This is a genomic window from Mesorhizobium sp. M0166 (assembly GCF_040322255.1).
GTDB lineage: Bacteria > Pseudomonadota > Alphaproteobacteria > Rhizobiales > Rhizobiaceae > Mesorhizobium.
Genome location: NZ_JAMYTD010000005.1, coordinates 169,497 through 227,167 on the forward strand (window position 1 = coordinate 169,497; position 57,671 = coordinate 227,167).

Annotated in this window: 50 protein-coding genes and 2 pseudogenes (2 of these 52 cut by a window edge); 24 read left to right on the top strand and 28 right to left on the bottom strand. The window is 62.2% G+C overall.

Features of this window, described 5'->3' with window-relative positions:
* Together NKJ46_RS09105 and NKJ46_RS09110 are read right to left on the bottom strand one after the other, a co-directional pair.
* A protein-coding gene (locus tag NKJ46_RS09105) for an acyl-CoA dehydrogenase (protein ID WP_352664203.1) crosses the window boundary here: on the bottom strand, nt 1-540 show its beginning. It extends 1,257 nt beyond the left edge of the window; 540 of the gene's 1,797 nt are visible here — the first part of the coding sequence; its start codon is at nt 538-540; the stop codon falls past the left edge of the window.
* A 236-nt stretch (nt 541-776) separates the two neighbouring features.
* The gene (locus NKJ46_RS09110) at nt 777-1,238 is read right to left on the bottom strand and encodes a MerR family transcriptional regulator (RefSeq protein WP_023677331.1); all 462 of its coding nucleotides are present in this window, start codon (nt 1,236-1,238) and stop codon (nt 777-779) included.
* A 550-nt stretch (nt 1,239-1,788) separates the two neighbouring features.
* Here NKJ46_RS09110 and NKJ46_RS09115 point away from each other — a divergent pair.
* The 4 genes from NKJ46_RS09115 to NKJ46_RS09130 all read left to right on the top strand — a co-directional run bounded on the left by NKJ46_RS09115 (nt 1,789) and on the right by NKJ46_RS09130 (nt 8,920).
* Nucleotides 1,789-5,649 (top strand): peptidoglycan-binding protein, encoded by a 3,861-nt coding sequence (locus NKJ46_RS09115; RefSeq protein WP_352664205.1) that lies wholly within the window; start codon nt 1,789-1,791, stop codon nt 5,647-5,649.
* A gap of 191 nt (nt 5,650-5,840) precedes the next feature.
* A complete protein-coding gene (locus tag NKJ46_RS09120) occupies nt 5,841-6,764 on the top strand; it encodes a sulfite exporter TauE/SafE family protein (RefSeq protein WP_352664207.1) in 924 nt (307 codons plus the stop codon).
* Nucleotides 6,764-7,555 carry a TIGR02186 family protein gene (locus NKJ46_RS09125; protein WP_352664208.1) on the top strand — a complete coding sequence of 264 codons (792 nt, stop codon included), beginning with the start codon at nt 6,764-6,766 and terminating at the stop codon, nt 7,553-7,555. Before NKJ46_RS09120 ends, NKJ46_RS09125 begins: the two co-directional genes overlap by 1 nt.
* 108 nt (nt 7,556-7,663) lie before the next feature.
* Nucleotides 7,664-8,920 carry an Hsp70 family protein gene (locus NKJ46_RS09130; protein ID WP_352664210.1) on the top strand — a complete coding sequence of 419 codons (1,257 nt, stop codon included), beginning with the start codon at nt 7,664-7,666 and terminating at the stop codon, nt 8,918-8,920.
* A 5-nt stretch (nt 8,921-8,925) separates the two neighbouring features.
* On the opposite strand, the gene NKJ46_RS09135 is transcribed toward NKJ46_RS09130, so the two are convergent.
* A complete protein-coding gene (locus NKJ46_RS09135; protein WP_352664212.1) occupies nt 8,926-9,828 on the bottom strand; it encodes a LysR substrate-binding domain-containing protein in 903 nt (300 codons plus the stop codon).
* Nucleotides 9,829-10,109: 281 nt separating this feature from the next.
* On the opposite strand from NKJ46_RS09135, the gene NKJ46_RS09140 reads away from it, so the two are divergent.
* The 3 genes from NKJ46_RS09140 to NKJ46_RS09150 are packed head-to-tail and all read left to right on the top strand — an operon-like array spanning nt 10,110 to nt 14,717.
* Nucleotides 10,110-13,040, top strand: coding sequence for a molybdopterin oxidoreductase family protein (locus tag NKJ46_RS09140; protein WP_352664214.1), 2,931 nt, complete (start codon nt 10,110-10,112; stop codon nt 13,038-13,040).
* Nucleotides 13,037-13,771: a 4Fe-4S dicluster domain-containing protein gene (locus NKJ46_RS09145; protein ID WP_352664216.1), complete on the top strand. Its 735-nt coding sequence runs from the start codon at nt 13,037-13,039 to the stop codon at nt 13,769-13,771. Before NKJ46_RS09140 ends, NKJ46_RS09145 begins: the two co-directional genes overlap by 4 nt.
* A 10-nt stretch (nt 13,772-13,781) precedes the next feature.
* A complete protein-coding gene (locus NKJ46_RS09150) occupies nt 13,782-14,717 on the top strand; it encodes a dimethyl sulfoxide reductase anchor subunit family protein (protein ID WP_352664218.1) in 936 nt (311 codons plus the stop codon).
* Between the two features lie 2 nt (nt 14,718-14,719).
* On the opposite strand, the gene pdeM is transcribed toward NKJ46_RS09150, so the two are convergent.
* The 5 genes from pdeM to NKJ46_RS09175 form a co-directional block, all read right to left on the bottom strand.
* Nucleotides 14,720-15,436 (bottom strand): ligase-associated DNA damage response endonuclease PdeM, encoded by a 717-nt coding sequence (gene pdeM / locus NKJ46_RS09155; protein WP_352664220.1) that lies wholly within the window; start codon nt 15,434-15,436, stop codon nt 14,720-14,722.
* Nucleotides 15,433-17,955 carry a ligase-associated DNA damage response DEXH box helicase gene (locus tag NKJ46_RS09160; RefSeq protein ID WP_352664222.1) on the bottom strand — a complete coding sequence of 841 codons (2,523 nt, stop codon included), beginning with the start codon at nt 17,953-17,955 and terminating at the stop codon, nt 15,433-15,435. The genes pdeM and NKJ46_RS09160 overlap by 4 nt, the downstream gene beginning before the upstream one ends.
* Nucleotides 17,956-18,022: 67 nt before the next feature.
* Nucleotides 18,023-18,883 (bottom strand): C40 family peptidase, encoded by an 861-nt coding sequence (locus tag NKJ46_RS09165; RefSeq protein ID WP_352664224.1) that lies wholly within the window; start codon nt 18,881-18,883, stop codon nt 18,023-18,025.
* Nucleotides 18,884-18,912: 29 nt separating this feature from the next.
* On the bottom strand, nt 18,913-19,263 hold the full coding sequence (locus NKJ46_RS09170; RefSeq protein ID WP_023676939.1) for a MarR family winged helix-turn-helix transcriptional regulator: 351 nt from the start codon (nt 19,261-19,263) through the stop codon (nt 18,913-18,915).
* 68 nt (nt 19,264-19,331) lie between these two features.
* Nucleotides 19,332-20,696, bottom strand: coding sequence for a leucyl aminopeptidase family protein (locus tag NKJ46_RS09175; RefSeq protein WP_352664226.1), 1,365 nt, complete (start codon nt 20,694-20,696; stop codon nt 19,332-19,334).
* A gap of 120 nt (nt 20,697-20,816) precedes the next feature.
* Between NKJ46_RS09175 and NKJ46_RS09180 the strand changes: the two genes are divergently transcribed.
* Complete coding sequence (locus NKJ46_RS09180) at nt 20,817-21,638, top strand: tetratricopeptide repeat protein (RefSeq protein ID WP_352465090.1); 822 nt, start codon at nt 20,817-20,819, stop codon at nt 21,636-21,638.
* Nucleotides 21,639-21,756: 118 nt separating this feature from the next.
* Here the strand turns inward: NKJ46_RS09180 and NKJ46_RS09185 are convergent, their stop codons facing one another.
* From NKJ46_RS09185 to NKJ46_RS09225, 9 genes are all read right to left on the bottom strand, one after another.
* Nucleotides 21,757-22,773, bottom strand: a complete 1,017-nt coding sequence (locus tag NKJ46_RS09185; RefSeq protein WP_292654024.1) for a type II secretion system F family protein — start codon at nt 22,771-22,773, stop codon at nt 21,757-21,759.
* A 9-nt stretch (nt 22,774-22,782) separates the two neighbouring features.
* The gene (locus NKJ46_RS09190; protein WP_352664228.1) at nt 22,783-23,796 is read right to left on the bottom strand and encodes a type II secretion system F family protein; all 1,014 of its coding nucleotides are present in this window, start codon (nt 23,794-23,796) and stop codon (nt 22,783-22,785) included.
* A gap of 29 nt (nt 23,797-23,825) precedes the next feature.
* Nucleotides 23,826-25,325: a TadA family conjugal transfer-associated ATPase gene (locus tag NKJ46_RS09195; RefSeq protein WP_352664230.1), complete on the bottom strand. Its 1,500-nt coding sequence runs from the start codon at nt 25,323-25,325 to the stop codon at nt 23,826-23,828.
* Between the two features lie 29 nt (nt 25,326-25,354).
* A complete protein-coding gene (locus tag NKJ46_RS09200; RefSeq protein ID WP_352664232.1) occupies nt 25,355-26,638 on the bottom strand; it encodes a CpaE/TadZ family protein in 1,284 nt (427 codons plus the stop codon).
* 55 nt (nt 26,639-26,693) lie between these two features.
* Nucleotides 26,694-27,428, bottom strand: a complete 735-nt coding sequence (locus tag NKJ46_RS09205; RefSeq protein WP_352664234.1) for a CpaD family pilus assembly protein — start codon at nt 27,426-27,428, stop codon at nt 26,694-26,696.
* Nucleotides 27,429-27,442: 14 nt separating this feature from the next.
* Nucleotides 27,443-28,972 (bottom strand): type II and III secretion system protein family protein, encoded by a 1,530-nt coding sequence (locus tag NKJ46_RS09210; protein WP_352664236.1) that lies wholly within the window; start codon nt 28,970-28,972, stop codon nt 27,443-27,445.
* Nucleotides 28,969-29,784 carry a Flp pilus assembly protein CpaB gene (gene cpaB / locus NKJ46_RS09215; RefSeq protein WP_352488187.1) on the bottom strand — a complete coding sequence of 272 codons (816 nt, stop codon included), beginning with the start codon at nt 29,782-29,784 and terminating at the stop codon, nt 28,969-28,971. The genes NKJ46_RS09210 and cpaB overlap by 4 nt, the downstream gene beginning before the upstream one ends.
* Nucleotides 29,785-29,973: 189 nt before the next feature.
* A complete protein-coding gene (locus NKJ46_RS09220) occupies nt 29,974-30,492 on the bottom strand; it encodes an A24 family peptidase (protein ID WP_352664238.1) in 519 nt (172 codons plus the stop codon).
* 153 nt (nt 30,493-30,645) lie between these two features.
* Complete coding sequence (locus tag NKJ46_RS09225; protein ID WP_352488184.1) at nt 30,646-30,816, bottom strand: Flp family type IVb pilin; 171 nt, start codon at nt 30,814-30,816, stop codon at nt 30,646-30,648.
* Between the two features lie 342 nt (nt 30,817-31,158).
* Here NKJ46_RS09225 and NKJ46_RS09230 point away from each other — a divergent pair, with 342 nt between their 5' ends.
* The 3 genes from NKJ46_RS09230 (at nt 31,159) to NKJ46_RS09240 (ending at nt 32,945) form a co-directional block, all read left to right on the top strand.
* A complete protein-coding gene (locus NKJ46_RS09230; protein WP_352455128.1) occupies nt 31,159-31,581 on the top strand; it encodes a pilus assembly protein N-terminal domain-containing protein in 423 nt (140 codons plus the stop codon).
* Between the two features lie 152 nt (nt 31,582-31,733).
* Nucleotides 31,734-32,294: a TadE/TadG family type IV pilus assembly protein gene (locus tag NKJ46_RS09235; RefSeq protein ID WP_352664241.1), complete on the top strand. Its 561-nt coding sequence runs from the start codon at nt 31,734-31,736 to the stop codon at nt 32,292-32,294.
* Between the two features lie 30 nt (nt 32,295-32,324).
* Nucleotides 32,325-32,945, top strand: a complete 621-nt coding sequence (locus tag NKJ46_RS09240; protein WP_352664242.1) for a TadE/TadG family type IV pilus assembly protein — start codon at nt 32,325-32,327, stop codon at nt 32,943-32,945.
* A 101-nt stretch (nt 32,946-33,046) separates the two neighbouring features.
* Here the strand turns inward: NKJ46_RS09240 and NKJ46_RS34730 are convergent.
* Nucleotides 33,047-33,175, bottom strand: a pseudogene (locus NKJ46_RS34730) (phosphate/phosphite/phosphonate ABC transporter substrate-binding protein); the annotation flags it as partial.
* Nucleotides 33,176-33,335: 160 nt separating this feature from the next.
* Between NKJ46_RS34730 and NKJ46_RS09245 the strand changes: the two are divergent.
* The 9 genes and pseudogenes from NKJ46_RS09245 (at nt 33,336) to NKJ46_RS09285 (ending at nt 42,888) form a co-directional block, all read left to right on the top strand.
* The gene (locus NKJ46_RS09245) at nt 33,336-34,577 is read left to right on the top strand and encodes a phosphopentomutase (RefSeq protein WP_352664244.1); all 1,242 of its coding nucleotides are present in this window, start codon (nt 33,336-33,338) and stop codon (nt 34,575-34,577) included.
* On the top strand, nt 34,570-35,460 hold the full coding sequence (mutM, locus tag NKJ46_RS09250) for a bifunctional DNA-formamidopyrimidine glycosylase/DNA-(apurinic or apyrimidinic site) lyase (protein ID WP_352664246.1): 891 nt from the start codon (nt 34,570-34,572) through the stop codon (nt 35,458-35,460). The genes NKJ46_RS09245 and mutM overlap by 8 nt, the downstream gene beginning before the upstream one ends.
* A gap of 27 nt (nt 35,461-35,487) precedes the next feature.
* On the top strand, nt 35,488-36,261 hold the full coding sequence (locus NKJ46_RS09255) for an enoyl-CoA hydratase (RefSeq protein ID WP_023719544.1): 774 nt from the start codon (nt 35,488-35,490) through the stop codon (nt 36,259-36,261).
* 159 nt (nt 36,262-36,420) lie between these two features.
* Complete coding sequence (gene rpsT / locus NKJ46_RS09260; RefSeq protein ID WP_023676922.1) at nt 36,421-36,687, top strand: 30S ribosomal protein S20; 267 nt, start codon at nt 36,421-36,423, stop codon at nt 36,685-36,687.
* Between the two features lie 838 nt (nt 36,688-37,525).
* Nucleotides 37,526-39,073, top strand: a complete 1,548-nt coding sequence (dnaA, locus tag NKJ46_RS09265) for a chromosomal replication initiator protein DnaA (protein ID WP_376702025.1) — start codon at nt 37,526-37,528, stop codon at nt 39,071-39,073.
* A gap of 199 nt (nt 39,074-39,272) precedes the next feature.
* Nucleotides 39,273-40,391, top strand: a complete 1,119-nt coding sequence (gene dnaN, locus NKJ46_RS09270) for a DNA polymerase III subunit beta (protein ID WP_023676920.1) — start codon at nt 39,273-39,275, stop codon at nt 40,389-40,391.
* A gap of 26 nt (nt 40,392-40,417) precedes the next feature.
* Nucleotides 40,418-41,566: a DNA replication/repair protein RecF gene (gene recF / locus NKJ46_RS09275; protein ID WP_352664248.1), complete on the top strand. Its 1,149-nt coding sequence runs from the start codon at nt 40,418-40,420 to the stop codon at nt 41,564-41,566.
* Between the two features lie 76 nt (nt 41,567-41,642).
* Nucleotides 41,643-42,404 carry a molybdopterin-synthase adenylyltransferase MoeB gene (locus NKJ46_RS09280; RefSeq protein ID WP_352664250.1) on the top strand — a complete coding sequence of 254 codons (762 nt, stop codon included), beginning with the start codon at nt 41,643-41,645 and terminating at the stop codon, nt 42,402-42,404.
* A pseudogene (locus NKJ46_RS09285) lies at nt 42,401-42,888 on the top strand (GNAT family N-acetyltransferase). The gene NKJ46_RS09280 and the pseudogene NKJ46_RS09285 overlap by 4 nt, the downstream one beginning before the upstream one ends.
* Before the next feature lie 64 nt (nt 42,889-42,952).
* On the opposite strand, the gene NKJ46_RS09290 reads toward NKJ46_RS09285, so the two are convergent.
* Entirely contained in the window at nt 42,953-43,954 is a 1,002-nt protein-coding gene (locus NKJ46_RS09290; protein WP_254816279.1) for a 2-hydroxyacid dehydrogenase, read from the bottom strand.
* Between the two features lie 155 nt (nt 43,955-44,109).
* On the opposite strand from NKJ46_RS09290, the gene NKJ46_RS09295 reads away from it, so the two are divergent.
* On the top strand, nt 44,110-44,667 hold the full coding sequence (locus NKJ46_RS09295) for an SH3 domain-containing protein (protein ID WP_352664252.1): 558 nt from the start codon (nt 44,110-44,112) through the stop codon (nt 44,665-44,667).
* An 81-nt stretch (nt 44,668-44,748) separates the two neighbouring features.
* On the opposite strand, the gene NKJ46_RS09300 is transcribed toward NKJ46_RS09295, so the two are convergent.
* Both NKJ46_RS09300 and irrA read right to left on the bottom strand, forming a co-directional pair.
* On the bottom strand, nt 44,749-45,108 hold the full coding sequence (locus tag NKJ46_RS09300) for a DUF4260 domain-containing protein (RefSeq protein ID WP_352664254.1): 360 nt from the start codon (nt 45,106-45,108) through the stop codon (nt 44,749-44,751).
* Between the two features lie 10 nt (nt 45,109-45,118).
* Entirely contained in the window at nt 45,119-45,550 is a 432-nt protein-coding gene (gene irrA, locus NKJ46_RS09305) for an iron response transcriptional regulator IrrA (protein WP_023676913.1), read from the bottom strand.
* Between the two features lie 240 nt (nt 45,551-45,790).
* Here irrA and fabA point away from each other — a divergent pair, with 240 nt between their 5' ends.
* The 3 genes from fabA to fabI all read left to right on the top strand — a co-directional run bounded on the left by fabA (nt 45,791) and on the right by fabI (nt 48,479).
* Nucleotides 45,791-46,309 (top strand): 3-hydroxyacyl-[acyl-carrier-protein] dehydratase FabA, encoded by a 519-nt coding sequence (gene fabA / locus NKJ46_RS09310; protein WP_254816277.1) that lies wholly within the window; start codon nt 45,791-45,793, stop codon nt 46,307-46,309.
* A 123-nt stretch (nt 46,310-46,432) separates the two neighbouring features.
* Nucleotides 46,433-47,653 carry a beta-ketoacyl-ACP synthase I gene (gene fabB, locus NKJ46_RS09315; RefSeq protein WP_352664256.1) on the top strand — a complete coding sequence of 407 codons (1,221 nt, stop codon included), beginning with the start codon at nt 46,433-46,435 and terminating at the stop codon, nt 47,651-47,653.
* 13 nt (nt 47,654-47,666) lie between these two features.
* A complete protein-coding gene (gene fabI, locus NKJ46_RS09320) occupies nt 47,667-48,479 on the top strand; it encodes an enoyl-ACP reductase FabI (protein WP_352664258.1) in 813 nt (270 codons plus the stop codon).
* A 36-nt stretch (nt 48,480-48,515) separates the two neighbouring features.
* Here the strand turns inward: fabI and NKJ46_RS09325 are convergent, their stop codons facing one another.
* The 7 genes from NKJ46_RS09325 to infB all read right to left on the bottom strand — a co-directional run.
* Nucleotides 48,516-49,529, bottom strand: coding sequence for a class I SAM-dependent methyltransferase (locus NKJ46_RS09325; RefSeq protein ID WP_352664260.1), 1,014 nt, complete (start codon nt 49,527-49,529; stop codon nt 48,516-48,518).
* 84 nt (nt 49,530-49,613) lie between these two features.
* Nucleotides 49,614-51,761, bottom strand: a complete 2,148-nt coding sequence (gene pnp / locus NKJ46_RS09330; protein ID WP_352664262.1) for a polyribonucleotide nucleotidyltransferase — start codon at nt 51,759-51,761, stop codon at nt 49,614-49,616.
* Between the two features lie 407 nt (nt 51,762-52,168).
* Nucleotides 52,169-52,480, bottom strand: a complete 312-nt coding sequence (gene rpsO / locus NKJ46_RS09335; protein WP_280940423.1) for a 30S ribosomal protein S15 — start codon at nt 52,478-52,480, stop codon at nt 52,169-52,171.
* A 140-nt stretch (nt 52,481-52,620) separates the two neighbouring features.
* On the bottom strand, nt 52,621-53,715 hold the full coding sequence (gene corA / locus NKJ46_RS09340; protein ID WP_352664264.1) for a magnesium/cobalt transporter CorA: 1,095 nt from the start codon (nt 53,713-53,715) through the stop codon (nt 52,621-52,623).
* Between the two features lie 145 nt (nt 53,716-53,860).
* Entirely contained in the window at nt 53,861-54,814 is a 954-nt protein-coding gene (gene truB / locus NKJ46_RS09345; protein ID WP_352664266.1) for a tRNA pseudouridine(55) synthase TruB, read from the bottom strand.
* Nucleotides 54,814-55,239 carry a 30S ribosome-binding factor RbfA gene (gene rbfA / locus NKJ46_RS09350; protein WP_352664268.1) on the bottom strand — a complete coding sequence of 142 codons (426 nt, stop codon included), beginning with the start codon at nt 55,237-55,239 and terminating at the stop codon, nt 54,814-54,816. The genes truB and rbfA overlap by 1 nt, the downstream gene beginning before the upstream one ends.
* Nucleotides 55,240-55,362: 123 nt before the next feature.
* On the bottom strand, nt 55,363-57,671 hold the 3' portion of the coding sequence (gene infB / locus NKJ46_RS09355; RefSeq protein ID WP_352664270.1) for a translation initiation factor IF-2. 259 nt of this gene lie beyond the right edge of the window; 2,309 of the gene's 2,568 nt are visible here — the last part of the coding sequence; its start codon lies off the right edge, out of view; it ends in the stop codon at nt 55,363-55,365.

Here is a 57,671-nt window from a genome sequence, read left to right on the forward strand (position 1 = left end):
CTTGGTGCGCAGCAGGCCAAGATCGGTTCCGCAGTGCGGCTCGGTCAGGTTCATGGTGCCGGTCCATGCGCCCTCGACCAGCTTCGGCAACCATGTTGCCTTCTGCTCTTTGGTGCCATGGGTGATGATCGCAGCGATCGCGCCTTGCGTCAGGCCGGCATACATCATCAGCGACATATTGGCCGACACCATATATTCGGCAACCGCGGTGTGCACCGCGTAGGGCAAGCCTTGCCCGCCGAACTCGACAGGTGCCGCGAGCCCCATCCAGCCGCCTTCGCGATACTGGTCGAAAGCTTCCTTGAAGCCTTTCGGCGTCGTTACCGAACCGTCGTCATGGCGCACGCAGCCTTCCACGTCGCCGACACGGTTCAGTGGTTGCATGACGTTTTCGGCGAGCTTCGCGCCCTCGGCAAGGATGGCCTCGAGCACATCCGGCGTCGCGTCGGAAAATCCGGGAAGATTGGAATAGCGCTGATATCCCAGCACTTCGTTCAGTACGAACAGCGTGTCCCGGACCGGCGCTCTGTAGATCGGCATGCGTTTCCTCCACCATGCGGTCTCGACCCCGAAATCAGCCCCAGCATATGAGGATGGCAGGCGGACCAACGTTACGGTCGAGATAACAAATATTGACGTTTGCGTAAACGTCAATTCTGCGATGCGGCAAATTTTCCCCGCGCGCCAAGACGGCAAACGGCGAAGGACGGTAAACGACGAAGAACCGCGCAGCGAAAGCCACGCGGTTCTCATTCGTCGAAAATCCAAAGCTTAGTTTAGCTCGCCACGCTGGCCTGCGGCGTCGAGCGCTCGATCAGCATTTGTCGGACGGTCGACATCGAAGCACTCAGCTCGCTGATGGCGTCGTCGATCAGCGCCCGCTGCTTCTGCAGACGGGCAAGCTGCTTCTCCGACTTGTCGAGCGCCAACCGCAATTGCTTGGTGTTGGAGCCGTTCGGATCATAGAGGTCCATCATCTGCTTGACGTCGCGCAGCGAGAACCCGACCTTGCGGCCAAGCAGGATCAGCTTCAGCCGGGCCCTGTCGCGGCGTGTATAGAGACGGGTCGATCCGTCGCGCTGCGGGTTGAGCAGACCCTTGTCCTCATAGAAACGCAGCGTACGCAGCGTCACTCCGTATTTCTTGGCCATTTCGCCGATGCGGACAAGCTCTTCACCGGCTTCGCTCGACATATCGTTGGTGTTGGCCGCGGCCTGGCCGGGCGAAATAAGTTTCATGGTCACTGGCTTTCCCCGTCTGGTGGCGTCGCGGTCGCGGACCTTGCGTCGCCTGAGTGAAAGCGGGGGCGTGCTTCCACTCGTGGTTTCAACAAACAAATCGCAAACGGCGTAATCCGCTCATTTACGTTTACGTCAATTCTATATCGATAGCCGCCTCACCACGCAAGAGCGTTCTGGTCTTGCAACTTTATGCCGCAGCACCAGCGGATAGCCCAAAAATCGCGGTCGACTTCGGAAAGAACCCTGCGGCAGATCAAAATTCTACAGCGTCCTTTCTGCGTCCAAAGGGACACGCGACGCCGTCGGCAGCCAGCCGACAAAGTTGCAACTTCTTAAGCTTGGTTAACGCGTTGTTTACCACGTTGGGGCGAAATGTGCGCATGTCGGTTACCCGTGTCTATCCTGTACTGAATTTTTCACGGTTTTTCGGAGCGCGGATGAGACCCGGGAAGCTCGTCTTCCACTGCAACAAGCCAAGCAGTCGCCTTCGTCCCGGCAGGACTTTGGGAACCTGGTGAAAGCCAGCAATTCTGAAACGGGCGCATTGATGAACAGCAAGCGGTCCTACCTCGATACACTCAACGCCGGCAGGCAACGCCGGCCGCACACGACGCTTGAAGAGCTCAACCGCTCCCTGGAAACGCTGGAGCAGCGGCTGGAGCGGACGCGCGAGGAGACGGCAAGCCACCCCGATCCGCGCCGACCAGCGGCAGAACCGCGCTATCCCAGCGCCCAACCCTATGGCCAGCAGCGCCGGTATGAGGATCCACGCGCGCAGCGGCCGAAAGGTCCAGCAGCGGCTTTCGACCAGAATTACCAGGCGATCGCCCGCGATATCGACCGGGTGCGCGGCCAAGAGGACGGCGTCGCCCTAGCCGGCAAGATCGCCGGGGAATTGCGCGGCCTGCGCGAAGAGCTGCGCCAGCAGATGACCTCCGGCCTGCAACGCGAGTTCGAGGTACTGCGCAAGAATATTGAGCGAGCCTTCCAGTCAAATGGCGGCGGCAAAGGCAGCGCCGAACTCAACGTCGAATTCGAGCGGCTTTCCGGCGCCATCCAGACATTGGCCGAAAAAAGCGACGACAGAAGCGTCAATATGCTGCGGCTCGAGCTTGAGCAGGTCAAGGCCGCGCTCGATACGCTGGCGCGCGAGGAGAGCGTGCAGGCGGTCGGACGCCGCTGGGACGATTTCGACCGCCGCTGGAACGCCTTCGAGGACCGCGTCGAGGCCGACCAGCGCAAGCGCTCCGATGCACCCGGCCTGTCGGCGCTGACGGAGCGGCTCGAACAGATCAGCAATGCCGTCAGCAATCTGCCGGAATCGCTGTCGCTGCGCTCGCTTGAGGAAAAGGTCCGCACGCTTGCCGGAGCGGTCGACCATTTCGCCCGCCAGCAGGACAATCGCGGCGGCGACACATTCAGTCAGATCGACGAGCGGCTCGACGAGATTTCCCGCGCAATCGTCGCCTCGACGGTTGCCGCGCAAGCCAATTCGTTCGACCCCGAGCCCTTCGAACGCATCGAGAAGCGGATCGATTCACTGGCCCAGCAAATCGAAGAAGTGTCGCAGGATCGTCCGGGCCGGGAGGTCATCGACCGTCTCAACACGTTGTCGACCCGCGTGGATGAGCTGGCCGGCCGAGCCAATCTGCCGGAACAGGCGATGGAGCGCCTTGCCAGGCAAGTCGCGCTTATTGCCGACAAGATCGACCACGCACCCGCCATGCCCGACGCCGACTACATCTTCCAGGGGCTCGAGCAGCGCTTCGACGTGCTGTCCAGCATGATGGAACGTCGCCAGGGCGACGCCATCGAACAAGGCAACATGCTGTTTCGCGACCTTGAGCGCCGGTTGGACGAGGTCGCCGACAGGCTGGACCAGCGCATGCCGCAGGTCGACAGCGCCGGCATCATGGATGCCATCGACGCTCGCTTCACCGCGCTGGCCAAGCGGATGGAGACGCGCGTTCCAGACCCCGCCAACGAGGCGGCGATCCGTGGCCTGGAGAGCCGGCTCGAAGACATCTCAAGCCGGCTGGATTCGTCCGCGGCACAGGTTGCCAGCATCGACCCGGCTTTGATCCGCAGCCTCGAAGCGCAGGTCGCCGGCCTGACGGCGCATCTTTCCAAGCCCGGCACGCCGCTGCCGGAATTCGACGACATCAGCCCACGTCTCAACGAAATCGAGAAGTCGCTGGCCGGAACCCGCGATTCCATCCTCGGCGCGGCGCGCGAGGCGGCTGAGAGCGCCGTCCGCTCGCTGGCCGGATCAAGCGCGAACACGGCGGCCGTTACCGGCCTGGCCCAGGACCTGAAGACGCTCGAGGCACTGACGCGCCGTTCGGATGAGCGCAACTCGAGGACGTTCGAGGCTATCCACGATACGCTGCTCAAGATCGTTGACAGGCTTGGTTCACTGGAGACCGGCGAACTGGCAAGCGCGGAATTGAGCAAGCGCTTCGGCCGGGCATCCAAGATCTCGGTGCAGGACGCACCGTCGATGGACCTCGACCAGCCGCTGCCGTTGACGGGCAGCATGGCCGATCTCGACGGCCGCGCCGCGGCGCTCGCGCGCGACGAGCCAGGTCCGCGTACGCCAGCCGAGGCCGCAGCAGCAGCCGCCCTGGCGGCTCTCGGTTCAGACACGACGCGCGAAAAAACCGAGCAGGGCGGCGGCAGGAAATCAATGTTAGGCGGGCTGGCACGCGCCTTGAAAGGCAAGAAGGAGGCCGAGATGCCGCCGCTTGCAGGCTCGGCGCCGAGCGCCGAGATACCGAGCGTCGATCTCGACGAGCCCCTCGACCCCAAGCTCGCCAACCGGCCACTGGAACCCGGCTCCGGCGCACCCGACCTCAGCGCCATCATGAAGCGTGTGCGCGACGAGCGCGGGCAGCCGGCTCGGGAAGGCGGCGCCGAGGCGGCGAAATCGGACTTCATCGCGGCAGCCAGACGGGCTGCGCAAGCGGCGGCCGCCGAGGCGGACGCCCTCAAGCGCCAGTCGACGATGAAAGGCCCGGTCAAGGCACTCAGGATCGGCGACCTGCTCAAGGCGCGGCGCAAGCCGATCCTGATGGGGGCAATCGCCATCATGCTGGCGCTTGCCGGCCTGCAACTGGGCCAAGCCTTCTTCTCCGACCCGGTCGAAGTCGCCAACAATGAGGCGGCACCCGCCGTGGCCGTACAGCCGGTGGAAACCGCATTGGCCAGCGTTGCCAGCGAGCCGAAGGCGGACGCGCAGACGACAACACAGGAGAGCGCGCCCTCGCCCACCGTCAGGCAGGCAGAGCCATCCGCACCGATGACCAAGGACGACACGGCGGCGCAAACCGGCCCCGCTACACCGGCAACCGAGGCATCGACCGCGCCCTCAGCTTCCACGGCGTCCGCTGACCTGGCGGCGCCAGACACCACGGCCGCAGTCCCCGCGCCGGCAGCGGCGACGGCCAGCGACGCCGAGCCAATGGCTGCCGCGCCTGCTACCACCACCGCTGCTACGCAAGACACGACCGGCACGGTGCCGCCGGCGGATGCTGCCGCGGCAGGCGTTGCCAAGATCGACGTTCCGGCCGATGCCGGTCCGGCCGCCCTGCGCGATGCAGCGGCCGGCGGCGACGCCAAGGCGATGTTCGAGATCGGCTCGCGCTACGCCGAGTCGCGCGGCGTCAAGGAAGACATGGCGGCGGCGGCCAGATGGTATGAGAAAGCTGCCGAACTCGGTTTCGCACCGGCAGAATACCGCATCGGCAATTTCTACGAGAAGGGCATCGGCGTCGCACGCGACATCAAGAAAGCGAAGACCTGGTACCAGCTTGCCGCAGAGCAGGGCAATGCCAGCGCGATGCACAATCTGGCCGTCTTGTTTGCAATGGCGGCGGATGGCGTGACCGACAATGAATCGGCAGCGCACTGGTTCCAGGCGGCGGCGGATCTCGGTGTCAAGGACAGCCAGTTCAATCTCGGCATCCTGGCGGCGAAGGGCGTCGGCATGAAGCAGAACCTCGAGGAGAGCTACAAATGGTTCGCGCTCGTCGCCAAGACCGGCGACAAGGATGCGGCGGCCAAGCGCGACGAGATCGCCAAGGCGCTGAGGCCCGAGCAGCTGGAGCGTGCGCGGGCCTCGGCTGAACTGTGGAAGGCCAAGCCGCTCGATCCAACCGCCAATTCGGCCGACATTCCTGAATCGTGGCAGGACGGCACACCGCAGACGACCGCCGGCATCGACATGAAGAAAGCGGTCCAGAACATCCAGCGCATTCTCAACAAGAACGGCTACGAAGCCGGCAATCCGGACGGCATGATGGGTCAGAAAACCAAGAACGCGATCATGGCCTTCCAGGCCGACAACGATATGAAGGCAACCGGCGCGATCGACGAAAAGCTGGTCAAGGCACTGCTTGCGCGTAAATAACGGCGGATGCGTCGTTTCCGCGACGCCCTTGCCACAGATTTGCCTGTTAACTGATTGAGTTGTTTTTTGTTTCGGCGGTGCGGCGAAGTTTGACTTCACCGCCCGTCCGGCGCAAGAACGAGATAGCCTTTTGGCGCAAAATGCCCGCAACGGCTGCATTCGCCAAGAGACAAACTGATCGAGACTGACGGGTGGGCATCTATCTCCCGATCGCGGAAATTTCCGTCAACATCTTCGTACTGCTGGCCATGGGTGCGGCGGTGGGTTTCCTGTCGGGCATGTTCGGCGTGGGCGGCGGCTTTCTCATTACGCCGCTGCTGATCTTCTACAACATACCGCCGGCAATCGCGGTCGCCACCGGCGCCAACCAGGTCATCGCTTCCTCCTTCTCCGGCGCCCTGTCGCACATGAAGCGCGGCACGCTCGACTTCAAGCTTGGCGGCGTGCTTTTAGCCGGCGGCATCGTCGGCTCGACCGGTGGTATCTATGTCTTTGCGCTCCTGCGCCGGCTCGGCCAGCTCGACCTGTTCATCTCGCTGCTCTACGTCGTGCTGCTCGGCACCGTCGGCGGACTGATGCTGGTCGAGAGTGTCAATGCACTGCGCGCCACTCGCAGCGGCGCCGCACCGGTATTGAAGAAATCCGGCCAGCACAATTGGATCCACCGTCTGCCGCTAAAGATGCGGTTCAGGGCCTCGAAGCTCTTCGTCAGCGTCATTCCGGTGCTTGGGCTAGGCGCGGCGATCGGCTTCCTGTCCTCGATCATGGGCGTCGGCGGCGGCTTCATCATGGTTCCGGCCCTGATCTACCTTTTGAAAGTGCCGACCAACGTCGTCATAGGCACCTCGCTGTTCCAGATCATCTTCACCTCGGCCTACACCACGCTGGTCCACGCCACCACCAACCAGACGGTCGACGTCATGCTCGCCTTCCTGTTGATGGCAGGCGGCGTCGCCGGCGCGCAATATGGCGCCAAGGCTGGTCAGAGGCTGCGGGGCGAGCAACTCAGGGCGCTGCTGGCGCTGCTGGTGCTGGCGGTAGCCATCCGGCTTGCCATCGATCTTTTCGTCACGCCGCCCAATGTCTATTCGCTGTCCGGCGTGGGCCTGAGCTGATGGCTGGCTTGAGGACGCTCGCGGCCGTCGCCTTGCTGTCGCTGCTGGCGGCTGCGCCACCGGCGAAGGCGCAGACACCACTAACCGAAAATATCCAGATCGGCCTTTCCACCGACAATGTCTCGATTACCGCCGGCTTTTCCGGCGCCGACCTGACCATCTTCGGCTCGCTGGAAAATGCCGATCCGCTTGTCGCGCGGCAAGGGCGCTACGACGTGATCGTCGTGCTGGAAGGCCCGGCCCGACCCGTCGTCGTGCGCCGCAAGGACCGGGTGCTCGGCGTCTGGGTCAATCTGGAGTCGGAGACCTTCAAAAACGTACCTGTCTCCTATTCGGTGGCGACGACGCGGCCGCTGCAGGACGTCACCGATCCGAACAGCTACAAGCAGCTGTCGCTTGGCGCCTCGAACCTCTATTTGCAGCCGGCCGACGCCGAGGAAAGCCCGGCGACAATCGAGGAGTTCACCGCCGCGCTGCGCGAGCGCAAGGCGGCGACAGGCCTCTACAGCGAGAATGTCGGCGGTGTGCAGTTCCTGTCGCAGAACCTGTTCCGCGCCACCGTCAGGCTCGCCCCAAACGTTCCGGTCGGCACCCATAAGGCCCGCGCCTTCCTGTTCAAGAGCGGCCTGTTCATCAAGGAAAGCTCCGCCCAGCTCGAAATCCGCAAGTCCGGTTTCGAACAGTCGATCTTCCGTGTCGCGCACGACTATTCGTTCCTCTACGGTGTCTTTGCCGTTTCGCTGGCCATGCTGACCGGCTGGCTCGGAAGACTGGTCTTCAGGAAAGACTGAACTCTCGTAAAAGTGGTTTCCCTTTCCGAGGGTATGGGTTAGACCGCGACCCCCGGCCCGACCGGACACGAGCTGCTGCTCCCCAAATCAGAAATACAGGAACGCACGATGCGACCAGCATTTGCCGGGATCGACTTCGGCACTTCAAATTCCACCGTGAGCGTGGTCAGGAACGGGCAGCCGCGGCTGGTGGCGTTGGAAGACGGCCAGGTCACGCTGCCCAGTGCGGTGTTTTTCAATTTCGAGGACAACCGCACCTATTTCGGGCGACGCGCCATCGCCAACTATACGGACAGTATCGAAGGCCGCCTGATGCGCTCGCTGAAGAGCGTGCTCGGCAGCTCGCTCGCTCACGAAAAGACGCGCATCAAGGCGCGCTCGATCGGCTTCATGGAAATTGTCGGCCTATTTGTCGGCCATCTGAAAAAGAAACTCGAAGAAAACGCCCTCGACACAGTCGAAAGCGTCGTGCTCGGACGGCCGGTACAGTTCGTCGACGACGATGCCGGGGCCGATGCCGAGGCCGAGCATGAACTCGAAAACGCCGCTCGCGCCCAAGGCTTCAAGCACATCGCCTTCCAATTCGAGCCGATCGCGGCGGCACTCGATTACGAACAGAAGGTGACGCGCGAGGAACTGGCGCTGATCGTCGACATGGGCGGCGGCACGTCCGACTTCTCGATCGTGCGGGTCTCGCCCGAGCGCGCCCGCTCGCTCGACCGCAAGAACGATATCCTGGCCAGCCGCGGCATCCACATCGGCGGCACCGATTTCGACCGGCTGCTGAGCATCGCCCATGTGATGCCGCAGCTCGGGTATCTGACGCCAACCAAGGACGGCAAGCGCAATCTGCCGGCGAGCTACTTCATCGACCTGGCGACATGGCAGCGCATCAACCTGGTCTACACCGCAAGGGCGATGACGCATCTGCGCCAGATCCGCTACGAGGCGGAGCGCGCGGACCTGGTCGAGCGCTTCATCCACATCGTCGAGCATCGTTACGGCCACGCGCTGGCGGCGCTGGTCGAAAGGGCCAAGATCGAGCTGACGGACCGATCGTCGGCCAATATCGAGGTCGCGCTACCGGAGGTGAGGTTCATGGCAGAGATCACGCGCGAAGGTCTCGAAGCCACTATCGCTCGGGATATTGAGCGCGTTGCAGCTACCGTCGAGCAGACCGTCCGCGACGCGCAGGTGAAGCCCTCCGACATCACGGCGGTGTTCCTGACCGGCGGATCGACCGCGATCCCGCTGGCCAGACAACAGATCCTGGCTCTGGTGCCGCAGGCCTCGGTAATCGAAGGCGATGTGTTCGGCTCGGTCGGGCTTGGGCTGGCGCTCGACGCACAGCGGAAGTTCGGCTGATCGGCTTAAAGCGGCGTGGCTCTCTCAGCTTTGCCGCCGAGATGCGCCTTGAGCGCCATCTGGGCCAGGCTTGGCTGGCGGTCGCGATGCGTGATCATGGCAAATTCGCGCTTCGGCAGATCGGTCGGCACGGAACGCAGGCTGCCTTCGGCGACCGCGCGCGCGACGACGAGTTCCGAAATGATGCTGGCGCCGGCGCCGGCCTCGACCGCCTGGCGAATAGCCTCATTGCTCGGCAATACCAGGAATATCTGCAGGTCCGCGAACGAAATCCCGTCGCGTCGGGCAAGGTCCTCCAGCGCCTCGCGCGTGCCCGAGCCGCCTTCGCGAATGATCCAGCGAAGCCCGCCAAGGTCGGGATGTCCAGGCGAAACTTCTGCGATCTCAGGGTGCGAGCGCGCTACTACCAGCATCATGCGATCGATATCGACCTTGGCACGCCGCAAAATGTCGGACTCGGTGCGCCCCTCGACCAGGCCAAAATCGGCTGCGCCATCAAGTACATTGGTCTCGACCTGCCTGGTGTTGCCAATGCTCACGCTCAGCCTGACGGCAGGATAGGCTTCGTGGAAAGAGGCGAGCCGGCGCGGCAGCCAATAACTGGCGATGGTCTGGCTGGCAGCGATCGAGAGACTGCCTGATATCGTCTGCGAGACATGCTCCAGCACATTGTGGGCGGCCGCGGCCCGCTCGAGGACCGCCTTGGCCTCGGGCAAGAATCGGCGTCCGGTCTCGGCGAGCTCGATATTGCGGCCCACTCGGTTGAACAACTGCACGCCGTGCTGCTGTTCGAGCGAGCGGATGGCGGCCGACGCGGCCGACTGTGAAATGCCTAACAAGTCGGCCGCTTTGGTCATGTGCGCCCGTTCGGCGACGGCGACGAAGATCCGCAATTGGTCCAGAGTCATGCCGGTATTAAGAAGCAAATCCGATTAGAATTACAAGAGCAAGTTGTTAGACAGATTGATTGCTTTGTTCTAAATTTTGGCTCGAAATTGGAAAAAAGTCGCGCCAGAACAGTCGAGGGTAGAAATTTGGTGAGGCTGTTCAAATCCGTGTTCACGCACTGGTCCCGCAGCCTTCGGTGGCGGCTGGTCGGTGAACGCTATCGGCCGGAACAGCATTACATGCGCGGCCCAGGCCCGAAGACGAGAGCCAAGGCCGCGGAACGCAAAAACATCGCCGGATCATGACCAACAAACCGCTGCGCGGCGCCAACTCAGCACCATCCCAACGGCCGCTTGCCGATACGCGCGCGCCCGCTGAAGACGACGGCGTCGATACTTCGCCCGATGTCTCCGACAGCATCGCCAAGACCACCTGCTATATGTGCGCCTGCCGCTGCGGCATCGACGTCCATATCAAGGACGGCAAGGTCCGCTACATCAACGGCAACAAGGACCACCCGGTCAACCGCGGCGTGCTGTGCGGCAAGGGCAGCGCCGGCATCATGCAGCATTACAGCCCGGCCCGACTGAAGAAGCCGCTACTGCGCATCGGCCCTCGCGGCTCGGGTGAGTTCCGCGAAATCGAGTGGGAGGAAGCTTTGTCGATTGCGACAGAACGGCTTTCGAACATCCGCCGAACCGATCCGAAGAAACTCGCCTTCTTCACCGGGCGCGACCAGTCGCAATCGCTGACCGGCTGGTGGGCGAGCCAGTTCGGCACGCCGAACTTTGCCGCCCATGGCGGCTTCTGCTCGGTCAATATGGCGGCCGGCGGCCTCTACACGATTGGCGGCTCGTTCTGGGAGTTCGGCGAACCCGATTGGGACAACACCAAATATTTCATGCTGTTCGGGGTTGCCGAAGACCATGATTCCAATCCGATCAAGATCGGCCTCGGCAAGCTCAAGGCGCGCGGCGCCAGGGTGGTTTCAATCAATCCCTGCCGCACCGGCTACAACGCGATTGCCGACGACTGGGTCGGCATCCGGCCCGGCACCGACGGCCTGTTCGTATTCGCCCTCATCCACGAATTGCTGAAGGCCGGCCGCGTCGATCTCGACTACCTCTTGCGCTACACAAACGCCCACATCCTGGTCATTCAGGAGCCTGGTGCTGCCGATGATGGGCTGTTCATGTGCAATGGCGACGGCAATCCCCTGGCCTGGGACAGGGTGGCGAAGATACCTATCAATGCCAACGATACCGACGCGAGGCCCGCATTGACCGGCAGCTTTCTCGTCGACGGCCGCCGTTGCGTGCCGGTCTTCCAACTCGTCGCCGACCGCTATCTGGACGAGAGCTATTCACCGGACGCCGTCGCTGACCGGTGCGGCATCTCCGCCGACACCATCCGACGCATTGCCGCAGAACTCGCTCATGTCGCCTTTGAACAGCAAATCGAATTGCCGGTGGCCTGGACGGACTGGGCCGGACGCCGGCACGAGACCATCAAGGGCCGCCCGGTGTCGATGCATGCGATGCGAGGCATCTCGGCCCATTCGAACGGTTTTCACTCTTGCCGCGCCATTCATCTGCTTCAGGTACTTCTCGGCACGGTGGACGTGCCGGGCGGCTTCCGCTTCAAGCCTCCCTATCCGCGGTCCGCGCCGCCGGGCCCCAAACCAGCCGGCAAGAATGTGAAGCCAATGACGGCGCTCGAGGGCATGCCGCTCGGCTTCGTCTGCGGACCGGAGGACCTGCTGGTCGATGAAGGCGGCAAGCCAATTCGTATCGACAAGGCCTACTCCTGGGATGCGCCGCTTGCAGCACACGGCCTCATGCACACGGTCATCCGCAACGCATGGGCCGGCGATCCCTACACGATCGACACACTGTTCATGTACATGTCGAACATGGCCTGGAACTCGTCGATGAACACGGTCGAGACGATGGCGATGCTGACCGATGTGGATGCATCGGGTGAGTACAAGATCCCGTTCATCATCTATTCTGATGCTTATTATTCAGAGACCGTGCCTTTTGCCGATCTGGTGCTGCCGGATACGACCTATCTCGAGCGTCATGACTGTATCAGTCTGCTCGACCGGCCGATCAGCCACGCCGACGGGCCGGGCGACGCCATCCGCCATCCCGTGGTCGAGCCGGACCGCGACGTCAGGCCGTTCCAGTCGGTGCTGATCGAGCTCGGCGCGCGGCTCGGCCTACCCGGTTTCGTCGACGACGATGGCGCCGCCAAATATCGCGACTATGCCGACTACATCGTCAATCACGAGCGCACGCCAGGTGTCGGTCCGCTCGCCGGCTGGCGCGGAAAGGACGGGACCTCGGTCGGCAAGGGCGAGGTCAATCCCGACCAGTTGCAGCGCTACATCGATAATGGCGGCTTCTGGCACCAGGATTTCGCCGCCGATCAGCGCTACTACAAAATGGCCAACCGCTCGTATCTCGAATTCGCCGAGAGCATGGGCTTCATTGCGAAGGCCGAGCCGATCGTCTTCCAGCTCTATTCCGAGCCGATGCAGCGCTTTCGCCTCGCGGCGCGCGGCCATGGCGGGGTGCTGCCGCCGAAGGCAGAGCGCAGCCGCATCGAGACCTATATGGATCCGCTGCCGTTCTGGTACGCGCCCTTCGAAGAGGCTGCGGTCGATAGCCAAGCCTATCCGCTCCACGCGCTGACGCAGCGGCCGATGCACATGTACCATTCCTGGGGCGGACAGAACGCCTGGTTGAGACAGATCACCAGCCAGAACCGGCTGTTCGTCCACCAGCGGACCGCCGCCGGCCTCGGCCTTGTCGACGACGACTGGGTATGGATCGAGAGCATCAACGGCAAGGTCAAAGGACAGATCAAGCTGGTCGACGGCGTCAATGCCGATACGGTGTGGACCTGGAACGCCATCGGCAAGCGGCGCGGCAGCTGGGGGCTGAAGGATGACGCGGCCGAATCCAATCGCGGCTTCCTGCTCAACCACATCATCGGCGACCAGACCTCCGCCGATGCCAGCGGCAAACGCTATTCGAATTCCGATCCGGTGACCGGCCAGGCGGCGTGGTTCGACCTGCGCGTGCGCATCGTCAAATGCGCGCCCGAAGAAGCTGGCTTCACCGAACCGCAGTTCGAGCGGTTCCGGCAGCCGCCGGGCTTCGAGTCCTCGCCCGACAAACTCAGTTTCGGCGCCGAATTTCGCCGGGAAAGAGAAGCTGCCGAATGACCTGCCTTCCCGCCCATACCGACAAGAAGCTCGGCCTCGTCATCGATCTCGACACCTGCGTCGGCTGCCAGGCCTGCGTTACCGCCTGCAAGGAATGGAACACCGGCGGCCATATGGCGCCGCTAACCGACATCGACCCCTATGGCGGCAATGTCGACGGTGTCTGGTTCAACCGGGTGCACAGTTATGAGCACATGACGGAGATGAGCGGACGCACGGTGAACTTCCCGCGCTCCTGCCTGCACTGCGAGACACCAGCGTGCGTCACGGTCTGCCCGACCGGCGCCTCCTACAAACGGGCGTCGGACGGCATCGTGCTGGTCGACGAGGACAAGTGCATCGGCTGTAAATTGTGCAGCTGGGCCTGTCCCTACGGAGCGCGCGAATTCGACACCGATGTCGGCGTGATGAAGAAATGCACGTTGTGCGTCGACCGCATCTACAACGACAATCTGGCGGAAGAAGATCGTGTGCCGGCCTGCGTCGCCGCCTGTCCGACCAGCGCGCGGCATTTCGGCGATCTGGGCGATCCGGAATCGGCTATCTCACAATTGGTGGCCGAGCGCGGTGGCGTCGACCTGATGCCGGAGATGGGCTACAAGCCGACCAACAAATATCTGCCGCCACGTGCCCACACCACCCGCGCCGCCTCGGTGCCTGCCCCGGCCCTAGAAGCGGTGCGTGCGGAAGGCGGCTTCCTCGGCTGGGTCGACCGCATGCTTTCGAACTGACCCGCGTCTCATGCATCCAGCATTCTCGGTCGTCTTTTTCACCACCGCCACGGGCGCCGGCTACGGACTGCTCGCGCTGCTTGGCGTGCTAGCCGGACAGGGCTTTATCCCGCCCGATTTCTGGCTTGGCCTCACCGGCATGGGGCTGGCGCTTGGCCTGATTTCGGCCGGCCTGCTGTCGTCAGCCGGCCATCTCGGTCGGCCCGAACGCGCCTGGCGTGCCTTCTCGCAATGGCGAAGCTCATGGCTGTCGCGCGAAGGCGTGGCGTCCGTCGTCACCTTCGTGCCGGCGGGACTGTTCGGTATTGGCTGGGTGGTCCTCGGCCGTACGAGCGGCTGGGTGGCTGTCGCCGGGCTGCTCGCTGCCATGGGCGCGGCCGCCACCGTCTGCACCACCGGCATGATCTACGCGTCGTTGAAGCCTATCGCCCAATGGCACAGCCGCTTCACCCTGCCCGGCTATCTGATCTTTTCGGCGATGACCGGCAGCGTACTGCTCAACGCCCTGCTGCAGGGATTTGCCGCAGGCTCGAGTGCGCTTCTGGTGGCTGCCCTGTTGCTGACTGCGCTCGGCTGGGGTTTGAAGCTGGCGACCTGGCGATACAATGACAGGCTGGAGATCCCGACCAATGCCAACACCGCAACCGGGCTCGCCGGCGGCACGGTGCGGTCGATCGAGTGGCCGCATACGGAAGAAAACTATCTGCTCAAGGAAATGGGTTTTCGGATCGCGCGCAAGCACAGCGCTAAACTCCGCCAGATCACGCAGGTGCTGGCCTTTGCTTTGCCCGCGTTGCTGCTGGTCGCGGCGTTCGCCTTGCCGTGGCCCTATGCGGCAGCACTGTCGATACTCGCCGCAATCGCCCAACTCGCCGGAATGCTGGTCGAGCGCTGGCTGTTCTTCGCCGAGGCCAAGCACACCGTCACTTTGTACTACGGCAGGTAGGTTCAGCCCGGCCTGAGCATCGCGTGCGAAATTGCGAAGATGCGTTCGGCGCCAAGCATGTAGGCCATCAGCGTTTCGCGCTTGAACAGTCCCAGATAGGCGCGATCGAGCACGTTGAGCGAGCCGGTATAGGCGCCGAAAGCCGGCATGATCATGCGGCCGCCATCGCCGGCAAAGCAACGCCGCCGCACCGAGCGGCCTTGCTGCACGATGCGGGCACAAGGATGCAGGTGGCCTGATATCTCGCCTTCCACTCTCACCACCGAAGGCTCGTGCCGGAAGAGTAGAGAGCCGATTGCCAATTCACGTACGGTCTCGCCTGGCAAGTCGGCCGGCGCTTCAGGATCATGATTGCCGGCGACCCAGAACCAGTCGCGCCCGACCATCAGCCCTTCCAGCCTGTCGCGGAAGCTTGCGTGCATGCGCGCTGCGCCGCCACCATCGTGAAAACTGTCACCCAGGCTGATGACGATCGCAGGCTGATAGTCGGCAATCACCGCCTGCAGCCGGAGCAGCGTCGCGCCGGTGTCGTAAGGTGGGACCAGCGTGCCGCGCCTGGCCAGTGATGAGCCTTTTTCCAGATGCAGGTCGGATACGGCCAGAAGCCGGAATTCGGGAAAATAGAGCACGCCACGACGGTCGCAGATCGCGCGTTCGCCGGCGATACGGACAGCGCCCGCATCCGCCAGCGGCGCAGCCATGGCCAGCGCGACAGTCATTTCGTCCCCATGGCCTCCTCGACCAGCGTGGCTGCATCCATCAGCAGCGTGTCATCGGCCTCGCCGTGCACCGGCATTTTGCCGATCTCGAGCATGATCGGCACGGCGAGCGGCGATATCTGCTCGAGGTTCTTATGCATGATTCGACCTTGGACGCGCGAGAGCATCTCGGCAAGTCTGCTGACATCCAAGAGACCGGTCGCGGCATCGGCCCGCGTCGCCTGCAAAAGGATATGGTCGGACTCGTGGCTGCGCAGCACGTCGTAGATGAGATCCGTCGACACGGTTACTTGGCGGCCGCTCTTCTCCTGCCCCGGGTGGCGTTTCTCGATCAATCCCGAGATCAGCGCGCAATTGCGAAAGGTACGCTTCAACAACCAACTGCCGGCGAGCCAGGCTTCGAGGTCGTCGCCCAGCATGTCCTGATCGAATAGCTGAGCCAGCGACGGTTTCTTCGCCGTGAACATATAGCCCATATCGGCCAGCGACCATATGGCAAGCGCATAGTCGGTGGCGACGAAGCCGAGCGGCTTGGCTCCCGCCCTGTCGAGGCGGCGGGTGAGCAGCATGCCGAGCGTCTGATGCGCCAGCCTGCCCTCGAACGGATAGGCTACCAGGTAGTAGCGGTTGCCGCGCGGAAAGGTCTCGATCAGCAGATCGTCGCGTTTCGGCAGTACCGACTTGTCGGCCTGGAAGCGCAGCCAGTCTGCGACCTGCTCCGGCAGCTCCTTCCAGCGCTGCGGATCGTCCAGCATGGCGCGGACCTGTTCGGCCAGGTACGTCGAAAGCGGGAATTTGCCACCGCCATAGTAAGGCACCTTGGCGTCGCTGCCGGGTGCATTCGAGACGAAGCACTCATTCTCGCGGATGCCTTCGAAACGCAGAACCTTGCCGGCGAACATGAAGGTGTCGCCATGCGTCAATGTTTCGAGGAAGGCCTCCTCGATCTTGCCCAGAACCCGACCGCCACGCGAAGCCGCGCCTCTGCTGCCGGCCTGGACGTAGCGGACGTTAAGCGCCGGCACTTCGATGATGGTGCCGACATTGAGCCGGTATTGCTGGGCGACGCGAGGATTTGAGACCCGCCACAGCCCATCCTTGTTGAGACGAATACGGGCGTAGCGTTCGTAGTTCTTCAGCGCATAGCCCCCAGTGGCGACGAAATCGACGACGCGATCGAATGTCGGCCGGTCGAGATCGGCATAGGGTGCTGCCGTCCGCACTTCCTCGAACAGCGCATCGGCATGGAACGGCGCACCGCAGGCACAGCCCAGCACGTGCTGCGCCAGCACGTCGAGCCCGCCATCGACCAGCGGCGGCGTATCCTGGGCGCCGAGATAATTGGCGTCGAGCGCCGCCCGGCATTCCAGCACCTCGAAGCGATTGGCCGGAATCAGGATCGCCTTGGACGGCTCGTCCATGCGGTGGTTGGCGCGGCCGATTCGCTGCGCCAGCCGGCTCGCCCCCTTCGGCGCGCCGACATGGACGACCAGGTCGACATCGCCCCAGTCGATGCCGAGGTCGAGCGTCGATGTGGCGACGATGGCGCGCAGGGCGTTCTCGCCCATCGCCTTTTCGACACGCCGGCGCTGCGCGACGTCGAGCGAGCCGTGATGCAGCGCGATCGGCAAGGTGTCCTCGTTGACCCGCCACAACTCCTGGAACAGCAACTCCGCCTGGCTGCGCGTGTTGACGAACAGCAGGGTTGTCTTGTGGCGCTTGATCTCGTTGTAGATCTCCGGCGTTGCGTAGCGGGCTGAATGTCCCGCCCACGGCACGCGCTCCTCCGAATCGAGAATGGAGATCTCGGGCTTGGCACCGCCGGTGACGACGATCAGTTCGGCCATCGGCCCCGGAGGATTCTGGCTGACCAGCCAGCGCCGCAATTCGTCGGGCTCGGCGACCGTCGCCGACAGGCCTATCGTCTGCAGCGCGGGCACAAACGAGCGCAGCCGGGCCAACCCGAGCGACAGGAGATGCCCGCGCTTCGAGGTCACCAGCGAATGCAATTCGTCGAGCACGACATAGCGCAGGTCCTCGAAGAAGCGCCTGGCATCGGGCGCGGCAATCAGCAGCGCCAATTGCTCGGGTGTGGTCAGGAGAATGTCGGGCGGCGCCAGCTTCTGCCGCTGGCGCTTGTGTGCGGGCGTGTCACCGGTGCGCGTCTCCACGGTGACCGGCAGCCCGATTTCTTCGACGGGTTTGCCGAGATTGCGCTCGATGTCGACGGCCAGCGCCTTCAGCGGCGAGATGTAGAGTGTGTGGATGCCTCGGTGCGCCTGCCCCGGCCTTCTCCTCGGTCGGCCAGCCAGTTCGGTCAGCGATGGCAAGAACCCGGCCAGCGTCTTGCCGGCGCCGGTCGGCGCGATCAGCAATACCGACTGCCCGCCCTGGGCCTTGGCCAGCAAATCGATCTGGTGGGCGCGCGGCGACCAGCCCTTTTCTGCAAACCATTTGACGAATGGCTCGGGCAGGACGACGGCGGCATTCTGTTCGGCAAGGCGCGGCTGCTCTGTCACGCGCCAGAGGTAGCGCGGTGACGCGCAATCGCCAAGCAGAATCAGAACAAAAGGTGATCGATTCGCATTACGGCCGGCGAAACCCGGTCGGTCCGCCATAGAGATAGCCGATACGGGCGACCGCCTCCCTCAGTCCTTCAAGCGACACCAGCATCGTGTGGCCGTTGGCGTGGATCATGGTCTCCGGGTCCGTCATGATCGCGACGTGGCCTTTCCAGAAGACCAGGTCGCCGCGCCGCAACCCCGCAAAATCCGGCCCGGGGTCGAGCGGTTCACCGATGGTGGTCGCCTGCATGTCGGTGTCGCGCAGCACTTGCCTGCCAGCCATGTGCATTGCAAGTTGCACGAGACCGGAACAATCGATGCCAAAGCCGGAGGCGCCGCCCCACAGATAGGGCGTGCCGAGAAAGGCCTCGGCAACCGCGACGTAGTCGGCAGCCGCCTCGGCGATAGGCCTGAGATGGCCAGATATGACCGCCTCGCCGGACGGCAACAGCGCATAATGCGTGCTGCGCGTTTCGGCCGAGCCCGTCACGGTCACCAACGATCCCATCGACAATTGCCCGCTCAGCGGGAAGCGCAAGTCGGGTCCCGGGTAGAGAAAGGTGCGTGGCACCGAAACGATGTGGGTTGGCGCATGGTCGCGCGTGCCCAGCGCCGTGTCGGCGACATAGCCGACATAGCCGTCGCGCTCAGCCTGGATCCAGGCCCAGCCTTCCGCGTCATCGAAGACGAGAATATCGTCGCCGAACAGGGCTTGCGTGTTGACGCCGGCATCCGGGCGCGGAGCCTTGCGGATATCGGCCACGGAGGCTGATATGCGCGCCGGCCGGCCGGCGACAAAACGGTCGGCGGCGACCTCGCCTTTCAGCCTGGCGTCGGCGAGATCGGAGCGGAAGGCATGGAGGCGGGCATCCCTGGCGGTCAAATCGGCACTCGTTCAAATGGGCAACTTGGTTAAATGGGCAACTCTTGGGCTCTGGCGATGATAACATCGCCAAAGCGCTCGACAAAGAGCGCGCCTTCGACTGTGCGCCTGACCAGCACGTTGCGCTTGTCGAGCTCGTCGCGGTGGCGCGACACCAGTTTCAGCGCCCCCATCGTATCGAGCGCACGGGTGATCACCGGCTTGGTGACGTTGAGGCGGGCGGCTAACCCCCGTACCGTGTGTGGCGGCGGATCGAGATAGATGGTGAACAGGATCGCCGTCTGGCGCATGGTGAGGTCGGGCGCGTCATCGCGCACCTCCGACAGCACCACCTGTTGCCACAGTCGCAAGGCCTGGCTTGGACGCATGATAATCGACATCCGGCCAGCATGACGGAAAATTGTTTCGGTTCCGTTTCAGTCAGCACCTTCGTCGGCTTGCCCGAGAATCAGCCGTAGCGGTTCGAAATGACCTGCTCCAGCGCCCTGATGCCTTGCGCTTCGCCGCCGGCAAGGCCGTGCGGGCGGTCGGACGGGTTCCAGGCGAAGATGTCGAGATGCGCCCAGTTGGCGGTCTTTTCGACGAAGCGCTTCAGGAAAAGCGCCGCCGTGATCGAGCCGGCGAAACCATCCGGTGTGACGTTATTGATGTCGGCCACCTTCGACGCCAGCTTGGCGTCATAGGGCTTCCACAACGGCATGCGCCATAGCGGATCCTCGACCGCAACGGAGGCGTCCGCCAGCTCGGATGCAAGCGCCTCGTCACCGGTATAGAACGGCGGCAGGTCGGGACCGAGCGCAACACGGGCAGCGCCTGTCAGCGTTGCCATATCGACCAGCATCTGCGGCTCCTCGTCATCGGCCAAGGCCAAGGCATCGGCGAGCACCAGCCGTCCTTCGGCGTCGGTGTTGCCGATTTCGACGGTGATGCCCTTGCGGCTCACCAGCACGTCGCCTGGCCGGAAGGCGTTGCCGGCTATCGAATTCTCGACAGCGGGGATGAGCACACGCAGCCGAACCTTCAGGCCGGTGGCCATGATCATGGAAGCGAGGCCCAGCACGTTGGCAGCGCCCCCCATGTCCTTCTTCATCAAAAGCATGCCCGAGGACGGCTTGATGTCGAGACCGCCTGTATCGAAGCAGACGCCCTTGCCGACCAGCGTTATCTTGGGGGCATTGTTCAGCCCCCAAATCATGTCGATCAGGCGTGGCGCGTCAGCAGAAGCCCGACCGACGGCGTGGATCATCGGAAAGTTGGCGGCAAGAAGATCGTCGCCTTTGGTGACCGATATTTCGGCCTTGTGCGTCGCGGCCAAGCTCCGGGCGGCTTTCTCCAACTGCCCGGGGCCCATATCGCTGGTCGGCGTGTTGACCAGATCGCGCGCCAGGAAAACGCCATCGGCGAGGCGGCGGATGCGGGCGGCGTCGGTGCCAGCCGGGAGCGCGAGGCGCAGCGTCTTGCCTGGCTTCTTGCCGTAGCGGGTGAAGACATAGCCGCCGAGCGCCACGGCGAGTGCCGTAAGCTCGGGCTTGGCCGGCGCGGACGCAAAATGCCAGTCGCCTTCGGGCAAGGCTCTCGCTAGTGCGCCGATGGCCAGTGCGCCCTCGCCATCACCGGTGCCGAACAGGGCTCCGGCAATCGCGCCGTTGTCGCCAGGTACAATCAGCGTCCTGCCGGCCTCGCCGGAAAAGCCGTTGGCCTTGGCCCAGGCGACCGAGGATGGCGCAAGGCCCGACGCCGCCAGAGCATCCTTGGCCACCAGATGGACCGGCAGCGCATTGCTCAATTCTTTCTCGACGAGTTCGACAGGCATTCGCTGGTCTCCGCTTCCGAGTCGGCGTTTCTTAACTCTCCGTTAGGGTTAACAGAATATTTCTGCGGGAGGGAAGATGGCCACGCAAATGGTCACGCGATGAACGGAGCCCTGGTGCCGATGCCGACCAACCGCAGGATGAACGCCAGCGCAAATAGGCTGATCACCACGGCGTTGATGATGGTGCTTGCCGCAGGCGTCGCCGGCTGCGGAACCAGCAAATTGACGACTGGCTCGATTTCTCGTCCAAGCGGCAAGCCGCTGGAAACAATGTCGGCGGGCGAACTGCACAACGCTACGATGGCGCTCGGCCAGTCCTATTCGAAAAACCCCAGCGACAAGCGGATCGCGACAAACTATGCAGCGGCGCTGCAGATGGACGGCGACGCAGACCAGTCGCTTGCGGTGATGCGCAAGCTGGCGATTGCCTTGCCGAAGGATCGCGACGTGCTCGCCGCCTATGGCAAGGCGCTAGCCGCCAACGGTCAGTTCGAGCCGGCTCTCGATGCCGTGCGCCGCGCGCAGACCCCCGAATATCCTGACTGGAAACTGGTGTCGGCGGAAGCTGCCATTCTCGACCAGCTCGGCCAGAAGGACGAGGCGCGCCAAGGCTATCGCAAGGCGCTTGACCTCAGGCCGAACGAACCATCGGTCCTTTCCAATCTCGGCATGTCGTACGTGCTGGAAGGTGATTTGCGCACGGCCGAAACCTATATGCGCTCGGCCGCCCAGCAGCCGAATGCAGACAGTCGCGTCCGCCAGAACCTGGCGCTGGTCGTCGGTCTGCAAGGCCGTTTCGACGAGGCCGAGAAGATCGCCTCGCAAGAGCTGTCGCCGGATCAGGCGCAGGCCAATGTCGCTTACCTGCGCCAGATGCTGGCGCAGCAGAATGCCTGGAGCCAGCTCAAGGACCAGGACAAGGCAAAGCCCGCCACCAACTGACCGGCTCAAGCGCCGAACCGGTGCGCGAAATTCCGCAACACGCCTAACGCAAAGAGCCGCGCTGCACCGGCCGCGCGGCTTTGAAATCATATCAGCGTTTGTGGCGACGCTACTGGCGCTACTCGCTGCTGGATTTCGGCTGGTCGCCAAAGATGCCGCGCTGGCTCACCTGGATGCCGGCGGGACCCAGAATGATGGCGAACAGCACCGGCAGGAAAAACAGGATCATCGGCACGGTGAGCTTCGGCGGCAAGGCCGCGGCCTTCTTCTCGGCGGCATTCATGCGCATGTCGCGGCTCTCAGCGGCAAGCACGCGCAGAGCATGCGCCACCGGCGTGCCGTAGCGCTCGGCCTGAACCAACGCCTGGGACACCGACCTGACGGATTCCAGGCCGGTTCTGCTTGCAAGGTTCTCGTAGGCCTGCTTGCGCTCCTGCAGATAGGAAAGCTCGGCGTTGGTCAGGATGAATTCTTCCGCCAATGCCACCGATTGCGCGCCGATCTCATCGGCGACCTTGCGAAGCGCTGCTTCCACCGACATGCCGGACTCGACGCATATCAGCAACAGGTCGAGCGCGTCCGGCCACGCCATCTGAATCGACTGCTTGCGCTTGGTAGCGCGGTTGTTGACGTAGAGCACCGGCGCGTAGAACCCCGCATAGGCTACCACGATGCACACGAACAGCTTCACGAAAAGCGGCTGCTCGGGCAATCCTCCGAGCACGAACAGATACATCGCCGCCAATGCAAAGCCGATAAAGGGCAGAACGAGACGGAAGAAAAGGAAGCGCGTCAGCGGATTTTGCCCGCGAAAACCCGCCACTTTCAATTTCTGCAAGGTACCTTCATCCGCCAGCGCACGCCTGAGATCCAGGCGATCGACAATATTGCGCATGCCGACCGACTGTTCTTCGCGCAGGCCCTTGCGTCGGCGGTCGGCTTCGACTGCCAGCCGCGCACGCTGCTTGGCGCGCAGCTCATCGCGCTCCAGCGCCACGGATTTCATGCGCGCCTTGAGCTGGTTTCCGCCAAAGGCGGGCAGCAGCGTGAAGACGGTCGCAAACACCGCAATGCCGACCAGCAGTGCGATCAGCAGAGACGGATCGGTGAGAGTTCTGATGACGTGATCGGTCATACGCGAGTCCTAGACTTCGAAGTTCATCATCTTGCGCATTACCAGGACGCCCATCGACATCCAGATGCCGGAACAACCGAGGATCAGATGGCCGGTGCTGGTGGTGAAGAGGGGCATGATGTAGTTCGGGCTCGTCAAATAGACGAGAAAGGCGACGACGAAAGGCAAGGCGCCGATGATCACGGCGGATGCCTTGGCTTCCATGGACAACGCCTGGACCTTGGCTTTCATTTTCTTGCGGTCGCGAAGCACGCGCGAAAGATTGCCCAGCGCTTCGGAAAGATTGCCGCCGGCCTGAGACTGAATCTGGATGACGATGCCGAAGAAGCTCGCCTCGGTGCACGGCATCGTTTCTGGCATGCGCATGGCAGCGTCGGGGATCGACAAACCCATTTGCTGCGAATCGACGATGCGGCGGAACTCGGTCTTGACCGGCTCGGGGGATTCGTTGGCGATCAGGCGCACGGCATCGTTCAGCGGCAGACCGGATTTTACCGCACGCACGATGATATCGAGTGCGTTCGGAAATTCGTTGAGGAACGCCTTGACGCGGCGCGCGCGGCGAAACGAGACGAACCAGCGGGGCAGACCCAAGACGCCGACCAGCAGCGCAGCCGGCAAGACCAGCAGTGGTGCGCCGATGAAATAGACAAGAGCCGTCAAGACGACGCCGCAGACCGCCGAGTAGACATAGAAGCGCTCAAGCGAGATCTTCATGCCTGCCTGACGGATTTGGATCTTCAGCGGTGGCTTCTTGACCAGGCTCTGATTGGACTTTTGCTTTTGATCGAGATCCTTCAGCGAATCCTGGACGGACTTGCGACGCTTGGCCGCTTCCGCCACGCGATCGCGCGAAGCCTTGACGACCGAACGATCCGTCTCGGCGGTCTTGATCGATTCAAGCCGCTTGCCGACCTGCTTCTCGGTGCTGATCCGGTTGAACAGGAAAGCATAGGCCACAGCGCCGGCGCTGAAGCCGGCGAGCACGACGAATGCCAATACGGTGCCGTCAATTCCGAACATCGACCCTGGCCCCCACGCTTCCAGACGGATCAGTCAGCGCGTTTCTCCATCGCCTCGAGCGCAACCGCGAGGCGCTGCTCCTCGCCGTAATAGCGGGCGCGCTCCCAGAAATGAGGACGGCCGATGCCAGTCGACACGTGCTCGCCCAGCAGCCTGCCGTTCGCGTCCTCGCCCTTGATGTTATAGAGAACGATGTCCTGGGTGATGATGACGTCGCCTTCCATGCCGATCACCTCGGTGATGTGGGTGATCCGCCGCGATCCGTCGCGCAGGCGTGCAGCCTGTATGATCACGTCGATGGAGCCTACGACGATTTCGCGCACGGTTTTTTGCGGCAGCGTGTAGCCGCCCATGGCGATCATCGACTCTATACGGTTGAGGCATTCGCGCGGGCTGTTCGAGTGGATCGTCCCCATCGAGCCGTCATGGCCGGTGTTCATCGCCTGCAGCAGGTCGAACACTTCGGGTCCGCGCACTTCGCCGACGATGATGCGTTCGGGCCGCATGCGCAGGCAGTTCTTGACCAGGTCGCGCATGGTCACTTCGCCCTCGCCTTCGAGGTTCGGCGGACGGGTTTCGAGACGCACCACATGCGGCTGCTGCAATTGCAGCTCAGCTGAGTCCTCGCAGGTGATGACGCGTTCCTCGCGGTCGATATAGTTGGTCAGGCAATTGAGTAGCGTCGTCTTGCCTGAGCCGGTACCGCCCGAGATGACAATGTTGCAGCGAACACGGCCGATGATCTTGAGAATCTCGGCCCCTTGCGGCGAAATCGAGCCGAACTTGACCAGCTGGTCGAGCGTCAGCTTGTCCTTCTTGAACTTGCGGATGGTAAGTGCGGTGCCGTCGATAGCCAGGGGCGGTGCGATGACGTTGACACGGGAGCCATCAGGAAGACGCGCATCGCAGATCGGGCTCGATTCATCGACGCGGCGGCCAACCTGGCTGACGATACGCTGGCAGATGTTGAGGAGCTGCTGGTTGTCGCGGAAACGGATGCCGGTCTGCTCGACCTTGCCGTTGACTTCGATGTAGACGTTCTTGGAGCCATTGACCATGATGTCGGCAATATCGTCGCGGGCAAGCAGTGGCTCCAGTGGCCCGTAGCCCAAAACGTCGTTGCAGATATCCTCGAGAAGCTCTTCCTGCTCGGCGATGGACATCGCGAAATTCTTGATCGCGATGATGTCGTTGACGATGTCGCGGATTTCCTCGCGCGCGCTTTCGGGATCGAGTTTGGCCAGCTGCGACAGGTCGATCGTGTCGATCAGTGCGGCGAAGACCTGGCTTTTGGTATCGTAGTAGGTTTCGCTCTTTTGGCGCTGGATCGTTTTCGGCTCCGGGGCCAATGGCGGCGGCTCGACCGCACGGCGAACCGCCGGCGCACCAGATGGCGGCAGCGCCGCCGGCCTGGCAGCTACAGCCGCTTCCACAGGGTTCGCGGCCGCCGGCGCAGCAGGCGCAGGTGCTGGCTGACGGAATTCCGGAATGGTCCGGTTGCCGTCGTCGCTGCCTCTTTTACCAAACATGATCGCTTACCAATTCCACCGCTGAGGCATCACTTCTTGTTGCGCGAAAGCTTGCCGATCAGGTTGCCGAGGCCAGCCTTTTTCTTCACCTTGATTTCGCTGCGCCCTGTCAGCACATGGGCGATCTCGTTGATCGTGGCGACGACCGGATTCTTGGCATCCATTTCACCGAGCATACGCCCATTATTGGCAGCATTTCCGAACAAAAGGGGCTCGAACGGGATGATCGACATCGGCGAAAGGCCGAGTGATTCGGAGAAGTCGGACGGTGTAATCTCGGGACGTTTCGGCACGCCGGCCTGGTTGATTACAAGCTTTGGTGCGGGATCGTTCGGACGAAGCCGCTTCAGCATGTCGACCAGGTTCTTCGTGTTGCGCAGATTGGCCAGTTCGGGCGTAGCCGTGATGACGATCTCGTCGGCCTTGACCAGGGTGTTCTTGGTCCAGCCGGCCCAGACATGGGGAACATCAAGCACGAGGAGCGGCGCGCTACGCTGGGCTATGTCGATAAGCTGGGTGAAGGCGTCAGGATCGAAATCGTAGACCCGCTCCAGGGTCGAAGGTGCCGCAAGCAGCGACAGATGCTCGGCGCATTGGGCGAGCAGCCGGTCGAGATAGACCTCGTCGACGCGTTCCGGCGAGAAGACCGCCTCGGCAATGCCTTGCGCCGGGTCCTGGTCGAAATTGATATTGGCCGTTCCGAAGGCGAGGTCGAGATCGGCGACAACCACTTCGGATTTGAAAAGGGACGACATGGCCCACGCCACATTATGGGCTATGGTCGAGGAGCCGACGCCACCCTTGGCGCCGATGAAGGCAATCGAGCGGCCGATCGGCTCAGCTTCCGGATCAACGAAGATCGAAGACACCACGCTGACGATGTCGGCCATCGATACGGGCGCGATGACATATTCGGAAATGCCCGAGCGGATGAGTTCGCGGTACAGGCCGACATCGTTGTAATGGCCGACAACCACCACCTTGGAGCTCGGGTCACAATGCTCGGAGAGCTGCGCGAGTTGTTCCAGCAACAGCTTCGGCTCGCTGCGCGATTCAAGCAGGATCAGGTTCGGTGTCGGCGCCGACTGATAGAATTCGATAGCGGTGGGGATGCCCCCCATATGCACCTTCAGATGGGCCTTGGCCATGCGGCGATCCTCGCCGGCGCGCTCGACCGGATTGGCTACGCCTTCGGTCTCGCAGAATGCTTGGATCGAAATGCGCGGGATCGGCCGCAACGCCTGCATCGCGGCAATATCCTGCTCCGAGGTTTCGCCGCCCGGTACCTCTGTTTCATAGGCAAGATTGCTCATTATCATCACTTTCCGTGACTTGCGCGGCTTAGGGTTTGTTGAGCCTCAACACTCGTTAATATTCGACTTCCGAATTGCCGAGGAATTCGTCCGAAATACCTCTGTCACGATAGACGTCGATCACCGCGCCGCGATTTTCCGCGTCGATCGGCGTCGGCTTGCGTGGCCCGATCAGATCGGACGGATTGGCCATTTGGGCAGCCAGGTTGTTCTGATACGAACAGCCGAAATCGGCATAGTGCTTGTTTTCCGAAGTCTCCAGCAGGTCTTCGGGCCAGCGCCCGCATTTATCCGTCTGAGCCTTCACCGAGACGTAAGCAACACGGACCGGTGCGGACGCTTCGGCCGAAACAGACTGATAGGACCGCATGGCGATCCGCTTCCGGCTGATGCCGCTGGCTATGGCCAGCCTGGCGAAATCGCGGCCGGCCGCGGCCGCTGCGATTTCGTTGGCCGAGCCGCTCGGAATCTCGATCGTCAGCACCGGAGCCGCGCTCCTGTCGTATCCGTCCAGGAAGCCGAGGAGCGTGTTACGCTGGGATCTGGTCATGCCACGGTCGCCGGCGCCGACCGGAAGGTCGATCTTCTGGATCTTCTCGGCGATGACAATCGGATGAGTGGTGCGATAATCGTCCGGTATGGCACCGACCGTGACGCTGTCGCGATTGGCGCAGCCGGCCAGTGATGCCGCCACCGCGATCGCTATGATGGGAACGGCCGGCCGCCAGATTCGCGAATGGACGGACCGTATCGCGGTGACCGCCCTTGCCTTCGATACTGACTGAGACATGTCCACTTCCCCGCTTACTTGTAGATGAAGCCGACAACGCCGTGATAGCGGCCGTTGGGCTTGTCGGTCTGCATGGTGCCGTAGACACGGTTGACGCGGCCAAGGAACATGCCGGCGCCATCGCTGGCTGCGTTGAAATTGTCATCCGGTTTGGCAAGATCGTTGCGCGCCACCGGCTTCACCAGATAGGGCGTGATGATGATGACGAGTTCGGTCTCGTTGCGGACGAAATCCCTGCTGCGGAACAGCGTGCCTAGCACCGGTATTTTGGTCAGGCCGGGCAACCCGGCAACCGCCTGCCTGATGTCGTCGCGGACAAGGCCCGCGATCATCATGGAACCGCCGGAGGGCAATTCCACCGTGGTGTCGGCCAAGCGTTTGCGGATCGACAGAAAAGTGGTGCCAGGCAAGTCACCAAGCCCTTCGAGCGCTACCGCGCCTTCCGTCGTAGGTTCCGAAACCGACGTCCTCACTTTTAGGCTGATGCGGCCCGCCGAGAGCACGACCGGCTGGAATTCGAGCCCAATTCCATATTCAAGGCGTTCGTGCTCGTAGGTAATCTGGCCAGTTTGATTGTCGTTTGAAACGTTGCTTGTTCGGCCGATGATGATATTGAATTCGCCGCCGACCTTGAAGGTCGCCTTCTCGCCGGAGACGGCGGTGAGAGTCGGCTCGGCCAGCGTCTTCATGACACCGCTTTGCTCCATGGCGTTTATGTACGCCTGGAGCGTCGAGGTGCCGATCGAGGCCCCCGAAAATTGCGACAGTGGTTTTCCTAATCCATATGCGGGGGTGCTGAACGACTTCCAACTAATGCCGTTGCTGCTACCGTTGCCGACCATGTTGACGCCGAGCTGCTTCATCACCGAGCGGCTGACTTCCGCGACCGTCACCTTCAGCGTCACCTGGTCGTCGCCGATAATCTGCAGCAGGTTGACGATCTTGCTGACGCGGCGCTCGGCATCCGGGTTGTCGATGGCGACGCCGGCTTCAGCCGAACCGCCGGCAGCGGTCTGCGAATATTGACCCGTGGTCGCCTCGCCGCCGGACACGAAGATGTTCGCCAGATCAGCCGCGCGCTTGGCGTCCAGAGGAGTGTCAACGGTTCCGGTCAGAACGACGTTGTCGTTCAGCAACTCGACCTTGACCTCCGATGACGGGATGAAGCGCTTGATGTAATCCTCCAGCCCGGCGACGTCACGTTCGACCGCTAGGTCAAGGCTGACGATCTGCTCGCCATTCGGGCCAAAGACGAAGATATTGGTCTCGCCGACCGCCTTTCCAAACAGATAGATGCGCCTGGCGGTGCGGGTCACCGCGTCGGCTACAGCGGGGTTGGCGACGAGAATGTCGTAGGCATCACTCGGGAGGTCGATGACCACCGACTTGTTCAGTCCAAGCTTGACCCGCTGGGTGGCGGTCGAAGCCGTAACCCTGGCATTGCCCGCCGCACTGGCATCGAGGATGCCATATGCATTCGTTCCAAGGAGAAACAGGCCGATCGCCGCAGCCAGCGTGAGCGGCAGTTTGGTTTTTAGACTCATTTCCTTGCCCCCACTTCGGAAACTTCGCCCGACTTGATCAACCGCACCGTTCCGCGCCGGCCATTGCCGGAAACCAGGTAATCGGCTTCGCCCACATTCTTGTCCTGGCTATCCTTGATCGAGCGCAGCGCCAATGTCAGGCGATCCGCCATCTGCTGTGCGACGGTGATGATCTCTGACTGCTGCGGCGTCAGTTCCAGGGTGGCGGTCTGGCCCACCCTGGTCTTCTTGCCTTCCTCGTCTTCCTGAATGGTCTGGTCGATCGCCAGGACGCGAATATTCTTGAGAATAGTTTCGGTCGTGAAGCCCGAACCACCGCCATTGGCGGGATCGGCTCTGCGGGTCATGATGACGTCGACGAAATCGTTGGGAAGAATAAAGCCACCGGCCGAGGTGTCGGCCGAGATGCTTGTGGCAACAGCCCGCATGCCGGAGGGCAGGATCGACGACATGAAGCTTTGCCCCTCACCGATCAGCTTCGAGCGCCGCAGCGGTTCGCCGGCGTAGAGCGCCACGCGGGCGACGGCGCCCTTCAGCTTGTCCAGCGCTTCAGGCTCGGCGGCGCGGGTGATGAAATTTGCGTTGATGCCGGCGGACGGCCATGACTCCCAGGAAATGTTGTTTTCAAGCGGACTGCCCATCGGAACGTCGCCGGAAAGAACAAGCACATCCTGCAGTGCGATCGTCGGCGCCTGAGGACCGGAATCGACAACCGGAGGCGGGGGAGCCACGACCATGTTCTTCGCGACATAGCCTGCACCACCGGCCGCGGCTATCGCCACGCTCAGAATAATCAATCGGGATGCTGGCATCTGTCCGAACCTCGCCTTGGCAAACCACGTAGCCAAGCGGGACTTTGCAGCGGCAATCGTCAAAACAAGGTTAATGTTATACTTACGATCGTGATTAATTTAACGTTTATATAAATTAGATCGACAAGCCCGGCCCGAAGGAAAACGTGGCCAACTCGCCTGCTCGGCGCCAACGGCGTAAAGCGAAATTCAGCCCGCCAGCCTGGTAAGTGCCCAGGCCATCAATGGCGAGTCGGAATAGGTGAGCAGACCGCCAACGCCAAGCGCGATGCCGTACGGAACGCCGGTCGCCTCATCGGCGAAATGGCGCAGGAACGGATTGTGGCTTGTGACGGCGGCAAGCGGCGATTTCCGATAGGCGAGGATGGCAAGCGTCAGCAGACCGCCGATGAATGTCGAGGCGACGAGGTATTCGATGAGATGGATGTTCAGTCCCATCCACATCGCAGTGGCGGCCAGCAGCTTGGCGTCGCCGCCGCCCATACCGCCGAGCGCGAACAGGCCGAACGTCACCGCGAGTACCAGGCCGGCGGCGGCGAAATGCCAGCCATAGGTGGCCCAGTCCATGCCGGCCAAAGGCGCAACCAAGGCGAAGACAACCACAAGCAACACCGGCACGCGATTGGCGATCGTCATCGACAGCATGTCGGAGATTGCGGCAAACAGCATGCAGAACGGAAACACGATGAAGATCACGGCTTCAAGCATCGGCGCGCCTGTGGTCAAATTGCATCTGGCCCTCAGCCTAGTCACATTCGCTTAACGATTGATGAGGCCCGAATTTCAAATCGTGCTGGGACTAAAGACTAAATAAGGGCCGCCAGTGCGGCGGCCCTTATTTGGAGAACAAGCGAGTTACGATCAGCTACCGCTCACCTTAGTGGAGATGGTGCTGAACTTGGCGTTCAGCGCGTTGCCGAGCGAGCCGGCGCCGACCATGATGGCAAGCGCGATAAGGGCGGCGATCAGACCGTATTCGATAGCGGTCGCGCCGGATTCGTCCTTCACAAAACGTGCGATGAGGTTAGACATTCGAGCTCCTACTCCAATTGTTACAGCACTTCCGTCAACTTCTCTTGGTGGCTGATCGGATACTGCGAATCTAAGGAGAAGCTGTTTCAATCGGCTTAATAAACAGGCTTACCGATTCCTTTCCCGCTTCGACGACATTGCGTGGTTAACCCAGAACTAAAATACCCGCCGCTGGGCCCACGGGCTGACAAAAGGCGCAAAAGGCGCAATTCGGCAAGGACGTTCTGCCGTGCCGGCTAGGCCCAATGCCGGTTCCGGCTTAATCCTGAACTCCAGCCGCTTAACGGTTGGTTCACCAATCTCGTTCATGTTCTGTTGAACAGTTTGCCAGGGGGCGCCTCAATGGCCGGGCCGAGATCATCATTTCCAGTTGCCGTGCTTTTTGCCGCAGCGGCTTTCGCCTTTCCAGCCAAGGCCGGCGCCGGCATCGAGGTGACGATGAACCAGGCAAAGATTATCAAATTGTCGCGCGCCGCCGATACGATTGTCGTCGGCAATCCGGCGATCGCCGACGCCTCCGTGCAGGACGCATCGACCATCGTACTGACCGGCAAGGGATTTGGCGTCACCAATCTCGTCGTCCTCGACCAAGAGGGTAACCCGATCGTCGATGAGCAAATAACCGTCGTGCGCCAGGCAGCGTCGTCGGTGCGCATCTATCGGCGTTCCGAAGTACAGACCATGTCCTGCGCGCCATATTGCGAAAGCTCGTATAAGAGCGATGCCGAGAAGGCCTCTGAAGCCGAAATGAGCGCCGGGCATTAGCTAGCCGACGTCTCCGCCTTTAGCGGGAACGTGCTTCGGTTATCGCCGGGTTAAGGCCTTCCCGTTGAATTTAATGGTCATTCCAACCGGACTTCAATCGGTTCCGACTAAGGGTGGGACCGATACAGAAGCGGCATCGGCGGGCAGAGGACATGAGCAAGGCAGGACGAGCAGGTTTTCCAAGACGGTTTCTGGGCGACCGCCGCGGAAGCACGGCGATCGAATTCGCCATGCTTGCAATTCCTTTCGCGCTTCTTGTCTTCGCCATCCTGGAGAGCTGCATTTCTTTTGCCGCACAGGAAGTGATGGCAAACGCCACCGACGACATCGCGCGCCAGCTGCGTACCGGCCAACTAAGACCGACCGATGTGTCCGGTACCAAGCTGCGGGATATGATCTGCACCAAATTGGAGATCATGGTCGCCAAGACCTGTCCCGGATTGCTGGTGGACTTGCGCGAATATCCCACCTTCGCCGATGCGGCGCTGGCCGGTTTCAAGATCCAGGATGGTGACGTCGTGCTGACCAAGGGCACGAGCACACAGACCTTCACCGTCGCACCTGGCCTGGCGGAGTCGAGAAACATGCTGCGGGTTTTTTACAAATGGCCGGTGATGACCGACTTCATGGCCAAATCGATGGCCAACCTAAAGGACGGCAAAACGCTGCATTTTGCTTCGATCACTTGGCAGAACGAGCCGTTCGACAACTGAACCACGTAGTCGCTTGAAAAGGGCAAAGCCATGATTCGTGCGGGGGCACAGCTGGGCATCGCAGGGATTTGTACAAGAGCAGTCCGGCTTTGCTCGGACCGCCGCGGTATTGCGGCTGTCGAGTTTGCCCTCATCGTGCCTGTCCTGTTGATCATGTACTTTATGACAATGGAGGCCTCGCAAGCCATCGAGACCAGCAAGAAGGTCAGCCGCATCGGCAGCATGGTAGCGGATCTCGTCACGCAGCAGCAGACCATCAAGGCGGCCGATGTCGATGCCATCATGGCGATCGGCAGTTCCACGCTGCAGCCCTACAACCGCTCGAAACCGAAGATCATTATCACGGCGATACAGGTGACGAACGAGACGACGCCGAAAGTCCTGGTCGTGTGGTCGCGCAAGCTGGTCGATGGCGTGTCTAGTGTCGACGCGGTCAAGGATTCCACCACAACGGTCCCGAGCGCGCTCAAGATCAAAGGCACTTTCCTCATTCGGGTCGAAAGCGATCTCGCCTACAAGCCAATCATCACCTGGTCGGCGGACGGCCAAAGCCGGTTCGGGTTGAGCTCGGTCTTCAATTCGATATCGATGGCGGAAACTTATTATCTGCGGCCGCGCAGGAGCCCGACCATTCCGTGCAGCGATTGCTGACGCCTGAAGCCCGCTAACGGGCTGTTGCTATTGCTTGCGACCGCGGGCCGAGACTAGACGCACGATGGCTGCAGCCAGCACATAGTCCCTCGGACCGGCAACGGTTCGGCGACGATACCGATACGGAACGTTCCGATAACATCGCGCCAATCGGCTCGCGCCAGGTTTGCGCAAGACGCATCCAGCAGCAAAGCCAGTACGGCGGCGAATGCGTTCAGGGCAGGCCTCATGCGAGTTCCACGCCGCGCATTTCGATCGGCAGATCGACCATGCCGCGATTCGTCTCTCCCGGGCCAGCACGCCAAGCCGTGCCGTTCGGGTTTCCGAATTGCCAATGGCGGCGCGGAACCCTATGTCTGAGCCAACACACAGGCAATGATGAACCATTAGATGGCACGCGCCTTCCTTTTTGTCCTCGACTCTCTCGGCATCGGCGGCGCGGCCGATGCCGAACGCTATGGCGACACCGGCTCCAACACGTTCGCACACATCGCGCGGGCCTGCGCAGAAGGCCGCGCCGATCGCGAAGGCCTGCGTGACGGACCCCTTCTCGTACCAAATATGCTCGCGCTCGGCCTCGGCCAGGCCGCGGCAACGGCGACGGGTTTCAGGTTCGAGAATGCCGGCAGTGCCCCGCTTGCCGCCGCCTTTCATGGCGCAGCCCAAGAGGTTTCGAGCGGCAAGGACACGCCATCGGGCCATTGGGAAATAGCCGGCCTGCCGGTCCGTTTCGACTGGGGTTACTTCCCGGACACGATTCCCGCCTTTCCAGCCGAATTGACCGAAACAATGGTGCGTGAAGGGAAGGTGCCCGGCATCCTCGGCAATTGCCATGCTCCGGGCACCGAGATCATCGAACGGTTCGGCGAAGACCATATCCGCACCGGCAAGCCGATCTGCTACACCTCGATCGACTCCGTCCTGCAGATTGCCGCGCATGAGGTTCATTTCGGCCTGGAACGGCTTTACGAGTTCTGCAAAGTGGTGCGCAGGCTCGTCGATCCGCTGAATATCGGCCGCGTCATCGCGCGGCCGTTTATCGGTGAAACCGCCGCCACGTTCGAGCGAACGCATAATCGTCGCGACTATGCCGTACCGCCGCCGGAACCGACCTTGCTCGACCGGCTGACGGCGCGCGGCAGCCGGGTTATCGCGGTCGGCAAGATCGGCGACATTTTCGCCCATCGCGGGATCTCGGAAGTCCGCAAGGCTGCCGGCAACATGGCAATGTTCGACAAAGCGCTTGGCGCCATGGAAGATGCCCGCGACGGCGACCTCGTCTTCGCGAACTTTGTCGACTTCGACACCGAGTTCGGGCATCGGCGCGACGTTGCGGGGTATGCCGCCGCACTCGAAGCTTTCGACCGGCGCCTGCCCGAGGCATTCGCACGGCTGAGGCCAGGCGATCTGCTCATTTTGACCGCCGATCACGGCAACGATCCGACGTGGCGCGGCACCGATCACACGCGCGAGCGAATTCCGGTTATCGGGATGCGGCCGGGTTTCAAAGGCGCAGACATCGGACTGAGGACGACATTTGCCGACATCGGCGAAACCGTGGCCGAACATCTCGGGCTGGCGCGCGGCCGTTACGGCACCTCCTTCCATGCCACGATAGATGGCCATGCCTGAGCTGCCGGAGGTCGAGACAGTCAGGCGCGGCCTGCAGCCGGCCCTTGAAGGTGCCCGCATTGTCGGTATCGAGGCACGCCGGCCGGATTTGCGGTTTCCGTTCCCCGAGAGATTTTCGGAGCGGCTGATCGGCAAGACGATTGCGGCGCTCGGCCGCCGTGCCAAATATCTGACGATCCACGTGGACAACGGCCCGGTTTTGATCTGCCATCTCGGCATGTCGGGTTCGTTTCGCATCGAAACGGCCGACGAGAGCGCAACGCCCGGCGCGTTCCACCACGAACGTTCGAAAAATACCGCTCACGATCACGTCGTCTTCGACATCGTATCACCTGCCGGCGTCCGCTCTCGCGTGATCTTCAACGACCCGCGCCGCTTCGGGTTCATGCTGTTTTCGGAAGGCGAGCCCGACATGCATCCGATGCTGGCGGGATTGGGCGTCGAGCCTACAGGCAATGCACTGGACGGCGCGCTGCTCGCTTCGTTGCTGAAAGGTCGCAAGTCACCGCTGAAAGCGGCACTTCTGGACCAGAGGCTGATCGCCGGGCTAGGCAATATCTACGTCTCTGAAGCGCTTTGGCGGGCCGGCCTGTCGCCGCTGCGCGAAGCGGGCACCCTCGCGAGAGCCGGCAAGATAGCCAAAGAGCAGAGCGAACGCCTGGCCGAAGCAATCCGCTCGGTCGTCGCCGATGCGATCGCCGCCGGCGGCTCGTCGTTGCGCGATTATATGCAGACCGATGGATCGCTGGGCTACTTCCAGCATTCCTTCGCGGTTTACGATCGCGAGGGCGAAGCCTGCTCCAAGCCTGGTTGTGGCGGCCACATCGAGCGTATCGTGCAAAGCGGTCGTTCGACTTTCCACTGCCGGACCTGTCAGGCTTGAACCAGAAGCGAGGAGGAGGAGCAAAGCATGGGCTATGAAACCATCATCGTCGAAACCCGCGGCAAGGTCGGGCTGATTACGCTGAACCGGCCGCAGGCGCTCAACGCGCTGAATTCACAAGTGCTGGCGGAACTGGTCGCGTCGGTGAATAGCATGGGCGCCAATGCCGACATTGGCGCCATGGTCATCACTGGTTCGGAAAAGGCTTTCGCGGCAGGTGCCGATATCAAGGAAATGCAGTCGATCTCCTATGTGGATGCCTATCTGCAGGACTTCTTCGTCGGCTGGGAAGAATTTACGCGGGCACGAAAGCCGATCATCGCGGCGGTGGCGGGCTATGCGCTGGGCGGCGGCTGCGAACTGGCGATGATGTGCGACTTCATTATTGCCGCCGACACCGCCAAGTTTGGCCAACCCGAGATCACGCTTGGCGTCATGCCCGGCATGGGCGGGTCGCAGCGCCTGACCCGCTTCGTCGGCAAGTCGAAGGCGATGGACATGTGCTTGACGGGGCGAATGATGGACGCAGCCGAGGCCGAGCGTTCCGGCCTGGTCTCGCGCGTGGTGCCAGCCGGCGAGTTGATCGAGGAAGCGCTTAAGGCAGCGGCCAAGATCGCCGGTTTTTCCTTGCCGTCGGTGATGATGGCAAAGGAGGCCGTCAACCGCGCCTATGAGACGACGCTCACCGAGGGTCTGCGGTTCGAGCGCCGGCTATTTCATTCGCTGTTTGCGCTGGATGACCAGAAGGAAGGCATGGCGGCCTTCACCGGCAAGCGGAAGCCGAATTTCACGAACCGATGAGATGACGAAGGCGCCGGTCAAAAAGAAAGCGCTGCAGCGTTGACGCGCCGGAAAAGCTGAACTATAAGCCGCACCAATCGAGGCGGCCCTGTGGCTGCCCGTTTGTTTTTGCGCCCTGCGGTATCCCGCAAGCGCCCACCAGATCAGAAGAGAGGCACCATGGCCAATACCTCCTCGGCCAAAAAGGCAACGCGCAAGATCGCCCGTCGCGCCGCGATCAACAAGAACCGCCGCTCCCGCGTCCGGACCTACATCCGCCAGGTCGAAGAGGCGCTCGCGGCTGGCGACAAGGCGGCCGCACAGGCTGCCTTCAAGGTGGCCGAGCCGGAATTGATGCGCGCCGCGACCAAGGGCGTGGTGCACAAGAACACGGCATCGCGCAAGGTGTCGCGGCTGGCCCAACGGGTCAAGGTGCTGTCAGCCTAATATATCCATCTTGAACTGCGCTTCTTCAAACCCGGCCAATCGCGCCGGGTTTTTTCGTTTGCCGGCAAGTACTTAAAAGAAAGCCCGCAAAACGGCGCTCCGCGAGCATTTCAAAGTTCGAAATGCTTTGCCGGCATATACATGCCCGCTCATATTCGGAGCCTCCGAATCCGCCCATACGAAAATTTCCGAGCGTCACAGATTACCATTTCTTTTCAGCAGCTTACCGATGGTGATCCACAGCTTGTTCACATCAGCTGCAGTCGATAGGCGACAATTGGCTGTCAAGTGAATTATTTCAGAAAATTTCGCGTTGTGTGGCCTTTTTCATATTCGGCGGAAAAGGGTTTGAATCACAATGGCTTTGTCAAAATCAACTGTTGCAGCATGGCGTCCGAAACGTTCCTTGCCAGTCAGATTCCTTAAAAATCCGTTAGGGGTGGCCTTGCCCTATCCACAGCGATTTCGGTAATGTCTGTCCATCGAAGGGACGGGCCCTTGGCCCTTGACCAGCCTGAAACCGGCCAGCTCAAATTGGCAGAGTTTACAGCGCGGATTCAACTCCGCGGACGGGGTTGGTTTGTCTTTTCGATACGGTAGGGGACTGGCGTAATTGTACATGGCAGGTCGACGGTGCGCCGGCGGTTTTTCGCCGGACGGCATTTTGTTGCCCTGACATGACCAAAGCGGATCGGCTCTTCGGCGCCGGACCGACAACGAGGCGATTCATCAGCCGGCGGCGGCGATGGTGTCGCAGCGAAGACACGGTCGCCGGAAACATGGATGCAGGAGGCGCATCCCCGGCGGAAAACAGGTACAAGAGACAAGGAACTCGATCATGCAGAGCGGCGGCATCGAAAGGGAGCTTACAGGCGACCTCCCATTTCCTGGAACGCTAATCGGAAGGAACGACATGGCGGCTTCCAATGAAGCTGAACAGAAGTTCGATCGGGTCAAGGCCCAGTTGAAGGCGCGTCTGGGGACCGAGGTCTATTCGAGTTGGTTCGGGCGCATGAAGGTCGCTGAATCTTCCAAGGGCATTGTCCGCATCTCTGTGCCAACCGCATTCCTGCGTTCATGGATCAACGGCCACTATCTCGATCTCATCACCGAGTTGTGGAAGCACGAGGATCCGGAGATCCTCAAGATCGAGATCGTCGTTCGTACCGCCACACGCCAGGGCCGCAACAGCGTCGAGCCAGAAGTGGCCCCGGCGCGCAAGATGACCAGGCAGACGCAAACCGCGCTCTCTGCCGGCACGGCGAGCCCCAGCAGGGTCGAACGGGTCCCGGCACCCCGCCCAGGGATGCCGGCAGAAACCGAGTTCCGGCACAATGTTCTCGGTTCGCCGCTCGATCCACGCTACACTTTCACCTCCTTCATCGAAGGACCATCGAACCGAGTGGCTTTTGCCGCCGCCAAGGCGGTCGCGGAATCGCAGTCGAGCGCGGTGCGTTTCAATCCACTCTTTCTCCACGCGACGGTCGGGCTGGGCAAAACGCATCTGTTGCAGGCGATCGCCGCAGAATCGCTGAAGCAGAATCCGAAATCGCGGGTCGTCTATCTGACGGCTGAGTATTTCATGTGGCGGTTCGCCACCGCGATCCGCGACAACAACGCACTGACGCTGAAAGAACAGCTGCGCGACATCGACCTCCTCATTATCGACGACATGCAGTTCCTGCAGGGCAAGTCGATCCAGCACGAATTCTGCCATCTGATCAACATGCTGCTCGACAGCGCCAAGCAAGTGGTGGTCGCTGCCGACCGGCCGCCGTCCGAATTGGAGTCGCTGGAGCCGCGCGTCCGCTCGCGCCTCAATGGCGGCGTCGCGCTGGAAATGTCAGCCCCGGATTTCGCTATGCGTATCGGTATGCTCAAGCTCAGGCTTGCCACCGCCAAGCTCGACGATGCGTCGCTCGATATTTCCGAAGAGATCCTCAACCACGTCGCCCGCACGGTGACCGGCAGCGGACGCGAGCTCGAAGGTGCCTTCAACCAGCTTTTGTTTCGCCAATCCTTCGAACCGCAGATCACCATCGACCGCATCGACGAGATCCTTGGCCACATCTATCGTTCGGGCGAACCCAAGCGGGTGCGTATCGAGGACATCCAGCGTATCGTCGCGCGCCACTACAACGTGTCGAAGACCGAACTTCTGTCCAACCGGCGCACACGCACCATCGTCAAGCCACGGCAGGTCGCCATGTATCTGTCGAAGGTGATGACGCCGCGCTCGCTGCCGGAGATTGGGCGGCGGTTCGGCGGCCGTGACCATACGACCGTGCTGCATGCGGTGCGCAAGATCGAGGATCTTTCCGGTGCCGACAACACACTGGCGCAGGAACTCGAATTGCTGAGAAGGCTGATCAACGACCAGGCCTGACGGCCCGAAAAACGCCAGCTCGCGGACTTCGGCCTTTTTATCCCCAGAAAGCCCGTGCAGCCGGCCCGAACCGGTGGCCCGGGCTTGCGTTTGCCGGGTTTTTCCTGTCAGTTTACGCAGATTCTGAGCCTGTTCAGACCTTTCGCGGGGCGCCGGTTGCCGGAGACCCGTTCATTCATTCAAGCGAGCCTGTTTCGTCATGCGTGTTATCCTGGAACGGTCAAATCTCCTGAAGTCGCTCAACCATGTTCACCGTGTGGTCGAGCGGCGCAACACCATTCCGATCCTGTCGAACGTGCTGCTCAGCGCCGAGGGGGCCAGCCTTGAAATGAAGGCGACCGACCTGGACCTGGAGGTGACCGAAGCAACGCCGGCAAAGGTCGAGCGTGGCGGGGCGACGACGGTCCCGGCACATCTGCTCTACGACATCGTGCGCAAGCTTGCCGATGGCGCGGAGGTGGCGCTGAAGACCGACGAAGACGGCAACGCCATGACGGTGACGTCGGGGCGCTCGAGCTTCCGCCTGCAATGCCTGCCGCAGTCCGACTTTCCCGAGCTTTCAGCCGGGTCGTTCTCGCATATTTTCCGGCTCGATTCCGTCGGACTAAAGGGGCTCATCGAAAAGACCCAGTTCGCCATCTCGACCGAGGAGACGCGCTATTATCTGAACGGCATCTATCTGCACACGCACGAGGCCGGCGGCAAGCTGAAGCTGCGCTCGGTCGCGACCGATGGCCACCGACTGGCGCGCGCCGAGATCGATGCGCCGGCAGGCTCCGAGGGCATGCCTGGCGTCATCATCCCGCGAAAGACGGTCAGCGAGCTGCAAAAGCTGGTCGACGATCCCGATGTTGCAGTGACCACCGAGCTGTCGGACACCAAGATCCGTTTCACCATCGGCAGCGTCATCTTGACCTCCAAGCTGATCGACGGCACTTTCCCAGACTACCAGCGCGTCATTCCGACCGGCAACGACAAGAAGCTGATTATCGATCGCCAGAGTTTCGCCGCCGCCGTCGATCGCGTCTCGACCATTTCGTCCGAACGCGGCCGGGCGGTGAAGCTTTCGATTGCCGAAGGGCAGGTCACGCTTGCGGTCAACAACCCGGATTCGGGCAGCGCCACCGAGGAACTGGCGGCCGACTATTCGTCCGATCCGATCGAAATTGGCTTCAACGCCAAATACCTGCTCGACGTTGCCGCGCAACTGACCGGCACGGAGGCGAAGTTCATGCTGGCGGATGCCGGTTCCCCGACGCTGATCCACGACATGGCCGACGAGACCGCGCTCTACGTGCTGATGCCGATGCGGGTGTAGGGCCCGAACGGGGCCATCTTGCTGTCGTGACCAGATCTGCAAAACCGCAGCAGACCTACATAAGTAAGCTCACACTTACGAATTTTCGCAACTATGCGGCGTTGGCAATCGACCTTGATCCCGGCGCTGTGGTTTTCTCCGGCGACAATGGCGCCGGCAAGACCAATCTGCTTGAAGCGATCTCGCTGCTCACGCCAGGTCGGGGCCTGCGCCGCGCACCCTATGCCGAGGTGGCGCGCGAAGGCGGCGATGGTGGCTTTGCGCTGCATGCCCGGCTTGACGGACCGGAAGGCCAGGTCGAGATTGGTACGGGGATAGCGGGCAGCGACGGCGAAGGCGGCCGGCGGGTGCGGATCAACGGCGCGGCGGCACGCTCAGCGGAAGACATGCTGGAATGGCTGCGCGTGGTCTGGCTGACACCGGCCATGGACGGCCTGTTCCCCGGGCCGGCCGCCGACCGCCGGCGCTTCCTCGACCGGCTGGTGCTGGCGATCGATCCCGGCCACGGCCAGCGCGCGCTTGACTACGAAAAGGCAATGCGCGGCCGCAACAGACTGCTCGCCGACGGTTCGCGCGACGGTGCCTGGTTCGACGCAATCGAGATACAAATGGCCGAGACCGGCGTGGCAATTGCCGCGGCGCGTGCCGAACTGGTGCGCCTGCTCGCCGCCATGATCGACCGTCTGCCCGGCGACGGACCGTTTCCGCAAGCCGACATCGGCATCTCGGGCGAACTGGAAGGCGAAATCGGTATGTTGCCAGCCGTCGACGTCGAGGAACGGTTCCGTCGTGCGCTTGCCCAAGGGCGCGACCGCGACCGCACTGCGGGACGCACGCTCGACGGCCCGCACCGTTCCGACCTTGTGGTGCGCCACCGGCCCAAGGCGATGCCGGCCGAGCTCTGTTCGACCGGTGAGCAGAAGGCGCTGCTGGTCGGCATTGTCTTGTCGCATGCGCGGCTAACCGGCGAGATGTCGGGCATGACGCCGATCCTGCTGCTCGACGAGATTGCTGCCCATCTCGACGGCGGTCGACGGGCGGCCTTGTTCTCGATCCTGGAGGAGCTGAACTGCCAGGCTTTCATGACCGGGACCGATGCCGCATTGTTTGACAGCCTCAAGGGACGCGCGCAGTTCCTGACCGTCGATCACGGTACGGTCAGGCCGACCATTTGAACTTGGTTCATGGCGCACTTCTGAGCGGCATGCATTGATACCTGACAAGCTTTTTCCTCCGCTATATGGTCCGGCGATGATCACAGCCGCCCTCACCGATGAAGAGCTCGAACGCTACGCCCGCCACATCGTGCTGCCCGAGATCGGCGGCGCCGGCCAGCAGCGGCTGAAGCGGGCGCGGGTGCTGGTCATCGGCGCCGGCGGATTGGGAGCGCCGGTGCTCGAATACCTCGCCGCCGCAGGGATTGGCACTCTCGGTATCGTCGACGACGACATCGTTTCGCTTTCCAACCTGCAACGACAAGTGATCCACGCCACGGGCGATGTCGGGGTGGCGAAAACCGACAGCGCCAGGGCGGCGATCATCCGCATCAATCCAAACGTCGTCGTGGAAGAGCACAATTTCAGGCTGACCGTGGACAACGCCCCTGCTCTCATCGCCCGTTATGACATCGTCGTTGACGGCTCCGACAATTTCGAGACACGCTATGCGGTGGCCGACGCCTGCGCCGCCGAGAGCCGGCCGCTCGTGCATGCCGCCGTTGGCCGCTTCGACGGCTCGGTCACCGTGCTGAAACCGTTCGAAACCGGTCCGGACGGCACGTTGAACCCAAGCTACCGCGATCTCTTTCCCGAGGCGCCGCCGCCGGGACTGGTGCCGTCCTGCGCGGTGGCCGGCATTGTCGGCGCGCTGACCGGGGTCATCGGCACGCTGCAGGCCATGGAAGCGATCAAGCTGATCACCGGGATTGGCGAGCCGCTGGTCGGACGACTGCTGCTCTACGATGCGCTTGCGGCACGCTTCGACACGATCCGCTACAAGCGAACCAGCCCGTGAGCCTGCCTGCCGACGTTTCCATCGTGCAGCTTGCGGCCGATTTCGACCGTTGGGACGAGATCTTGGCACTTGTCCTGCGCGCCTTCGCCTTCATGGACGGGGTTATTGACCCGCCATCCTCGGCGCATCGGCTCACCGTCGAAAATCTCAGGGCTAGAGCGACGGAGGAGACAACATTCCTGGCGCTGAAGCAGAGCGAGATCGTCGGTTGCGTCTTCGTCCTGAAGCGCGCAGGCGACCTCTATATTGGAAAGCTCGCGGTCGAGCCGGCTCTTCAGGGACAAGGCATTGGAAAACGACTGATGCAGGCCGTCGAAGATCTTGCCCGCAGCCACAACAGGACGCCATCGAGCTCCAGACCCGGATCGAGCTGACCGGAAATCACGCAGCCTTTGCCCGCCTCGGTTTTCGTGAAACCGAACGGACAGCGCACAAGGGCTACGACCGGCCGACCTCAATCACCATGCGCAAGGCGCTTTCGTAAGCCAACATTGTGCAAAGACGAACGTGTGGTTGCCGCGGCAAGACCATGACGGCATGACGGCAGGTCACGCCCGCAGCGGCAGCACGCGGTCGGGCGGGCGATGACCGTCGAAGAAGGCGCGGATGTTGATGATCACCTTCTCGCCCATGTCGATACGGCCTTCGAGCGTCGCCGAACCCATATGCGGCAACAGCACGACCTTGCCTTTGTGGGCGAGCTTCAGCAGCTTGCTGTTCAGCGCCGGCTCGTGCTCGTACACGTCGAGGCCGGCGCCAGCGATCTTGCCGTCATGGATGAGCTTGACCAGCGATTCCTCATCGATGATATCGCCGCGCGCGGTGTTGACTATGTAAGCTGACGGTTGCAGAAGCGCCAGCCGCCGCGCCGAAAGCAGGTGGAAGGTTGCCGGTGTCGATGGGCAATTGACCGAGATAATGTCCATGCGGGCGAGCATCTGGTCGAGGCTTTCCCAATACGTCGCCTCCAACTCGTCCTCGATTGCTGGCAGCACGCGGTGGCGGTTGTGGTAGTGGATCGAGAGGCCAAAGGCCTTGGCGCGCCTGGCGACGGCGGTGCCGATGCGACCCATGCCGACAATGCCGAGCCGTTTGCCCCAGATGCGCCGGCCGAGCATCCAGGTCGGCGACCAGCCCGCCCATTTCTTGTCGCCGGTCAGCACGTTGGCGCCTTCGGCCAGCCGCCGCGGCACGGCCAGCATCAGCGCCATGGTCATGTCGGCCGTATCTTCGGTCAACACGTTCGGCGTGTTAGTGACGGTGATGCCTTTCTTGGCCGCTGCCGCAACATCGATCTTGTCGACGCCATTGCCGAAATTGGCGATCAGCTTGAGGTTGTCGCCAGCCTGGGCAATCAGCGCCGCATCGATATTGTCGGTCACGGTCGGCACCAGCACGTCGGCCTCCTTGACCGCCGCCACTAATTCCGGCTGCGTCATCGGCCTGTCCTCGACATTCAAGCGGGCGTCGAACAATTCGCGCATGCGGGTCTCGACCGGGTCGGGCAATTTGCGCGTGATGATGACGAGGGGCTTCTTTTTGCCTGCCATTGTTTCCTCGAACCCGATCTCGTTGAGACCTCTTTAACCAAGAACGGCGAAATTGAGAGCCGATCGCGGTACCGGTCATCCATGTAACAAGCGGTTCCGCCGAAGACAAAGAAAAAGGGGCGAAGGCCGATGAGCCGGCGCCGAAAGGAACGAAAGTGTCTGGTTTCGCGTCGCTCCGCCTGACCCTCAGTGCAGCATTCCTCGGCGCTATCATCCATAGCCCACTGGTGATGGCACAAAGTGCCGCCGCACCCGCCCAGAGCGTCACGCTCGGACCAAGCGGCTTGCCGCTGCCGCGCTTCGTCAGCCTGAAATCCGGCCGCGTCAACTCGCGCGTTGGGCCGGGCGTCAACTATTCCGTCGACTGGATGTATATGAAACCAGGCCTGCCGATGGAGATCATCCAGGAGTTCGATACGTGGCGCCGGGTGCGCGATGCCGACGGCTCGGAAGGCTGGATCAACCAGTCGCTGCTTTCGGGCCGCCGGACGGCGATCGTCGCCCCCTGGCAGCGTGGCAAGGACGCTCGCGTCAACCTCCTCGACGACCCGGCAAAAGATGCAGGCGTCATCGCGATCCTCGAACCGGGGGTGATGGGCACGATCAAGTCCTGCGATGGCCAGTGGTGCGAAATGACCTTCGACGGCCATACCGGCTGGCTCGCGCAGTCGCTCGTCTGGGGTGCCTATCCCGGCGAAAAGGTCAAGAACTGATGTTTCCGAACTGGAGGTCGGGCCAGCGCTGCAAGCACCGATCCGGCATTTTGTTTCGCTGATCTTCGGTTCGGGGATGGTTTAGCGGCCGATGCGGCCGAGATGGGTATCCTGGAAACTGCTCGACAGCTTCAAGCCATAGCCCAGAGCGCGGTCGATGGCGATGTGGGCGATCCAGATCAGCGCAACAGCTATCGCCATTGCATTGTCAAAGACGCTGCCGACAAGCGCCAGCAGAACGGGCAAGATCAGTATGTGCAAGGCGTTGTAGGCGACGGCCCCGACGCGCGGCCCTGCCATGTAACCCAGCATCGACAGGTCGGGCGCCAAAATGAGCACGGCAAATAGCCACCAGGAAACACCGGCTATTGCATAGAAGGCAAGAGCCGCCACCGCGACCGCGACCCATTCGAGCCGGAGCGTCAAATCCAGGAATTTCATAAGGCGCCGGTCAGTCGCAGCGTTTCGGACGCAGTCTCACCACGATATCGACATTGGCGATCTCCATGCCCTCCGGCGGTTCCGGCAGGTTGGAAACCGTCACCGGGCCGCTGTCGATATCGAAGATCCTGTTTTCGCCCTCGATATAGAAATGATGGTGATCGGAGGTGTTGGTGTCGAAATAAGTCTTCGATCCCTCGACGGCAAGGATGCGCAGAAGACCGGCCTGGGTAAATTGGTGCAGAGCATTGTAGACGGTGGCCAGAGACACCGGCACGCCGGCGGCAAGCGCCTCCTCGTGCAGTTCTTCGGCCGAAAGATGGCGGTCGCCCTTGGCGAAAAGCAGATCGGCCAGCGCGATGCGCTGGCGTGTCGGCCTCAGACCGGCCTCGCGAACCCGCTTGTCCACAGCGACATTATCCTTCCGGCAACCCAGATCCATCTATCCGTCGCGCTCACAGTTCCGCCTCAGACACCTCCAAAATGGCAGAAATTGAGCATCTGCCGAAACTGGACGCGTCCTGACATATATTCTGTCGACCGAATGCGATCAATAGCGCGCATTGACCCGGGCAGACGGGCAGGTTAAGCGCAAACGCCGGTTTCCGGCCTGAAACAGATTGTGTTAGGAAACCACCGACAAGGGCGCCTGTCGCCCGGGACGATCACGGGGACGAGATTGATGGCGGGTTCGAAATCCAGCTACGGTTACGAGGAATTGCTTGCCTGCGCCCGCGGCGAGCTGTTCGGACCGGGAAATGCGCAGCTGCCCTATCCGCCGATGCTGATGTTCGACCGCATCACCGAGATCAGCGAGACCGGCGGTGCGTTCGACAAGGGTTTCATCCGCGCGGAATTCGATATCAAGCCGGATTTGTGGTTTTTCGCATGCCATTTCATCGGCAATCCGATCATGCCGGGATGCCTGGGCCTGGACGCCATGTGGCAGTTGACGGGATTCTATCTCGGATGGCTCGGTGAACCCGGCAAGGGGATGGCGCTGTCGACCGGTGAGGTGAGGTTCAAGGGCATGGTCACGCCTTCGGTCAAGAAGGTGGAGTATGGCGTCGACTTCAAGCGAGTGATGCGCGGTCGGCTTGTGCTTGGCATCGCCGATGGCTGGCTGAAGGCAGATGGCGAGCCCATATATGCGGCAACGGATCTGAAGGTCGGTCTGTCCAAGCAACCGGCCGCCGTCTGAACGAAGATTCTACAGTGCCACGTCTTGGACGTCCAAAGGACGCTGTAGCACTTTAATTTTGCGCATGGTTCCGTTCCGGAAATCGATTTCAGGTTTCGGGGTCCGCGCTGGAAGGAGTTGCGAATGAGACGGGTCGTAGTCACAGGTCTCGGCATCGTGTCGTCGATCGGCAACAATGCCAACGAGGTGCAGACCTCGCTTCACGATGCCAGATCCGGCATCAGCTTCTCCGACTCTTTCGCCGAGCATGGCTTCCGTTGCCGGGTGTGGGGTGCGCCGACGCTGGATCCATCGAGCATGATCGACCGTCGCGCCATGCGCTTCCTGTCGCAGGGTGCTGCCTGGAACCACGTCGCAATGGACCAGGCGATCGCAGACGCCGGCCTCGACGAGACCCACATCACCAACGAGCGCACCGGCATCGTGATGGGCTCCGGCGGACCGTCGACCCGAGCAATCGTCGAAGCGGCCGAGACCACGATCAAGAACGGCAGTCCCAAGCGGATCGGCCCCTTCGCGGTGCCAAAGGCGATGTCGTCGACCGCGTCGGCGACGCTTGCCACCTGGTTCAAGATCCACGGCGTCAATTATTCGATCTCATCGGCCTGCTCGACGTCTGCGCATTGCATCGGCAATGGCTACGAGTTGATCCAGTGGGGCAAGCAGGACATCGTCTTCGCCGGCGGCCATGAGGATCTCGACTGGACGATGTCGGATCTCTTCGATGCCATGGGCGCCATGTCGTCCAAGTTCAACGACAGGGCATCGGTCGCCTCCCGCGCTTACGACGTCGATCGCGACGGTTTCGTCATTGCCGGCGGCGCCGGCGTGCTGATTCTTGAAGAACTCGAGCATGCCAAGGCACGCGGCGCCAAGATCTATGCCGAGATCGTCGGCTATGGCGCGACCTCGGACGGCTACGACATGGTGGCGCCGTCGGGCGAAGGCGCGGCGCGCTGCATGAAGCAGGCGCTCGCAACGGTGTCCTCGCCGGTCGACTACATCAATACGCACGGCACTTCGACGCCGGTCGGCGATTCCAAGGAAATGGGCGCCATCCGCGAGGTGTTCGGCGAGAAGATGCCTTTCATCACGTCGACCAAATCGCTGACCGGCCATTCGCTGGGTGCGGCCGGCGTGCAGGAATCGATCTACTCGATCCTGATGATGCAAGGCGGCTTCATCGGCGAGAGCGCCCACATTGACAACCTCGATCCGGAATTCGAAGGCATGCCGATCGTGCGCAAGCGCATCGACGAAGCCAGGATCGACACCGTTTTGTCCAATTCGTTCGGTTTCGGTGGCACCAACGCTACGCTGATTTTCCAGCGCTATTCCGCATAAGGATTTGCCTACCATGGACGGATTGATGAAGGGCAAGCGCGGGCTTGTCATGGGTGTCGCCAACGATCATTCGATCGCCTGGGGTATCGCCCGCAAACTGTCCGAACATGGCGCGGAACTCGCCTTCACTTATCAGGGTGAGGCCTTCGGGCGCCGGGTCAAGCCTCTCGCCGAGAGACTGGGCGCATCGCTGGTCGTGCCTTGCGACGTAGAGGACAGCGCATCGGTCGCTGCCACCTTCGAGACCCTTGGCAAGGCGTGGGGCGGGCTGGACTTCGTCGTCCATGCCATCGGCTTTTCCGACAAGAACGAGCTGAAAGGCCTCTACGCCGACACCAGCCGCGACAACTTCATCCGCACCATGGTGATCTCCTGCTACTCCTTCACCGAGGTCGCCCGTCACGCCGCCACGTTGATGAAGGATAGCGGTTCGATGATCACGCTGACCTATGCCGGTTCGGTCCGTGTCATGCCGAACTACAACGTCATGGGCGTCGCCAAGGCCGGGCTGGAGGCCAGTGTCCGCTATCTCGCCAACGACTACGGCCCGCGCGGCATCAGGGTGAACGGCATATCGGCGGGACCGGTACGGACGCTTGCGGGCGCCGGGATTTCCGACGCACGCCACATGTTTTCCTATCAGCAGCGCAACTCGCCGCTACGTCGTACAGTGACGATCGACGAAGTCGGCGGCTCCGCGCTTTATTTGCTGTCCGACCTGTCCTCCGGCGTCACCGGCGAAATCCACTATGTCGATTCCGGCTATCACATCGTGTCCATGCCGACGCTTGACGAGTTGAAGCGGACCGACGGCGGGCGGGAATAGCGCGAGCGACGTATCGCCGGCTGACCCCGCAGCATTTCAGCGTCGCGCCGAGAAGACCTTGAACATGCCGTCGCGGGCGAGCTGCGCATGGCTGGAGAAGGCAGCCGCCAGCACCGGTTCGTAGGGAAGCTGACGGTTTGCCACCATGAACAGCCGGCCGCCCGGCTTCAGCGCCTTGCCTGCCGCGCGGATCATGCCGGCACCGATTTCCGGCTCAGTCGCCCGGCTGCGGTGAAAGGGTGGGTTCATGACGACCACATCGTAGCGGCGCTCGACCGGTTCGCTCAAAAGATCTATCCAGAAGAAACGTGGCTCCACGCCTGTGTTGCCGACATTGGCCTTCGCCGCCTCCAGCGCTTCGAAATCCGCTTCGTAAAGGTCAAGCGCCGATATGCCGGGTGAACGGGCGGCGACTTCGGCGGCGACATAGCCCCAACCGGCACAGAAATCCGCAACGCCGCCACGCAGATCGTTGGGCAGATTTTCGACCAGCAGCGTCGATCCCGCATCGATCTTGTCGAACGAAAACATGCCTGGGGCCGTGCGGAAGCGGTCCTCGACCACCAAGTCCGGATTGCCGGCGCGAAGCGTTGCCGCGGCAATGGTATCGGCCGGCCTGCGAAACCAGAAAGCAATGCCGTGATGCTTCGGCAGGTGGCCTTCGAGCGGCACAAGGGCGCCGACATGCTTGCGCAGGCTGGCGATGCCATCGTCCTTGCCGCCCGCGACGACGATCAACCCGCCTGGTGCCACGCGTTCGACCGCTTCGGCGACGCGCAACTCGTTTTGGCCGCGATGGCGGCCGGCGAGCACAAATGCCGCGTCGAAAGTCTCGCCTTCGACCTGCGGCGTGACCGTGAAGCCGGATGCCTGCAAGGCGCGAAAATGCGGCCGGAAGCCTTGGACGAGATGAAGCCTGGCATCAAAGCCTTCAGGCAAGCGAAAGCCGGGCTCGGCACCGAGAAAGAGAATGCGTTCATCCTTTCCTGGCAGGGAAACAGCCCCGGCCTCGAATGGATGGAAAAGCGTCTTCAGCGGCTCGGCGGACATTCACCTACTCTGCAAGGCTGTTGTTGAAATGCAAACGGGCGCGACCTTCCGGCGCGCCCGCTTCGATTGCATAGTTAGATCAACTTAGGCGGCGTTTTCTTCGCCTTCGCTCTTCTTGTCGCGCACGATTTCCTTGCCGGTAGCCTGGTCAACGACCTTCATCGACAGGCGAACCTTGCCGCGCTCGTCGAAGCCCATCAGCTTGACCCAGACCTTGTCGCCTTCCTTGACCACATCGGAGGTCTTGGCGACGCGGTCATTAGCGAGCTGCGAGATGTGGACGAGGCCGTCACGCGGACCGAAGAAATTGACGAAAGCGCCGAAGTCGGCGGTCTTGACGACCGTGCCTTCGTAGATTTCACCGACTTCCGGCTCGGCGACGATGGTGTGTATCCATTTCTTCGCCGCCTCGATCTCCTTGGCATTGGCCGAAGCGATCTTGACCGTGCCGTCGTCCTCGATGTTGATCTTGGCGCCGGTCTTTTCGACGATCTCGCGGATGACCTTGCCACCCGAGCCGATCACGTCGCGGATCTTGTCGGTCGGGATGTGCATGACCTCAATGCGCGGCGCGAACTCGCCGAGCTCGGCACGTGCGCCGGACAGCGCATGGGCCATTTCGCCGAGAATGTGCTGACGGCCATCCTTGGCCTGGTCGAGCGCGATCTTCATAATCTCCTCGGTGATGCCCTCGATCTTGATGTCCATCTGCAGCGAGGTGATGCCGTAGGCGGTGCCGGCAACCTTGAAGTCCATGTCGCCGAGGTGGTCCTCGTCGCCAAGGATGTCGGAGAGCACAGCGAAGCGCTCGCCTTCCTTGATCAGGCCCATCGCAATGCCGGCGACCGGCTTGGCAAGCGGCACGCCGGCGTCCATCAGCGCCAGCGAGGTGCCGCAGACGGTAGCCATCGACGACGAGCCGTTGGACTCGGTGATCTCCGAAACGACGCGCAACGTATAGGGGAACTGGTCGGCGGTCGGCAGCATCGGCCGGATGGCGCGCCAGGCGAGCTTGCCGTGGCCGATTTCGCGGCGGCCCGGCGAACCCATGCGGCCGGTTTCACCGACCGAATAGGGAGGGAAGTTGTAGTGCAGGAGGAACTTCTCCTTGTACATGCCGGTCAGCGAATCGACATACTGCTCGTCCTCGCCGGTGCCGAGCGTGGCGACGACCAGCGCCTGGGTCTCGCCGCGGGTGAACAACGCCGAGCCGTGCGTGCGCGGCAGGACGCCGACTTCCGAGACGATCTTGCGGACCGTCTTCAGGTCGCGGCCGTCGATGCGCAAGCCGGTGTCGAGGATGTTCCAGCGCACGACCTTGGCCTGGAGTTCCTTGAACACGGTGCCGATCTGTTCGGACGTGTATTTGGCCTCTTCGCCTTCTGCCGGCGCGAACGCGGCCTTGACCTTCGCCTTGACGGCGTCGACGGCGGCATAGCGCTTCTGCTTGTCGGTGATCTTGTAGGCGTCGCGAAGCTCGCCTTCGACGATCTTGAGCATCTCGGCTTCAAGTGTGGAATAGTCCGGCGCGGTGAAGTCGCGCGGGTCCTTGGCCGCGACTTCAGCCAGCTTGATGATCGCGTCGATCACCGGCTGGAAGCCCTTGTGGCCGAACATGACGGCGCCGAGCATAAGGTCCTCGCCGAGTTCCTTGGCTTCGGACTCGACCATCAGCACGGCGTCGGCGGTGCCGGCGACGACCAGGTCGAGCTTCGATTCCTGCATCTCGTCGACATGCGGGTTGAGCACGTATTCGCCGTTGATGTAGCCGACGCGGGCGCCGCCAACCGGGCCCATGAACGGCACGCCTGACAAGGTCAAGGCGGCGGATGTGGCGACGATCGACAGAATGTCCGGGTCATTTTCGAGATCGTGCTGGACGACGGTGACGACGATCTGGGTGTCGTTCTTGTAGCCCTCGGCGAAGAGCGGGCGGATCGGACGGTCGATCAGGCGGGAAACCAGCGTTTCCTTCTCGCTCGGACGGCCTTCACGCTTGAAATAGCCACCCGGGATCTTGCCGGCGGCGTAAGTCTTTTCCTGGTAGTTGACCGTCAGCGGAAAGAAGTCGAGGCCGGGCTTCGGCTCTTTCATCGAGACGACGGTGGCGAGAACCTTGGTTTCGCCGTAGGTGGCCAGCACCGCGCCGTCAGCCTGACGTGCGATCTTGCCGGTTTCGAGAATGAGCGGGCGGCCGCCCCATTCGATTTCCACTTTGTGGTAATTGAACATGTCTTGTCCTTCGTATGCGGAAAGGGCCGCGCCGTTTCAGCGTGCGCGGATGCCCCTTTCCCTTGGCTTCCTTTCTCGGGCAGCCACGGGCAAGACAACGGGAGGCTCGGCTTATTCGGCGCGGTGCCGCACGAGCGTCCTGCAATCCTGCCCCATGACCGTCCATGGGCGGTTTCGAGCGGCCCTCTGCTGTTTCGAAACCGGGTTGGCCAATCGATCCGACTGGCCTTGCGCGTGAACCCGAAAACCAGGTTTTCGGAATATATCCTGCGCAAATCTAAACTTCCGAGCGTCCTTTGCGCATCCAACCGATGCGCGGCGCTCTACTTCCTTCATTGGAGCCTTGGATGATCCTATGCTCCAATGCGCGACCGGCGGGCTCTCGAAAGAACCCGCCGGTCAATTCGTCAACGGCGCAGACCGAGCTTCTCGATCAGCGTCTGATAGCGCGCGTCGTCCTTGCGCTTGAGATAATCAAGCAGGCTGCGGCGCTGGGAAACGAGAGCGAGCAGACCACGGCGGGAATGGTTATCCTTCTTGTGGTCCTTGAAATGGTCGGTCAGGTTCTTGATGCGCTCGGAAAGGATGGCCACCTGGACTTCCGGAGACCCGGTGTCGCCTTTGGCGGTTGCGAATTCGCCCATCAATTCCTTCTTGCGTTCGGCAGTAATCGACATCGTGTTTTTCCTTGTCTGTTTGAGGAAACGGGACGCCCTCAGCCGGGATGTCGTCCAGCAGGGGCCGGTGCAAGCAACGCGTCAAAGCACGAAGCTGCGGCGCATATAGTGCAATTCCGACAAAAAGGCCAGCCTAATTCACAAGCCGGCTTTTTGCTGCATAAACGGGCACTTCCGCCTAGTCACAGCCATTTCTTCCATTTGAAGTACGCAAAGAGCCCGACCGCAACAAGCGCCATGAAGGCGAGCGACAGGGGATAGCCGTAATAGGCCTTCAGCTCCGGCATGTTCCAGGGCGAGGTGTCGGGGTCGAAATTCATGCCCCATACGCCGACGAGAAAGGTGAGCGGCATGAAGATCACCGAGACGATCGTCAGATAGCTGATGACGTCGTTGGTGCGCGCCTGGCTGAGCGACAAGTGCATCTCGATCAGGCCGGTCAGCATGTCGCGCTGGGTTTCGACCAGTTCGATCAATCGCAGCGAATGATCGAGCGTGTCGTTCAGGAATATCTTGGTTTCGGCCTTCACATAGGGCACGTCGTTGCGGATCATGGTCGCCAGCGCATCGCGCATCGGCCAAAGCACGCCCTTCAGCACATTGGCATCGCGCCGCAATTCGTGAAGCTGCCGCATCTGGTGCTTGTGCGCCTGGTTCAGCATCTGGTCCTCAATGCTGTCGACCAATTCGCCGGCAGCCTCAATCGGCGGGAAATAGCTGTCGACAATGGCGTCGATCAAAGCATAGGCGAGATAGTCGGCGCCGCGCGAGCGCAAGCGGTTGGGCACCGAGCTTGCGATCCGCTTGCGCACGGGATCGAACGGGTCGCCTTCGCGCTCCTGGAAGGTGACGACGAAGTTCTTGCCGAAGAAGACGGTGATCTGTTCGTAACGATGCGCGGTGACATCGTCGATCATCCTGACGACGACAAAGGCATGGTCCTCGAAGAAATCCACCTTCGGCCGCTGGCCCGTGTTGACGACATCTTCCAGCGCCAGCGGATGCAGGTTGAAGATCCGGCCGATCTCCTCGATCAGCTGGATGTTGGCGAGGCCTGTGCAGTCGAGCCAGATGACCGGCCAATTGTGGCAATGGGTGTCGACGTCGTCGATGCTGGCATTGTCGATCGTCTTGAACTTCTCGGGCGAGATCAACGTCAGCCTGAGCTCGGAGCGGCGCGCCGCCGGGTCGGCGATCAGCGTGCCGGGCGAAGCCCCGACCGGCGGCCGCCGCGTGTTGAGCACCGCCCGCTTCTTGATCGTCTCAGCCTTTGCCATGTGCCCCCTCGAGTGCAGCGTCGGATGGCACTACAGCACCGCGCATCCCTTCGGACGGCAAACGACGCCGTAGCCCTGTTGACTTAGCGCATGATCCTTTCCCAAAATAGAATCCGGTTTGGAGACATGCGCCGAGAGACAGCTGTTACCCGATAAAGACCCGCTTTGGCTTGAACATGCCTTGCTCGATGGCGCCGATGGCGATCAGCTTGCCGCGCGCGGTGGCGCAGGCCTCTTCAGCTTCTACCGGCGCGTCACGGCCGCGAATGATGACCGGATTACCGAGGCGAATTTTGGTTGCCGCATCATCGCTGATCGCGACCTGCGGCAGGCATTCGAGCGCCGCGGCGGTGTCGACCAGAAGTGCATCGATGGCACCGAAGTCGATCGGGGCGTCTGCTGCTTGCGGCTCGCCCTGCTCGCCGAAGCGGGCGGCCTCCAGCTCGGCCAGGGTAACGAAATCTTCCTGCGTGAACGGCTCGACCTCGACCCGCCGCAGTTCGGCGATGTGACCAAAACAGCCGAGGTCGCGGCCCATGTCGCGCGCCAGCGAGCGGACATAGGTGCCCTTGCCGCATTCGACCTCGAAGATGGTGCGATCGGCCATGTGCTCGACCAGGTCGAGCCGGCCGATCTCGACCTCGCGTGCCGGAATGTCGACCGTCTCGCCATCGCGGGCAAGATCATAGGCGCGCTCGCCGGCGATCTTGATCGCCGAAAATTGCGGCGGCGTCTGCATGATGACGCCGGTATATTTCGAAAGCAGCGCCCGTACGTCGGCTTCAGCCGGACGACGATCCGAGCTTTTGGTCGCCGGTCCTTCGAGGTCGTCGGTCGAACGCTCCTCGCCCCAGGCAACCGTGAAGCGGTAGACCTTGGCACCGTCCTGGACGTAAGGCACGGTCTTGGTCGCTTCACCCAGTGCTATCGGCAGCATGCCGGACGCCAGCGGGTCGAGCGTGCCGGCATGCCCGGCCTTTTCCGCCTCGAACAGCCATTTGATCTTGGAGACGGCTTCAGTCGAGCCCATGCCGACCGGCTTGTCCAGTACCAACCAGCCCGAGATCGGCCGGCCCTTCTTCTTGCCGCGACGCGCCACTATTCGCTGTCCTTCCGGTCATCTTTGTCTTTGTCGTCGGCGCTGAGATCGCGCGCCACTTCGGGCGAGTGCAGCAATTCGTTGATCTTCTGGAAATTGTCGTAGCTGGTGTCGAGCCGGAAGCGGAATTCCGGCATGTACTTCATCTGCCGCAGCGCGCCGGAGACGCGGCCGCGAACAAACTTCGCATGCTTGTTGAGCGCTTCGACCACCGCACCGGCATCCTTGGCGCCGAGCGGCGAGACGAAGGCGGTGGCGATCTTCAGATCGGGCGACATGCGCACTTCGGAGACCGAGACCACGGCATTCTCGATCAGCGGATCGAGGATCTCGCCGCGCTGCAAGGTCTGGGACAGCGCATGGCGTACCTGCTCGCCGACGCGCAGCATGCGCTGGGATGGGCCTGATGTGGTTGAACGGGGCATTTTTCTCTATCCTGAAATCGTGGGGCGCGGGATAGGACCGCACCACATGTCTCATATGGTTTGGGCGGCGGTCTTTCGACCACCGCCCGGTCTCGATGGATGCCCGAACTCGAACGTTCGAGCTCAGAGCGTCCTGGTCACCATCTCGACGCGGAAGCACTCGATGACGTCGCCGACGCGCATGTCCTCGTAGTTCTGGAAGGCCATGCCGCATTCCTGGCCGCCCGGAACTTCCGAAACCTCGTCCTTGAAGCGCTTCAGGGTCTTCAGCGTGCCTTCGTGGATGACGACATTGTCGCGGATCAGGCGCACGCCCGCACCACGTTCGACCTTGCCTTCGGTGACACGGCAGCCGGCGATCTTGCCGACCTTGGTGATGTCGAAGATCTCGAGGATCTCGGCATTGCCGATAAAGGTCTCGCGACGCTCCGGCGAGAGCAGGCCGGAAAGAGCCGCTTTCACATCATCGACCAGATTGTAGATGATCGAATAGTAGCGGATCTCGATGCCTGCCGCAGCCGCGGCCGCGCGGGCCTGCGCATTGGCGCGAACATTGAAGCCGATGATCGCAGCCCCGGAGGTTTCCGCCAGCGACACGTCGCTTTCGGTGATGCCGCCAGCCCCGGCATGGACGATGCGGGCGCGCACCTCGTCGGTGCCGAGATTGTCGAGCGCCGCGTTGATCGCCTCGATCGAGCCCTGCACGTCGCCCTTGATGACCAGCGGGAATTCCTTCAATCCGCTGGTCTGCAACTGCGACATCATCTGTTCAAGCGAGCCGCGCTGGCCGGCATGCCTGGCCACCGCCTTCTCACGCGCCAGACGCTGGCGATATTCGGTGATCTCGCGGGCGCGGGCTTCGTTGTTGACAACGGCGAAGCGGTCGCCGGCCAGCGGCGTACCTTGCAGACCGAGGACTTCCACCGGCATTGCCGGCGGCGCTTCCTTGACCTGCTCGCCGCGATCGTTGACGAGCGCGCGTACCCGGCCCCATTCGTTGCCGGCGACGAGAATGTCGCCCGGCATCAACGTGCCAGTCTGCACCAGCACGGTAGCGACTGGGCCGCGGCCCTTGTCGAGCTGGGCTTCGATGACCACGCCTTCGGCGGTGCGGTCCGGATTGGCCTTCAGGTCGAGGATTTCGGCCTGCAGCAGGATCGCCTCGAGCAACTTGTCAAGATTGATGCCCTTGGTCGCCGACACCTCGACGTCCAGCACCTCACCGCCCATGGATTCGACGAACACTTCGTGGCGCAGCAGCTCCGAGCGCACCTTCTGCGGGTCGGCGTCATGCTTGTCGATCTTGTTGATCGCCACGATGATCGGAACGCCGGCCGCCTTGGCGTGATTGATCGATTCGATCGTCTGCGGCATGACGCTGTCGTCGGCTGCCACCACGAGGATGGCGATATCGGTCGCCTGGGCACCGCGGGCACGCATCGCCGTGAAGGCGGCGTGGCCGGGCGTGTCGATGAAGGTGATCTTGTGACCGTTCTTCTCGACCTGATAAGCGCCGATATGCTGGGTAATGCCGCCGGCTTCGCCGGACACGACGTTGGCATTGCGGATGGCATCGAGCAACGAGGTCTTGCCGTGATCGACATGGCCCATGATCGTTACCACCGGCGGACGCGGCTGCAGGTCCTCGGGACGATCGGCGATGTTGAACAAGCCCTCTTCAATGTCGGACTCTGCGACGCGGCGGACCGTGTGGCCAAATTCGGTGGCGACGAGTTCGGCCGTGTCGGCGTCGATCACGTCGCCAGGCTTCAGGATCTGGCCCTGCTTCATGAAGAACTTGACCACGTCGACAGCGCGCTCGGACATGCGCTGCGCCAGCTCCTGGATGGTGATGGTTTCGGGCAGGATCACTTCACGCATGACTTTCTCGCGTGGCTCGTTATGCAACGCGCGCTTGAATTTCTCCTGACGGCGGCGCATCGACGAGAGCGAGCGGGCACGCGCATCCTCGTCGGAAAGAGCCGAATTCAGCGTCAGCTTGCCGCGGCGGCGGTCTTCCTCGCCCTTGGTCGGCTTGGCAGGACGCGCCACTTCGGGCGTGACCAGACGGCGCACTGGTGCACCGGCACCGGTCCGCTTCGGCTTGACCTCTTCCTCGTCATCCACTGTCGCCAGTTCGGCGGCCAGCGGCGCACGGCGGCGTGCCTCTTCCTCGGCACGGCGGCGGGATTCGGCCTCGGCTTGCAGCCGTGCCTCTTCCTCGGCCTGACGGCGAGCCGATTCCTCGCGCTCGCGGCGGCGGCGCTCTTCGTCCTCGCTGCGGCGCTTGGCTTCCTCGATGGCGCGCTGGCGATCCTCGACGTCGCGGACCTTCGAGCCCTCGAGAGCCCGGCGGCGTGCTTCCATTTCCTGGCGCGACAACTCGTTCAGCACCATGCCGCCGCGTTCGACCGGCGGCGGAGGCGGCGGCG

Coding starts and splice junctions, on each gene's coding strand:
- NKJ46_RS09110 (WP_023677331.1), bottom strand. CDS start 1,238: ATGAAACTTATTTCGCCCGGCCAGGCCGCGGCCAACACCAACGATATG.
- NKJ46_RS09115 (WP_352664205.1), top strand. CDS start 1,789: ATGAACAGCAAGCGGTCCTACCTCGATACACTCAACGCCGGCAGGCAA.
- NKJ46_RS09125 (WP_352664208.1), top strand. CDS start 6,764: ATGGCTGGCTTGAGGACGCTCGCGGCCGTCGCCTTGCTGTCGCTGCTG.
- NKJ46_RS09130 (WP_352664210.1), top strand. CDS start 7,664: ATGCGACCAGCATTTGCCGGGATCGACTTCGGCACTTCAAATTCCACC.
- NKJ46_RS09135 (WP_352664212.1), bottom strand. CDS start 9,828: ATGACTCTGGACCAATTGCGGATCTTCGTCGCCGTCGCCGAACGGGCG.
- NKJ46_RS09140 (WP_352664214.1), top strand. CDS start 10,110: ATGACCAACAAACCGCTGCGCGGCGCCAACTCAGCACCATCCCAACGG.
- NKJ46_RS09145 (WP_352664216.1), top strand. CDS start 13,037: ATGACCTGCCTTCCCGCCCATACCGACAAGAAGCTCGGCCTCGTCATC.
- NKJ46_RS09150 (WP_352664218.1), top strand. CDS start 13,782: ATGCATCCAGCATTCTCGGTCGTCTTTTTCACCACCGCCACGGGCGCC.
- pdeM (WP_352664220.1), bottom strand. CDS start 15,436: ATGACTGTCGCGCTGGCCATGGCTGCGCCGCTGGCGGATGCGGGCGCT.
- NKJ46_RS09170 (WP_023676939.1), bottom strand. CDS start 19,263: ATGTCGATTATCATGCGTCCAAGCCAGGCCTTGCGACTGTGGCAACAG.
- NKJ46_RS09175 (WP_352664226.1), bottom strand. CDS start 20,696: ATGCCTGTCGAACTCGTCGAGAAAGAATTGAGCAATGCGCTGCCGGTC.
- NKJ46_RS09180 (WP_352465090.1), top strand. CDS start 20,817: ATGCCGACCAACCGCAGGATGAACGCCAGCGCAAATAGGCTGATCACC.
- NKJ46_RS09185 (WP_292654024.1), bottom strand. CDS start 22,773: ATGACCGATCACGTCATCAGAACTCTCACCGATCCGTCTCTGCTGATC.
- NKJ46_RS09190 (WP_352664228.1), bottom strand. CDS start 23,796: ATGTTCGGAATTGACGGCACCGTATTGGCATTCGTCGTGCTCGCCGGC.
- NKJ46_RS09195 (WP_352664230.1), bottom strand. CDS start 25,325: ATGTTTGGTAAAAGAGGCAGCGACGACGGCAACCGGACCATTCCGGAA.
- NKJ46_RS09200 (WP_352664232.1), bottom strand. CDS start 26,638: ATGAGCAATCTTGCCTATGAAACAGAGGTACCGGGCGGCGAAACCTCG.
- NKJ46_RS09205 (WP_352664234.1), bottom strand. CDS start 27,428: ATGTCTCAGTCAGTATCGAAGGCAAGGGCGGTCACCGCGATACGGTCC.
- NKJ46_RS09210 (WP_352664236.1), bottom strand. CDS start 28,972: ATGAGTCTAAAAACCAAACTGCCGCTCACGCTGGCTGCGGCGATCGGC.
- cpaB (WP_352488187.1), bottom strand. CDS start 29,784: ATGCCAGCATCCCGATTGATTATTCTGAGCGTGGCGATAGCCGCGGCC.
- NKJ46_RS09220 (WP_352664238.1), bottom strand. CDS start 30,492: ATGCTTGAAGCCGTGATCTTCATCGTGTTTCCGTTCTGCATGCTGTTT.
- NKJ46_RS09225 (WP_352488184.1), bottom strand. CDS start 30,816: ATGTCTAACCTCATCGCACGTTTTGTGAAGGACGAATCCGGCGCGACC.
- NKJ46_RS09230 (WP_352455128.1), top strand. CDS start 31,159: ATGGCCGGGCCGAGATCATCATTTCCAGTTGCCGTGCTTTTTGCCGCA.
- NKJ46_RS09235 (WP_352664241.1), top strand. CDS start 31,734: ATGAGCAAGGCAGGACGAGCAGGTTTTCCAAGACGGTTTCTGGGCGAC.
- NKJ46_RS09240 (WP_352664242.1), top strand. CDS start 32,325: ATGATTCGTGCGGGGGCACAGCTGGGCATCGCAGGGATTTGTACAAGA.
- NKJ46_RS09245 (WP_352664244.1), top strand. CDS start 33,336: ATGGCACGCGCCTTCCTTTTTGTCCTCGACTCTCTCGGCATCGGCGGC.
- mutM (WP_352664246.1), top strand. CDS start 34,570: ATGCCTGAGCTGCCGGAGGTCGAGACAGTCAGGCGCGGCCTGCAGCCG.
- NKJ46_RS09255 (WP_023719544.1), top strand. CDS start 35,488: ATGGGCTATGAAACCATCATCGTCGAAACCCGCGGCAAGGTCGGGCTG.
- rpsT (WP_023676922.1), top strand. CDS start 36,421: ATGGCCAATACCTCCTCGGCCAAAAAGGCAACGCGCAAGATCGCCCGT.
- dnaA (WP_376702025.1), top strand. CDS start 37,526: ATGCAGAGCGGCGGCATCGAAAGGGAGCTTACAGGCGACCTCCCATTT.
- dnaN (WP_023676920.1), top strand. CDS start 39,273: ATGCGTGTTATCCTGGAACGGTCAAATCTCCTGAAGTCGCTCAACCAT.
- NKJ46_RS09280 (WP_352664250.1), top strand. CDS start 41,643: ATGATCACAGCCGCCCTCACCGATGAAGAGCTCGAACGCTACGCCCGC.
- NKJ46_RS09290 (WP_254816279.1), bottom strand. CDS start 43,954: ATGGCAGGCAAAAAGAAGCCCCTCGTCATCATCACGCGCAAATTGCCC.
- NKJ46_RS09300 (WP_352664254.1), bottom strand. CDS start 45,108: ATGAAATTCCTGGATTTGACGCTCCGGCTCGAATGGGTCGCGGTCGCG.
- irrA (WP_023676913.1), bottom strand. CDS start 45,550: ATGGATCTGGGTTGCCGGAAGGATAATGTCGCTGTGGACAAGCGGGTT.
- fabA (WP_254816277.1), top strand. CDS start 45,791: ATGGCGGGTTCGAAATCCAGCTACGGTTACGAGGAATTGCTTGCCTGC.
- fabB (WP_352664256.1), top strand. CDS start 46,433: ATGAGACGGGTCGTAGTCACAGGTCTCGGCATCGTGTCGTCGATCGGC.
- fabI (WP_352664258.1), top strand. CDS start 47,667: ATGGACGGATTGATGAAGGGCAAGCGCGGGCTTGTCATGGGTGTCGCC.
- NKJ46_RS09325 (WP_352664260.1), bottom strand. CDS start 49,529: ATGTCCGCCGAGCCGCTGAAGACGCTTTTCCATCCATTCGAGGCCGGG.
- pnp (WP_352664262.1), bottom strand. CDS start 51,761: ATGTTCAATTACCACAAAGTGGAAATCGAATGGGGCGGCCGCCCGCTC.
- corA (WP_352664264.1), bottom strand. CDS start 53,715: ATGGCAAAGGCTGAGACGATCAAGAAGCGGGCGGTGCTCAACACGCGG.
- rbfA (WP_352664268.1), bottom strand. CDS start 55,239: ATGCCCCGTTCAACCACATCAGGCCCATCCCAGCGCATGCTGCGCGTC.